The sequence below is a fragment of the Bradyrhizobium iriomotense genome, from assembly GCF_018129405.1.
Lineage (GTDB): Bacteria > Pseudomonadota > Alphaproteobacteria > Rhizobiales > Xanthobacteraceae > Bradyrhizobium > Bradyrhizobium iriomotense_B.
In genome coordinates, this window is record NZ_JAFCLP010000025.1 from 57672 (window position 1) to 102330 (window position 44659).

General features: G+C 65.0%; 49 protein-coding genes and 1 tRNA gene (1 of these 50 running past the window's edge). 19 read left to right on the top strand and 31 right to left on the bottom strand.

Annotated features, from left to right (window positions below; translation table 11 throughout):
• The 6 genes from JQ592_RS33825 to JQ592_RS38485 form a co-directional block, all read right to left on the bottom strand.
• A protein-coding gene (locus tag JQ592_RS33825) for an AAA family ATPase (RefSeq protein ID WP_211407046.1) crosses the window boundary here: on the bottom strand, nucleotides 1-2032 show its 5' portion. 230 nt of this gene lie to the left of the window's left edge; only the first 2032 of its 2262 coding nucleotides appear in the window; the start codon lies at nucleotides 2030-2032; its stop codon lies off the left edge, out of view.
• A gap of 1 nt (nucleotide 2033) precedes the next feature.
• Nucleotides 2034-2399, bottom strand: a complete 366-nt coding sequence (locus tag JQ592_RS33830; protein WP_211407047.1) for a DUF6634 family protein — start codon at nucleotides 2397-2399, stop codon at nucleotides 2034-2036.
• Nucleotides 2400-2525: 126 nt separating this feature from the next.
• Nucleotides 2526-3347, bottom strand: coding sequence for a metallophosphoesterase (locus JQ592_RS33835; RefSeq protein WP_211407048.1), 822 nt, complete (start codon nucleotides 3345-3347; stop codon nucleotides 2526-2528).
• Nucleotides 3344-3856 (bottom strand): hypothetical protein, encoded by a 513-nt coding sequence (locus JQ592_RS33840; RefSeq protein ID WP_211407049.1) that lies wholly within the window; start codon nucleotides 3854-3856, stop codon nucleotides 3344-3346. Before JQ592_RS33840 ends, JQ592_RS33835 begins: the two co-directional genes overlap by 4 nt.
• A 169-nt stretch (nucleotides 3857-4025) precedes the next feature.
• Nucleotides 4026-4598, bottom strand: a complete 573-nt coding sequence (locus JQ592_RS33845; RefSeq protein WP_211407050.1) for a hypothetical protein — start codon at nucleotides 4596-4598, stop codon at nucleotides 4026-4028.
• Nucleotides 4598-5188 carry an HNH endonuclease gene (locus tag JQ592_RS38485; RefSeq protein WP_246820894.1) on the bottom strand — a complete coding sequence of 197 codons (591 nt, stop codon included), beginning with the start codon at nucleotides 5186-5188 and terminating at the stop codon, nucleotides 4598-4600. Before JQ592_RS38485 ends, JQ592_RS33845 begins: the two co-directional genes overlap by 1 nt.
• A 79-nt stretch (nucleotides 5189-5267) precedes the next feature.
• On the opposite strand from JQ592_RS38485, the gene JQ592_RS33855 reads away from it, so the two are divergent.
• A complete protein-coding gene (locus JQ592_RS33855; RefSeq protein WP_211407051.1) occupies nucleotides 5268-5525 on the top strand; it encodes a helix-turn-helix domain-containing protein in 258 nt (85 codons plus the stop codon).
• A gap of 493 nt (nucleotides 5526-6018) precedes the next feature.
• Nucleotides 6019-6510 carry a hypothetical protein gene (locus tag JQ592_RS33860; protein WP_211407052.1) on the top strand — a complete coding sequence of 164 codons (492 nt, stop codon included), beginning with the start codon at nucleotides 6019-6021 and terminating at the stop codon, nucleotides 6508-6510.
• A 599-nt stretch (nucleotides 6511-7109) separates the two neighbouring features.
• Here JQ592_RS33860 and JQ592_RS33865 read toward each other — a convergent pair.
• From JQ592_RS33865 to JQ592_RS33890, 6 genes are all read right to left on the bottom strand, one after another.
• Entirely contained in the window at nucleotides 7110-9077 is a 1968-nt protein-coding gene (locus JQ592_RS33865; protein ID WP_211407053.1) for a hypothetical protein, read from the bottom strand.
• A complete protein-coding gene (locus JQ592_RS33870) occupies nucleotides 9058-10542 on the bottom strand; it encodes a hypothetical protein (protein WP_211407054.1) in 1485 nt (494 codons plus the stop codon). Before JQ592_RS33870 ends, JQ592_RS33865 begins: the two co-directional genes overlap by 20 nt.
• A 10-nt stretch (nucleotides 10543-10552) precedes the next feature.
• Nucleotides 10553-10798, bottom strand: coding sequence for a hypothetical protein (locus JQ592_RS33875; RefSeq protein WP_211407055.1), 246 nt, complete (start codon nucleotides 10796-10798; stop codon nucleotides 10553-10555).
• A 23-nt stretch (nucleotides 10799-10821) separates the two neighbouring features.
• Nucleotides 10822-10992, bottom strand: coding sequence for a hypothetical protein (locus tag JQ592_RS33880; RefSeq protein WP_211407056.1), 171 nt, complete (start codon nucleotides 10990-10992; stop codon nucleotides 10822-10824).
• A gap of 147 nt (nucleotides 10993-11139) precedes the next feature.
• Nucleotides 11140-12423: a hypothetical protein gene (locus JQ592_RS33885; RefSeq protein ID WP_211407057.1), complete on the bottom strand. Its 1284-nt coding sequence runs from the start codon at nucleotides 12421-12423 to the stop codon at nucleotides 11140-11142.
• Nucleotides 12423-12707: a hypothetical protein gene (locus JQ592_RS33890; RefSeq protein WP_211407058.1), complete on the bottom strand. Its 285-nt coding sequence runs from the start codon at nucleotides 12705-12707 to the stop codon at nucleotides 12423-12425. Before JQ592_RS33890 ends, JQ592_RS33885 begins: the two co-directional genes overlap by 1 nt.
• 101 nt (nucleotides 12708-12808) lie before the next feature.
• Between JQ592_RS33890 and JQ592_RS33895 the strand changes: the two genes are divergently transcribed.
• Nucleotides 12809-13552, top strand: coding sequence for a hypothetical protein (locus JQ592_RS33895; protein ID WP_211407059.1), 744 nt, complete (start codon nucleotides 12809-12811; stop codon nucleotides 13550-13552).
• A gap of 61 nt (nucleotides 13553-13613) precedes the next feature.
• Here the strand turns inward: JQ592_RS33895 and JQ592_RS33900 are convergent.
• Together JQ592_RS33900 and JQ592_RS33905 are read right to left on the bottom strand one after the other, a co-directional pair.
• Nucleotides 13614-13690 (bottom strand) — tRNA-Arg (locus tag JQ592_RS33900).
• Nucleotides 13691-13957: 267 nt separating this feature from the next.
• Nucleotides 13958-15457 (bottom strand): ATP-binding protein, encoded by a 1500-nt coding sequence (locus JQ592_RS33905; RefSeq protein ID WP_211407060.1) that lies wholly within the window; start codon nucleotides 15455-15457, stop codon nucleotides 13958-13960.
• A 365-nt stretch (nucleotides 15458-15822) separates the two neighbouring features.
• Here JQ592_RS33905 and rpmH point away from each other — a divergent pair, with 365 nt between their 5' ends.
• The 11 genes from rpmH (at nucleotide 15823) to dapE (ending at nucleotide 25627) form a co-directional block, all read left to right on the top strand.
• Nucleotides 15823-15957 (top strand): 50S ribosomal protein L34, encoded by a 135-nt coding sequence (gene rpmH, locus JQ592_RS33910; RefSeq protein WP_008542748.1) that lies wholly within the window; start codon nucleotides 15823-15825, stop codon nucleotides 15955-15957.
• A 27-nt stretch (nucleotides 15958-15984) separates the two neighbouring features.
• Complete coding sequence (gene rnpA, locus JQ592_RS33915) at nucleotides 15985-16392, top strand: ribonuclease P protein component (RefSeq protein WP_211407061.1); 408 nt, start codon at nucleotides 15985-15987, stop codon at nucleotides 16390-16392.
• Nucleotides 16393-16408: 16 nt separating this feature from the next.
• Nucleotides 16409-18259: a membrane protein insertase YidC gene (gene yidC, locus JQ592_RS33920; RefSeq protein WP_211407062.1), complete on the top strand. Its 1851-nt coding sequence runs from the start codon at nucleotides 16409-16411 to the stop codon at nucleotides 18257-18259.
• Nucleotides 18260-18370: 111 nt separating this feature from the next.
• Nucleotides 18371-19024, top strand: a complete 654-nt coding sequence (gene yihA / locus JQ592_RS33925; protein ID WP_211407063.1) for a ribosome biogenesis GTP-binding protein YihA/YsxC — start codon at nucleotides 18371-18373, stop codon at nucleotides 19022-19024.
• Nucleotides 19025-19026: 2 nt separating this feature from the next.
• A complete protein-coding gene (locus JQ592_RS33930; RefSeq protein ID WP_211407064.1) occupies nucleotides 19027-19389 on the top strand; it encodes a DUF423 domain-containing protein in 363 nt (120 codons plus the stop codon).
• Between the two features lie 184 nt (nucleotides 19390-19573).
• Complete coding sequence (gene argB / locus JQ592_RS33935) at nucleotides 19574-20461, top strand: acetylglutamate kinase (RefSeq protein ID WP_130363552.1); 888 nt, start codon at nucleotides 19574-19576, stop codon at nucleotides 20459-20461.
• Nucleotides 20462-20676: 215 nt separating this feature from the next.
• A complete protein-coding gene (locus tag JQ592_RS33940; RefSeq protein WP_211407093.1) occupies nucleotides 20677-21663 on the top strand; it encodes a DUF1036 domain-containing protein in 987 nt (328 codons plus the stop codon).
• A 197-nt stretch (nucleotides 21664-21860) separates the two neighbouring features.
• Nucleotides 21861-22556, top strand: coding sequence for a pyrimidine 5'-nucleotidase (locus tag JQ592_RS33945; protein WP_211407065.1), 696 nt, complete (start codon nucleotides 21861-21863; stop codon nucleotides 22554-22556).
• A 264-nt stretch (nucleotides 22557-22820) separates the two neighbouring features.
• Complete coding sequence (gene dapD / locus JQ592_RS33950) at nucleotides 22821-23666, top strand: 2,3,4,5-tetrahydropyridine-2,6-dicarboxylate N-succinyltransferase (protein WP_211407066.1); 846 nt, start codon at nucleotides 22821-22823, stop codon at nucleotides 23664-23666.
• 147 nt (nucleotides 23667-23813) lie between these two features.
• Nucleotides 23814-24464, top strand: a complete 651-nt coding sequence (locus tag JQ592_RS33955) for a DUF805 domain-containing protein (RefSeq protein WP_211407067.1) — start codon at nucleotides 23814-23816, stop codon at nucleotides 24462-24464.
• Nucleotides 24461-25627: a succinyl-diaminopimelate desuccinylase gene (gene dapE / locus JQ592_RS33960; protein ID WP_211407068.1), complete on the top strand. Its 1167-nt coding sequence runs from the start codon at nucleotides 24461-24463 to the stop codon at nucleotides 25625-25627. The genes JQ592_RS33955 and dapE overlap by 4 nt, the downstream gene beginning before the upstream one ends.
• Nucleotides 25628-25660: 33 nt before the next feature.
• On the opposite strand, the gene JQ592_RS33965 is transcribed toward dapE, so the two are convergent.
• From JQ592_RS33965 to JQ592_RS33985, 5 genes are all read right to left on the bottom strand, one after another.
• Nucleotides 25661-26314 carry a hypothetical protein gene (locus tag JQ592_RS33965; RefSeq protein ID WP_211407069.1) on the bottom strand — a complete coding sequence of 218 codons (654 nt, stop codon included), beginning with the start codon at nucleotides 26312-26314 and terminating at the stop codon, nucleotides 25661-25663.
• Between the two features lie 103 nt (nucleotides 26315-26417).
• The gene (locus JQ592_RS33970) at nucleotides 26418-27005 is read right to left on the bottom strand and encodes a GNAT family N-acetyltransferase (protein ID WP_211407070.1); all 588 of its coding nucleotides are present in this window, start codon (nucleotides 27003-27005) and stop codon (nucleotides 26418-26420) included.
• A 40-nt stretch (nucleotides 27006-27045) separates the two neighbouring features.
• Nucleotides 27046-28335 carry a M16 family metallopeptidase gene (locus JQ592_RS33975; protein ID WP_211407071.1) on the bottom strand — a complete coding sequence of 430 codons (1290 nt, stop codon included), beginning with the start codon at nucleotides 28333-28335 and terminating at the stop codon, nucleotides 27046-27048.
• Nucleotides 28332-29750: a threonine synthase gene (gene thrC / locus JQ592_RS33980; RefSeq protein ID WP_211407072.1), complete on the bottom strand. Its 1419-nt coding sequence runs from the start codon at nucleotides 29748-29750 to the stop codon at nucleotides 28332-28334. The genes JQ592_RS33975 and thrC overlap by 4 nt, the downstream gene beginning before the upstream one ends.
• A 546-nt stretch (nucleotides 29751-30296) precedes the next feature.
• Complete coding sequence (locus tag JQ592_RS33985) at nucleotides 30297-30941, bottom strand: response regulator transcription factor (RefSeq protein WP_211407073.1); 645 nt, start codon at nucleotides 30939-30941, stop codon at nucleotides 30297-30299.
• Nucleotides 30942-31028: 87 nt separating this feature from the next.
• Here JQ592_RS33985 and JQ592_RS33990 point away from each other — a divergent pair, with 87 nt between their 5' ends.
• On the top strand, nucleotides 31029-32360 hold the full coding sequence (locus JQ592_RS33990) for a histidine kinase (protein WP_211407074.1): 1332 nt from the start codon (nucleotides 31029-31031) through the stop codon (nucleotides 32358-32360).
• Here JQ592_RS33990 and JQ592_RS33995 read toward each other — a convergent pair.
• From JQ592_RS33995 to coxB, 9 genes are all read right to left on the bottom strand, one after another.
• Nucleotides 32357-32725, bottom strand: coding sequence for a nuclear transport factor 2 family protein (locus tag JQ592_RS33995; RefSeq protein ID WP_211407075.1), 369 nt, complete (start codon nucleotides 32723-32725; stop codon nucleotides 32357-32359). The two genes, JQ592_RS33990 and JQ592_RS33995, sit on opposite strands and share 4 nt — an antisense overlap.
• A gap of 118 nt (nucleotides 32726-32843) precedes the next feature.
• Nucleotides 32844-33596: an SURF1 family protein gene (locus JQ592_RS34000; RefSeq protein WP_211407076.1), complete on the bottom strand. Its 753-nt coding sequence runs from the start codon at nucleotides 33594-33596 to the stop codon at nucleotides 32844-32846.
• On the bottom strand, nucleotides 33593-33994 hold the full coding sequence (locus JQ592_RS34005) for a DUF983 domain-containing protein (protein ID WP_211407077.1): 402 nt from the start codon (nucleotides 33992-33994) through the stop codon (nucleotides 33593-33595). The genes JQ592_RS34000 and JQ592_RS34005 overlap by 4 nt, the downstream gene beginning before the upstream one ends.
• 96 nt (nucleotides 33995-34090) lie before the next feature.
• On the bottom strand, nucleotides 34091-34987 hold the full coding sequence (locus JQ592_RS34010; RefSeq protein ID WP_211407078.1) for a cytochrome c oxidase subunit 3: 897 nt from the start codon (nucleotides 34985-34987) through the stop codon (nucleotides 34091-34093).
• Nucleotides 34988-35066: 79 nt separating this feature from the next.
• Complete coding sequence (locus JQ592_RS34015; protein WP_211407079.1) at nucleotides 35067-35708, bottom strand: cytochrome c oxidase assembly protein; 642 nt, start codon at nucleotides 35706-35708, stop codon at nucleotides 35067-35069.
• 5 nt (nucleotides 35709-35713) lie between these two features.
• The gene (locus tag JQ592_RS34020) at nucleotides 35714-35878 is read right to left on the bottom strand and encodes a CoxF protein (RefSeq protein WP_130363571.1); all 165 of its coding nucleotides are present in this window, start codon (nucleotides 35876-35878) and stop codon (nucleotides 35714-35716) included.
• Between the two features lie 7 nt (nucleotides 35879-35885).
• The gene (locus JQ592_RS34025) at nucleotides 35886-36830 is read right to left on the bottom strand and encodes a heme o synthase (RefSeq protein ID WP_211407080.1); all 945 of its coding nucleotides are present in this window, start codon (nucleotides 36828-36830) and stop codon (nucleotides 35886-35888) included.
• A 61-nt stretch (nucleotides 36831-36891) separates the two neighbouring features.
• Nucleotides 36892-38520: a cytochrome c oxidase subunit I gene (ctaD, locus tag JQ592_RS34030; protein ID WP_211407081.1), complete on the bottom strand. Its 1629-nt coding sequence runs from the start codon at nucleotides 38518-38520 to the stop codon at nucleotides 36892-36894.
• An 89-nt stretch (nucleotides 38521-38609) separates the two neighbouring features.
• Nucleotides 38610-39449: a cytochrome c oxidase subunit II gene (coxB, locus tag JQ592_RS34035; protein ID WP_211407082.1), complete on the bottom strand. Its 840-nt coding sequence runs from the start codon at nucleotides 39447-39449 to the stop codon at nucleotides 38610-38612.
• A gap of 447 nt (nucleotides 39450-39896) precedes the next feature.
• Between coxB and JQ592_RS34040 the strand changes: the two genes are divergently transcribed.
• Complete coding sequence (locus tag JQ592_RS34040) at nucleotides 39897-40430, top strand: invasion associated locus B family protein (RefSeq protein ID WP_211407083.1); 534 nt, start codon at nucleotides 39897-39899, stop codon at nucleotides 40428-40430.
• Nucleotides 40431-40444: 14 nt separating this feature from the next.
• On the opposite strand, the gene JQ592_RS34045 is transcribed toward JQ592_RS34040, so the two are convergent.
• From JQ592_RS34045 to JQ592_RS34055, 3 genes are all read right to left on the bottom strand, one after another.
• Entirely contained in the window at nucleotides 40445-40777 is a 333-nt protein-coding gene (locus JQ592_RS34045; protein ID WP_211407084.1) for a DUF5615 family PIN-like protein, read from the bottom strand.
• On the bottom strand, nucleotides 40774-40998 hold the full coding sequence (locus JQ592_RS34050; RefSeq protein WP_200513696.1) for a DUF433 domain-containing protein: 225 nt from the start codon (nucleotides 40996-40998) through the stop codon (nucleotides 40774-40776). The genes JQ592_RS34045 and JQ592_RS34050 overlap by 4 nt, the downstream gene beginning before the upstream one ends.
• Nucleotides 40999-41085: 87 nt before the next feature.
• Nucleotides 41086-41574, bottom strand: a complete 489-nt coding sequence (locus JQ592_RS34055; protein WP_211407085.1) for a GNAT family N-acetyltransferase — start codon at nucleotides 41572-41574, stop codon at nucleotides 41086-41088.
• Nucleotides 41575-41663: 89 nt separating this feature from the next.
• Between JQ592_RS34055 and tldD the strand changes: the two genes are divergently transcribed.
• The 3 genes from tldD (at nucleotide 41664) to JQ592_RS34070 (ending at nucleotide 44507) form a co-directional block, all read left to right on the top strand.
• A complete protein-coding gene (tldD, locus tag JQ592_RS34060; RefSeq protein ID WP_211407086.1) occupies nucleotides 41664-43091 on the top strand; it encodes a metalloprotease TldD in 1428 nt (475 codons plus the stop codon).
• Nucleotides 43088-43864 carry a signal peptidase I gene (gene lepB, locus JQ592_RS34065; protein ID WP_211407087.1) on the top strand — a complete coding sequence of 259 codons (777 nt, stop codon included), beginning with the start codon at nucleotides 43088-43090 and terminating at the stop codon, nucleotides 43862-43864. Before tldD ends, lepB begins: the two co-directional genes overlap by 4 nt.
• Before the next feature lie 76 nt (nucleotides 43865-43940).
• Nucleotides 43941-44507, top strand: coding sequence for a nucleotidyltransferase family protein (locus JQ592_RS34070; protein WP_211407088.1), 567 nt, complete (start codon nucleotides 43941-43943; stop codon nucleotides 44505-44507).
• Nucleotides 44508-44659 lie beyond the last annotated feature (152 nt).

Here is a 44659-nt window from a genome sequence, read left to right on the forward strand (position 1 = left end):
CGGCATGGCCGAACGAGCCGACGAGTGCCGCGGCGATGCGGGTGGCTTGCGACAGATCGGAGGATCCTTCCGAACCGCCGGAGCCGTCGCCCGCCGCTCCGAGCTCGATCTCCTCGGCGGCCCGGCCGGCGAGCAGACCCTGCATTTCTCGGCGATATTCTTCCAGAGTTCCGGCCGTAGGCTTCCTGCCCTTGGAGACCACGAAACCGGCCGCGTTCCTCGAACCGGCGACGACGGCATGAATATCGGCGGGGCCGCCATGCAGTACCTCGAGGATGATGTGCCCTGCCTCGTGGAAGGCCGCCCTTTCCAATTCCTCGGCGGAGAGTTCATTGGTGCGTCCGAGGATGGCGCGACGTACGTCTACGACCGAAAGCGCTCTCTGCTCCCGACGCGCCTGGCGGCGGGCGTCCTTGACGATCCGCTCGACGTCGGCGCCCGACGACCCGATCGCGAGCAACGACATCTCTTCCAGAGGCTCGTCCGCGAGGTCGCCGCGAAGTCTGACGCGCATCATCTTCTCGATATCGGGAGGGCCCGGCAGGCGCACATGGATGATTCGGTTGAGACGGCCCGCCCTGACGAGGGCCGGGTCGCAGCGCCGGACGTCGTTGGTGGCGCCGATGAAGATCACCTTTTGCCGGCCCTTCGCGGTATTGCCGTCCTGACCGCCTTGCAGGCCGTCGAGCTGCTCGATGAACGCGTTGACTACCTCGATGACGTAGTCCTTGTGGCTGTGAGTGAGGGTGCTGCGGTTCGGAAACGAATCCAGTTCGTCGATGAACATGATGGCGGCGGGCGCGGCCTTGGACCGCGCTTCTTCGAAGTCCTTTCGCATGGCACGCAACAGGTGGCCCAGGTGGGCCTCGCCGCTCGACTGCCATTTCGCCAGCGTCGCCGTGATCAGCGGCAGGCCCATGGCGTCTGCCGCCACCTTCGCGAAGGTGGTCTTACCGGTGCCGGGGGGGCCGTCGAGCACGACGCCGGCGTCGATTTCGTCCCAGCCGATCTCGCCGCGACGCCAAGCATCGAGGTCCAAGATGGTGCTCCTGGCCCATGCGACCGCTTCGTCCAGGCCGTGCAGTTCGTCGAGGGTGAGGTCGCGGGATCCGCGCTTCGCAGTCTTCGTCGAGGCCAGTTGGAGCAGCATCTCGACGCACTGCTCGGGCGTCCGGTCGAACCGGACGGCGAGCAGAAGTTCATGGAGGCCCACCTGCGCGACGACATGCTCCGGAATCGGAGTCGTGCACCGTTTGCCGGTGACGATCCTGATCACGTTATTGATCAGCGGGCCGTCGATGGCGGGCATGATGAGCCGGTAGGCGGCCGCATCCAACAACGCTTTCGAGAGGTGGGTTTCGCCCGAGGGCGTGATGGCCATGACGGGCAGGGCCAACTGCACGGCTGCATAAGCGCGCATGTCGGCTCCGGTCCTATCGGCGGCCTTCGGCGCATCCTTGAAGACGGCTTCGACAGCGTCGTACTGCTCGCGCCTGGTGTCATCCGGCAAGCAGGCGAGATCGGCGAATCGCCACTCCTGTAGGCCCAAGGCGTCCTTCCATTGGTGGGCCACCCGGCTGAACAGGGCCGTGTCCGGAACATCGACGATGACCACCGGCGACGCGGTCCGCAACTGTTCCAGCGCAGACGGATTGCGATCGAAAAGCCGTGCCAGCAGCAGACGGGCGGCGATGCGACCGGGCGTCGGCGCCTCGACGTCGCGCTCGGGTTGAACGTCGTCTTCGTCGAGATCCGGAAGGGACTTGCGCAAGGCAGCGAAGCCGCGGCGGGCGCTCGTGCCCGCCGCGGCGTCGACCGTGCGAGTGGATTTCTCGACGCCTGCCGCCTTCATGATCTGGTCCTGCGCCTCGCGCGCTGCGGCTTCGAGCTTGCGGCGCATCGCGATCTCGTCGACGTGGCGGCGGTAGCCGCGCGCCGCCTTCCAACCGGCCTTATACGTCACCAATTCGAGCGGCCCCATGCGACGAACTGCCGGCATGGTCGCGGCCGCGGCGATCTCCTTGTCGCCCATTCTACAGGCCCCCCTTGAAGCGCGGAGCACCGTCGCGATCATCGTGGTGACGAGGAAGGCCAAGGCGGTAAAATCTCGACAACGTGCGGATCCAGGCGCCGTCGCGACCGGCAGCCCAGACTTGCGAGGTCATCGCATGGGTATTGCCGACGCGCGGGTGACCGGCCACGAAACCCATCAACCGGAGACCGAGCGGAGAGATGACAGGATGCCAGTCCACGATGAGCGGCGCCTCGGCGAGGTCGAAGGCGACCGGCGCGTGGCCGACGCGGATTCGCTCGAGGTCGTCGGCCAGGGTGCGGAGCTTTGCGGCCAGCTCGGGCTCGATGTGGCACGGCAGGAGGAAGGGGAAGTCGTCGGTAAGCATGATTTCGCTCGATGTTCGATGATGGCGTTGTCGGTGCCGGTCGTGCCGGCGGCGCTGGTGGCGGCATTGCCCGTTCGTGTAGCGGCGGCTTGCGTGCGCTCCGCGGCCGGTGCTTTCCGATCCGTTTCATGTGCCGACCTCGATGACCAAGGCCGGGTCGAATTCGGCGTTCTCCCGGCCGTAGCCGTGCGGGTTCGCGATCACCCTCGTCGGGCCGACGCGGTAGTCGGAGCTGTCGTGGACGTGCCCGTGGATCCAGATGTCCGGGGCCTTGATCGTCGACACGGGCCGCCGGCCGGCGCCGACCTGCTGCACGGAATTCAGCTCGTCGAGGAACGCGCTGGCGAACGCCGCGCTGAGGATATCGTTTTCGAACCCGGCGTGAACGGAGCGGGCGTGGGGGGCGTGGTGGCTGACCGCGACGGTAGCGAGCCCCTCGAACGGAGCCGCGAAGGTCTCGACGAAGAAGGCGCGCGAGGCCGCGTGCAGCAGCGCCGCTTCCTGCGGCCGGAAACGCTCCCACGGCTTGCGCTTCCAGCCGATCAGACGGTGGTCGTTCATGCCCACGCGCGCGGCATGCATCGCCGCGGGCGCGTTGCAGTCGCCGAACATGCGGTAGTCGGTCCAGAACGAAGCGCCCGCGATCCTGACGGCGCCGTCCCCGACGACGATGCAGTCGTTCTCGAGCAGATGGACGTTGAAGTTCGGCGCCAGCGCCCTGGCCAGTGCCAGTTCCTCGCCGTAGAACCGGTGGTAGTACTCGTGGTTGCCCATGACGAACACGACGGGCACCGCCGCCGGCACGATGGCACGCAGCGTCGCGAACGCTCTCTGCGCGCCTTCGGCGACGTCCCCGGCGACGACGACGATGTCGACGTCTCTACCGACCGTGATCGGCTTGAGGGGAGCGACGCCCGCGTGCAGATCGGAGAAGATCTGAATCTTCACGATTTGCCCTCCCCTCGGCCGCGCGGGCCGATGCCCTCGCCGCGCCCACCGGCGCGGCGCCCGATGTCTCCGCGGTCGGGCCGGGGCGCGATCCGGCGGATGTTGTGGGCCAGCCACGAGGTCGCGAGACGGCGCCGCTCGACGGCATCGAGCGGCATCTGACGGATCACGTGCGAGAGGACCAGCGCGGCGCCGGCGCTGCCGGAGAGCGCGGCGTTGAGCAGCACCGTCATCGTGACGTCGGTCGGCGGCGTGATGGAGTGCGGCCGCTCCATGCGCAGAGCCAGGCGGATCGCGCTCGGCGCGTCGCCGTCCACCGCGGCGCGCCAGACCTCGATGGTGGTGGAGGTGCGCCGCATGCAGTCGGCGACGGCGGCGCGCTCGGTGCGGCCGAAACCATCCGCGGGCACCGTGCGCCACAGTTTGAGCCCCTCGGCCCAGGAGCCGCAATGGACGTAAGCTCCGGCGTCGTCGCCGGACCGGTAATCGATCATCTGCTTCGTACGCATTACGCAAAGTTCTCCCGTTCGCGCCCAAGGGCACTTTTTCCGTCGCCGCGGACGGCGTCGTTTAGTTTCTGAAAGATCTGGAGCAGCTCCGTCAGGAGCTCTCCCCTCGCCTCGCCACACCGGGGCCTGCCATGGCTCGCCGGGCCACGCCCCGCCACGCCGCGTGAACCTAGTCGATCAGCACCTCGAACCGGCCGTACTTGGGCCGCCAGTCGCCGATGCCGCGCACCGCTCCCGCGATCTTCATGAAGTCCACGACCTCCGACCGGTTCAGTTCGGTGATCAGGAACGTGGCCGAGATGGTGGCGCTCCATACGGGGAAGCGCGGGCGGGTACGCATGGGGCGTCCCCTTTTGACGCGCACACCCTTGCGCAGGCGGAACCGTTTGTCTTCCCACAGCTCGGCGAGGTCGGTCGGGCCGTCGTAGACCAGCATCGCAGGCTCGTTGACGACGAAGCCGGCTTTCGCTGCATCGCCCCTCTTCGTCCGCGTGATGGCACCCTTGACGAAGGCCGCCTCGATCGCCTCCTGCGGCAGACACGGCAGCTTGTCGTTGAGCCACAAGCTTCCGTACCATTCGCGGCGGGCGATCTCCTCGTGGTCGGCTTGCGTCTTGAAACGCTTGCCGGTGACGGCGGCGAGACTGATGGTGCGCTCGTCGAGCGGGTCGGCCAGCGCGCCGTTGTGCATGAGCAGCGGGCACACGCCCCTGATCGGGATCTCGATCGTCTCAGTGGTCATCACGCGTCCGCCTTGCGCATCGGATCGAACAGCGGAGCCCGTTCGACGATGGCGACGTCGGCCAGGACCGGCACGAAGTCTCTGTAGCCGCGGCGACGCAAAGCGTCGGTGTTGACCAGGTGGCACTCCGAGCACAGCGTCGTCAGGTCGGTGGTCAGCTCGTGCCCGAAGTTCTCGTAGGTCCGGTGGTGAACCTCCAGCCTCACCTCGTCTGCGCCGCGGTTGCAAATGCGGCAGCGGAAGCCCGACGCCGCGAGCTCGGCCAGACGCGCCGCGCCGCTCTTCCAGGCGTCGCTGTTGATATGGTCCGCGTAATCCGGGCGACGGGCGGCTTGAGCTCGGCGCGGATTGGCCGGATCATCCCCGACGCGCGGCGATTCGTCCGTCTCGCCCGGGAACGTCAAGGCGAAGAGCACCCCCATGCCGATCAGGACGGACATGACAATGGCGACGTTTGCGGACGACAGCGGGGAGGCCGCCGGGTCGGTGGTCGGGGGCACGGAGGGCGCGGCACCGACGATGCGATCGCGGACGGATCGGTCGTCCCCACCGGGCGTCGGAAGAGGGTTGGACTTGGGAAGGCACGTCATTCGGTGGGTCCTCGTTGGTCGTTGTCGATGAACCCACCATCGCACGCCCGATCGAACTATGCACTAATTAGGCACAGTTGTGGTTAACGGAAAGCAAATAGCGGCGGCGCGGGCATGGCTCGGCCTGTCGCAGGCCATGCTGGCGGAGCGGACCAAGGTCAGTCTTCGCACCATCAAGCATTTCGAGGCCGGCGAGCGGCTGCCCTACGACCGCACGATCGAAGCGCTCGTCGCCTACCTGCACAAACGGGGCGTCGAATTTCTGATGCATGGAGACGTCGGCGTCGGCATCAAGGTGGTCAAGAACTTCCCAGACATTGATGACCAGAACGACTGAACTCTTGATCGCTACGGCTCTCGAGGATTTGCCGGACGAAGCTGCACCGCTCGGAAGGCAAATCCACAACTTCCTCCGGGCAACACAAGCGAAGCGCATGCCCGGAGATTGGGACCGTAGGTCCAATCGGGGCCGGATTGCCTATCGAAGCGGGCCCAAGCCTGCCAACACCATCCTATCCGCGTACGATCGAAATATCGTCCGCGTGAGAACGGATATCATTGAAGGGCTGAGCGTTGCCTAAATGGAACGCGACGAGCGGGGCAAGAGCGCGTGGCCGATAACCGAGATCATCGGCGTCGCTGGCGTCCTAATTTGCGCTGAATGCCTCGCGGTGCCGCGCGATGTGAATCGGGTGAGGCCATAGTCCCCGATCTTGAGGAAGATGGATTCGATCCATCTGTTTCGCAGGGACGTCGAGGAGACCCCTATCCTCGTTAACTTAATTGTGCACATTTAATGCACAGTTACTCCGGTCTGATATTATGGGACCATGGTGCAGCAGTCCCAAACGAAAGACGATGATCGCGGCGGACACGCCCCGCATTCGTCCGACCGGCATCCGTCGCTCGCGCGGGAGGGCATCCCCGCACGGGCGGCGGATGGCGCCGCGCGCGCGTTGCCGCCGCGGGTCGCGGAAAGACAGGATCCGGCCCTATGGAGCCCGGATGAAGTCCTGACCCTGGGCGAGGCGGCGGCGCTGTTCTGGCCTCGCGGGCCGATCCGAGAAGCCTCACTCAGGACGGCGCGGCGCGACGGACAACTTGCAGTTGCGCGCATCGCGGGTAAGCTTCTGACCACCCGTAGGGCCGTCGAGGACATGATCCGCGAAGCCATGCGGGCGTCCTCCGAGAGCCGGGTTTCCCGCCGGCCCGCCAAGGCGCCCGCCGCGGCCGAAGCCGCCACGCCGCGCACGAGGCTGCGGGCGAAGATCGAAGCGCTGGTGGCGGGCTCCCCTTCTTCGCCCGGCGGCGACGAGCGCTGACGCCCAAAACCCTTCCGACCTTGACGGCCGCCTTCGCCCACCGGCACGCGCCTCTCGCGTACGGACCGCCAGCGAGCGACCTGTATTTCCCGATCGCCGGATCTCGCGGCGGCCGTCCGCCGTCGCGCTGCGCTTTGCTTGCTCGGCCTTCTAGCGCTTCGCCGCGCCGGGCTCGTCTCGGCGGCTGCCGGCAGGGCGGCGGATGCCCCTCGTCGATTTCCTCGCAGGGCGGAAGAGGATACGGATCCTGGACCGGCGGCGACCTCGCAAATCGTAGGCGATGCGTGCAGCGGCGCACGCCCGGAGCGCCCGTGTCTCATGCAATAAGTCGACGTATGTTTTTGCTCGACCTGGTGCGATTCGACCCGATTTCCTGTTGTTTCGCCCCCTTTTTTGCGACTTCTGGAGGTCCGCGGCGGTCCGCTGTCGGTCTTTTCCATGTCGATTTCCTCGACGGCCGCCATCAAAATCCCTAGTAGCTGGATACCTCTTACTCAGCACCGGACAGGCACGGGAGCAGATGGCGACGGGCGCGCCGGCGCGTTCCAGCAGGCCTGCGGGGCGTGGGCCGGTGGTGTCTTTTCGTTCAGAGCGGAGGGTCAGGCGGCGATGGGCTTGGGCAGGCTTTCGCGCACCGCGAGGTTCTCGCGGAAGGTCCGCATGCGCTTGATGCCCTCGGTCAGGCCGTGGTCGGCGCGCATGCGGAAATAGAAAGTCAGGTTGGCTTCGTCCGGGGTCTTGAGGTGCTCGCGGCGGACCGCATCCCAGACCTCCTTCGGTGACGGCGACGGCGCCGCCAGCAGGTCGTCGAGCGAGAGCCCCGCGCTCAGGCCCCGGTGCAGGTAGTCCATCCGGCAGCGCACGACATTGAGCAGCTTCGCCGCCTGCCCCGGCCGCAGCTTGCCCTCGGCCAGCATCCGGTGCACCGACACCAGATGGGCCCGCGCCGTCTCCTCGCGCTGGGTGGCCAGCGTCTCCGGATCGGCCGACCAGGGATAATCCGAGAGCGCCCGGACCACGGCGAGCTCGGCTTCGGTCTTCTCGGCGGGCGTCGCGGTCCGGACGTTCTTGGCCAGCCACATGACGAGCGTGGAAAATCCGCCCGGGAATCCGGCGGCGAACATCCGGCAGAACAGCGCCTCGTCGGTGTCGCCGTCCGGCCGCCGGGCATGGGCCGCGCGCACCTTGTCCCACCATTCCGGTGGAATTTTCTGCTTGCGCCGGTGATGCAGCAGCCGTTCGGGCGCGATGCCGTGCTCGAGCGCGGTGAGCAGAAGGTGGAGACGGCTCTTGTCCGTGCCGAGCGACCTGGCGGCCTGCGGACAGGTGATCGTCTCGCGCGAGATCATGTCGGCGATCGCCGGCAGATGCGCGATCAGGCGGTCCTTGACCGCCTCCGGGCGGCAGCCGCCCTCGCGGGCCGCGTCCGCCTCGACAGCGGCGATCAGCGCGCGGTCGGCCTCGGTCGGGAGCGGTTTCGGCGCCCGAGTGAGCTTCCATTCCTGGCGCCGCACCCGCGGTCCGTTGCGGTAGAACTGCGACAGCGTCCCCGACACGCCCTCTTCCGTGGTGTGCAGGAGCTCGGCGACGAGTTCGCCGTTCAGCGGTCCGTTCCGCTCCTTCATCAAGGGATAAAGGTCGTCGCCGTATTCGACCCACACCTGCGTCCGCAGCACGCCCCTGTCGTGGTCGTTCTCCGGCCATTTCATCGTCAGAAGGGCGGCGACCAGCGGATGATCGACCGGCATGGTCTTCTTCGCCGGCGCCTTCCTGGCGGTCGGCATCCTCGGGGCGGTCGCCTTCGCCGATCGGGCCTCGGACTTGGCGCGGCTGCCCGCCCTCGCCGGCGCGTCGCACGCGACGTTGACGACGATCACGGCGGCGCGGGCCGCGAGCCACTTGGCGGCGGCGCGTTCGCTGCGGACCTGACGCTCGAGATGCTTGAACGGATCGACCCGGCGGATCAGCCGCGCGATCCGCGCCTCCGAGATCACCGGCAGCGCGGCGTGCCTGTCCGCGTGCGGCCGCTTCAACCCCCGATAGCGCCGCGAGGCGACCTCGTCGTCGCCCTTCTTCAGCCGTCTGAGACAGAAGTTCTCGAGCATCCGCGTCATCGACCGCGAGCCGATGCGCCGCCCGAGCCGCCTCACGCATTCGAAGACGGCGCCCCCCTGAACGGGCTTGCCGTTGACGGAGACGAACAGGAGCTCGCTCTGCCAGCCCATCTCGGCGGCGACGCGCGCCCGTTCCGCCAGATACCGTTCGACGGCGAACACCGCGGTGGGCGTCAGGTACACGGTCTGCCACTCCTTGTGGCGCCGGATGAAGACAACGTCCCGCCGCCGCCCGTCAATCACGGGCCGCCAGTCCTCCAGCAGAATGTGGCTTGCGTAGCCCGGCAGGACGTAGCAGCACGCGAGCAGCGCCACGAGCGCGCAGTTGCGGCAAGCCGAGAGATAGTCGGTGCCCCAGAATGCGGTGTGCAGCATCGCCAGCACGTCGGGCGTCTCGAGGACGACCGGTGCGCACTTACCCTGCTTGGGCGGCTTATGCGCCGATTCGAGCATCGCCCGTCTCCGGCGCCGCCGGCTGCGCGGCCGCCCGTGCCGCCGCCCTGTTCTCGCCGTCGCGGATCCTTCTCGCGGCGAGCTGACGCACCTTGGCGGCCGTGCGGCGCGCCGCCCGCTTCTTCCATTCCTCTCGGCTCGGCGGCGAGCATTTGCGCAGCGCTTCGAGCGAGAGGTCGAGACCGCGCCGGGTGGTCTTCTTGGGTTTCAGGTAAAGGAAATCGAGATGGGTGTATTCGCGGCGCAGCGTCTCCGCCGTGGTCGACATCGCGGAGGCGAGCACGTTGATGTCGAGGCCGGCATGGGTCAGGATCGAGACGCCGCTGTGCTTCAGGTCGTGGGCGCGCATCCAGTCCAGACCGGCCTTCGCCTTCACCTTGTCGAACCGGGTCTTCACGTTGGCTATTTCGTTGCCGCTTGTGTCGTGCAGCACGTTGTCCCAGCCGTGCGCGGAATCCTCGCGCTCCCACTCCTTGACCTTCTCCTTGAGCGTGCCGAGCAGATGGGCCGGCTCGGCCCTCTTGTGGGTCTTCCGCGCCCCCGACGGCTTGCGGTAGATGATGCCCTTCGCAGCGTCGATGCAGCCACCTTCGGAGCTCGTTCCCCACTTGAGCGGCAAGATCGTCTTGTCGCGTGTGCCGCTGTAGAAATAGATCAAGGCATAGCGTCCGACGACGACCAGGTCGGGATCGTAGTCCTCGATCCAGCCCGTCTCCGGATCCCATCGCCAGCCCTCGGCCGCCTTCAGCAGCCGCATCAACTGGTCCCAGGTCAGCGAAAGGCCGGACTTCCTCTTGATCTTGGAGGGGATCTCGAACGTGCGCCGGCGGTCGGGCTGCACCGTGAGCGAGGCGTAATAGTACTCGATCGCGGTCGCCAGCATGTTCAGTCGCTCGATGGCGGTGTTGTGCAGCGTCTCCCGCTTGTCCTCGTCCTCAACGTCCTCGACGAGGCCCTTGATGTATTCGTTGCCCGAGCTCCAGAGCACGTTGCCGAGCCGCTTGACCGGGAAGTGCTTGTCGAGATGCCGGCCGAAGCGCTCCCGCGCTTCGTTCAGGCTTTTCGAGGCGGAGGCGGCGTGGTCGCCGATCCACTTGTCGACGATGGGTTTGAGGTCGGTGTCCTCGCAGGCTACCTCGCCGCGGTCCTTGGCGTCGAGCTCGTCCTTGAAGTCCATGAGCTTGGCGTTGGCGGCGAGCTCGATCTGCCGCGCATCCATGCCGGCCTTCACCACGATGTGCGTGGTCTTGTCCTTGCCTGCATGCCTGATCTTGACGGTCCTGCCGACGACGACGAGACGGGGCGGATCGAACTTGCGTCCCTGCGGCTTCTTGCCGTCGGCGGCGCGACGGTCGGCCGCCGCGACGATGTTGATGACGTTCGGACCGGTTTCGCCCGGCGGCAGCTCGCCCTCCTCGCGCAGGATGCGCTGCAGCTGTCTCGCCAGTTTCGAGGCCTTCGCCATGTCGGCTCTCCTAAGCGTCGCGGCGCCGCGGCCCGTCCTGCGCGGCGAAATCGCGCGCCTTGAGGGCGTCGACGCGCTTCCAGACTTGACGCACGGCCTTCAGCTCGGCCCGCAGCGCTGCATTGCATTCGGCGCGCGAGGCGGTGGCGCGCGGCGGCGTAGGTACCGAAGACGGCGGCCCGAACAGGACGGTCGTGAGGGGTTCGCGGATCGGCCGTTTCGCGGGGGCCGCGTCGCCTTCGACGTCGTCGTTCATCGTGTCGTCTCCGTGTCGGTCCATCAGAGGCGTCCGCGGGCCGCGGCGGCCCGGACATACCGCTCGAGAGCCGCGCGCATCAGGCGCTTGCGCTCGCCCTCGGATGCCCGCGCCTTCGTCGCGATCCCGGTCGCGACGTTCTTGCCGCCGTCGACCACAACAAGATGGATGCGGCGGCCTCCTGAAGACCACACGGGGTCCGCGCCGCGTGCGGCCGGCGGCCGGCTTTTCGGGTTTTTCGTCGGCTGTCTTGATCACTGCTTCCTCATCTTTGCCTATCGTGGGACTGGGTGGTGTTGGTCGGCTATTGGCTGCTGGCCGCCATCGCAATTGTGAGATAGTTATGTCGGCCTGCCGTGACGGGACGACTGTCTCGCCTTTTGAACACGAGCGGAAATCTCGGTCGCTCCACGCATGTAGATCTTCCGTGTAGTGGTCTTGGTTGCGTGCGCGCCCGAGCCCGCAAGATCGTCGTGGGACGCTCCAGCACCAGCCGCCTCGGTGATTCCGCCAGCTTTGTTGTCCATGTTCCAAACGGACTTCGGAACACCGGCCTCGTCAGCGTAAATCCGCCACTGCTTGCCGAACTCCATATGCGTCGACCAAGGAGAGCCATCGCTGCGGCACGCGACCGGCATATCCAGCTCTACTGCGCCCAACAACTTGAGGCATCGCTCGACGAGCTCGCATTTGTCGAGCGCATGGGCGACGTATTGCGCGGTCTTTGACGTGCGCACTCGGAGGATCCTGTTCTCGTCCAGGATCATCCCCATCGTCATGCCCTTCCAGACCTTGCTCTTTCGTCGGATCTCCCCTGCCGCCAGCACGTAGTCATCCCCTGCGACTCGCCACTTTCCGACGATGTCGATCTGCCTCAGGAAACATTCGAACTGCAACGCCTGGACTAGCGCCGTTGAGACATCTCCGGCTTCGATCGCTTTGGTCACGATGGCATTCGCTTGTTCGAAGGTAATGACCGCTTCACGCGGTGGGTTCTTTGCGAACCTCATCTTGGACAATGCATTGAGCAGCCGCTCACAATGTCCGTAGAAGAGGCTGGCCTGCATCCCATAGCCGAGCAGGATCTTGACCATTTGGATGCAGCCATAAGCGCGCCGGATGCGTTCTTCGCCTTCAGGGACGGCGGGCTTCTTCCAATTGCGATAGCAGGTTCTAAAATACTTCGCAGTCAGCAGATCGATGCGGCGAAGTCCAATCGTATCCCGGATGATTTTAAGCCAGTCGCCATAGGAGCTTTGCGTGTTTTGTTGGACGTCGGCGAAGCCACTCTCAGGATCGTGCTCGTACAGAAGACACAGGCTCTCCATCGTCCCGTTGAATTCCGGCTTGAGGCGCTCCTTGTCGTCGTCCCCGTTCTCGAGCCAGCGTTCGAGGCATTCCTGCTCGCGCTGACAGATTTGCTCGATCGTCACCTTGGCGTTCGAATCGAAGAGATCGACATGAATGCGAACCGTGGAGGGACGGTAGTCCGCGAACAGCGGCCCTTCGTCTTTTGCCCAATACAGGTCCACACCATTCTTGCGCTTGACCTGCTTGAGTCCAGGGGCGTCAAGTTCGATGAGTTGACCGGCAATACGAAGGCGGGAGAATCGTTTCCGCTTCATCACGGATAAAACGAGTCGGGCCCGTCCTCAGCATAGTCCTCGTCCATGCGGGTGATGCCTTCGCGCCGATCGCAGAACTTGATGATGGCGGGCAGATAGTAAAGGCCGCGCACAGAGGGCCGCGCGGCGGGCATTCCCTGTCGCTCGAAAGTTCGCCGCACCTCGTCCCAGTGCCGTGCCTTTTCGCCGAGCATGATTTCTGCGAGCAATGCGTCATCCACATACAACGGTGTCGGAATGACAAGCCCCCGACCGAATGCGCGATAATCCAAGCCTTTTGCCATTCGCTCCTCCAGTGGACCAAATATGCCATTGAATATTCACTGGCACAATAGGTCCACAGAAGGTATCGGTGGCGAATGGTTAACGGATTCGGAGAATCGCGGTGGTCACGTCGAGAGAGCTGGCTGACATTGTCGGGGACGCCCTTGGGATCGCGCGCGAGAGCGCGCAACTTCATCTGAAGACGATCCGAGCCGCAGGCGAGATCTCGTTCAAGGGCTATGGACGCGCCGCGGCAAAGATGACGCCATTGGATGCTGCACGTCTCGTGATCGCCGCCTTGGGCAGCACATTCGCAAAAGATTCCGTAAACGTTCTAAAGCGCTTCGCAAAGCTCAAGCCGATCGGTGGACGTTCGCGTTCGACCCACGAACTTGAATCTCTCCTAATGCGGTACATTGCTATCCTTCCGCGCCCGGAGGAGATTCCTAGCCACGACATGTTTGAAGCCGTGAACGCGGATTACCTTCCAAGTCCTTACGAAGAAGGAGAAGAAGACGCGCCGTACCGCAACGAAGTCGATCCATCCCGCCGCCGACGGAGATCTGCTTCTCGGCGGCTCACCGAAGTGGCTCTCCAGCTATTGGAGCCGGTGGGCGCAGACGCCAATAAGCTGCCTTGCTACGCGATTTTCAGATCTGTCGACGAAGATGGCTCCAGCCAGGTCATCGTATGTGGACCGGATGGTGAGGAGTCCGCCCGAGGCACAGAAATTCCCGATCTCGTGAGCCGCTATTCCGACCATCGCGTCTTTCAAGTCAGAATTCTCAAGCGCAGGGCGCTGGTCCAGATAGCGGCAGCCCTCAAGGGCATTGAGGGGATCGAAGGTGTTTACGGTAACGGCTAGGGTAACACTCGGTAACGAGAGCCATGAGGCGCAGAAAAACATCAATGGAATCAATTGAAAATGGCGCGCCCGGAACGATTCGAACGTCCGACCCTCAGATTCGTAGTCTGATGCTCTATCCAGCTGAGCTACGGGCGCGTTTTTCGCTGATAGTGCGGGCTTTAGCCCACACGCAGCCCCCGGACAGCGCCGGAGGGGTGCGAAAGAGCGCTCTGACTAACCGCTCTTGTCCCGATTGGCAAGGTCCGCGATGGGGAGATTTTGCATGGAGATGACGATCTCCCCCCGGTCATTCCGGGGCTCGCGAAGTGAGAAGTGCGGAATCTCGCGCGTAAAACCTCGGGATTCCGGGTTCGGCGCTTTGCGCCGCCCCGGAATGACGGGTTCAGTCGGCCGCTGACCGACCTACGCCCTCTGCCGCTCGTTGCGGATGGAGAGGAGTTCCACGGGACGGTCGGGGATGACGATCCGGAAGGTGGCGCCGATGGTGCCTTCGACGAGGTGAATGTCGCCGCCATGGGCGCGGACGAGCTCGGCGGCGATGGCAAGGCCGAGACCGCTGCCGCCGGGACGGCCGGAGGTCTGGAACGCCTCGAACAGGTGCTCCCTGGTCTTCTGGGGCACGCCGGGGCCGGTATCGGAGACCTCCAGGATGGCGACCGCGCCCTCGCGTTTTCCCGTGATCCGGATCTGCTGCGCCCCGCCGTCGCCGGAGGCGTGGCTTTCCAGCGCCTGGGCGGCGTTGCGGACGAGATTGAGCAGCACGCGGAACAGCTGGTCGGGATCGGCATCGATCGCAAGCCCGCGCTCGATCGCGGCGACCCAGGCGATCGAGGCGTCGGAAGCAAGGCCGGCGGTCTCGCGCACCTCGAGCACCACCGGCTCGATCAGGATCATGCGGCGGTCGGGCGCGGCCTCCTGGGCGCGGCCATAGGACAGCGTCGACTGGCAGAAGGCGATGGCGCGCTCGAGCGAGCGCACGAGTTTTGGCGCAAAGCGCTGCACCCGCGGATCGGGCACGCTGGCGAGCTGGTCCGACAGGAGCTGGGCCGAAGCCAGCAGGTTGCGCAAATCGTGGTTGATCTTGGACACCGCAAGGCCAAGCGCGGCGAGCCGGCTCTTCTGATGCAGCATCGACATCAAATCGCGCTGCATGTCCGACAATTCGCGCTCGGCGACGCCGATCTCGTCGCTGCGCTGGCTCGGCACGATGATTCCCGCCGAGCTTTCCGGGTTCTCGTGGAAGCCGACCAGACTCGCGGTCAGCCGCCGCATCGGCCGCACGAAGAGATAATGAAGTGCGAGATAGACGAGGCCCGCGGTCAGCACGCCGATGATCAGCGCGACCACGACGACATTGCGGGAGAAGCGGTACATCGACTGCCGCAACGGCAATTCGTCGGTCACGATCTCCACGAACTGGGCATTGCCGACGCCGGGGCCGACGATGCGGATGGCCTGGTTGCCGGTCTCCAGCATCATCTGGAACGAGCCGGTGATCGCTTCCCACGCGGTCATGTCGCGCAGGTCGACGTCGTGCCCGATCGTAGCAGGCAGATTGTCGCTGGCGAGCAGCCGGCGCTGCTGGCCCATCTTGATGGCGACGGCGCGGGCATTGATGCTCTTCAGGATCTCGCGCGACAGCGAATCGGGGACCATGCCGAGCGGTGCGGCATCCAGCACCAGCGCCGCCGTGTTGGCGGCCGCCACGCGATCGTTGAGCCGGTTGACCCAGAAGTTGGCGATGGCGGGCACGTAGAGCAGGACGGCCGCGATCATCACCAGGGGGACGGTGAGCAGCAGCAGCTTGCCCGACAGCCCAAGCCCGGCAGGCCCACGCGGCCGCGCCGCGGGCGGGTCCTGCTGATCCGTATCCTGGATCGGCTGGAGGTCGGTCTCTGCCACGAAATTCGTCCTCGCTGATTTGCCCGGTGAACGATCTGGCGGATGGAGGATGCGGTCCGCCCCCGGCCCGGTCAAATTACGGATCGCTAATATGCCGAGGTGGGATGTAGGTGCTGAAAGGGCGAGTCGCTACCTCCAGGGTTAAAAACCCCGCACAAACAGCGATACTCACCGGAATCGTGCGCTTGTGCGGCGTTGACGAAAACAAGACGCTCCCTTATAAGCCGCGCGAATTGTCCGCGATGAACCCGGTGTGACGCCGGGAGCGGCTCTCTTGGGGCCGAAAAGGGCCCGTTTTGGGCCGAATCTTCCGGACTTTACCATCAATTCTACAGGCAAATTGCCCGGTCAGCGGAGAAAAACCCGTGAAGCGGACTTATCAACCCAGCAAACTGGTGCGCAAGCGCCGTCACGGCTTCCGTGCCCGCCTCGCCACTGCCGGCGGCCGCAAGGTTCTCGCCGCCCGCCGCGCCCGCGGCCGCAAGCGTCTGAGCGCCTGAGCCGGACCCCCTTTTTGGGATTTCATCATGGATCGGCTGAGGCAGCGGGCGGATTTCCTCGCCGTTGCCAATGGCGCGCGGGTGAATAGTCCCGCGTTTGTCCTGCAAAGCCGACGCCGCGACGATCTTGGCCCGATCCGGATCGGTTTCACCGTCACCAAAAAGAACGGCAACGCCCCCGAGCGCAATCGCATCAGGCGCCGGCTTCGCGAATTGGTGAAGCGGCTCGATCCGGTGTCGATGCAGCCCCATCATGACTATGTACTGGTCGGCCGGAGGGACGCGCTCTCGCGCGACTTCGCCACCATGCTCGACGATCTGCGCATAGCGTTCACGAAGCCCGCGCGGCATACGGCCAGGGGATCGGACAAGGGACCTGCGAAGGGGCGCGGCGAAAAGCCGGGCACTGCCCCTGCCAGCCGCAAACCGGATTGATGACGAGACATTAGAGATGACCGACAATCGCAATACCATCCTCGCCGTCATTCTGTCGGGCCTCGTCCTGATCGCCTGGCAATATTTCTACAACGTGCCGCAGATGGAGAAGCAGCGCGCCCAGCAGCAGGCGCAGGCCGAGCTCCAAAAGACCACGCCGCAGCCGACCGCGTCGGCAACGCCAGGCGCCGCACCGCAAGCCGGCGGGGCCGCGCAGCCGTCGACGCCGGCCGCGAGCCAGCAGGGCCAGCCGGTCGTTGCCCGCGACACCGCGATCGCGGCCAGCCCGCGCGTGAAGATCGACACGCCGCGGCTGACCGGCAGCGTTTCGCTGAAGGGCGGACGCATCGACGACCTCGCGCTGGTGCAGTACCGCGAGACGGTCGACCCGAAGTCGCCGGCGATCGTGCTCTATTCGCCCTCGGGCACGGCAGAACCCTATTACGCCGAGTTCGGCTGGGTGGCCGCAACGGGCGTGACGGCAAAGATGCCGGACGCGCAGACCCTCTGGCAGCAGGACGGCAGCGGCAGCCTGACGCCGACCACGCCGGTGGTGCTGAAATGGGACAATGGCGACGGCCTCACCTTCCGCCGCACCATTGCGGTCGACGACCATTATCTCTTCACCGTCAAGGACGAGGTGAGCAATGTCGGCAATTCGCCGGTCACGCTCTATCCGTTCGCGCTGATCTCGCGCCACGGCGCGCCGCAGGTCTCGGGCTACTACATCCTGCATGAGGGCCTGATCGGCTATCTCGGTGACCAGGGCCTGCAGGAATACGCCTACAAGAAGATCGACGAAAGCAAGCAGGTGAACTTCAAGGTCACCAATGGCTGGCTCGGCATCACCGACAAGTACTGGGCCTCGGCGCTGCTGCCCGATACCAATGCGCAGTTGCAGGCGCGCTTCTCGTCGAACCCATCCGGCAACCTCCACACCTACCAGACCGACTATCTGCTCGACCCCGTCACCGTCGCGATCGGCGGCACCGCGACCGCGAACGCGCGGCTGTTCGCCGGCGCCAAGGAAGCCGGCGTGGTCGGCGTGTTCCCGTTCGCCGGCCTCGGCGGCTACAACAAGGAGCTCGGGCTGAACCATTTCGATCTGATGATCGACTGGGGCTGGTTCTACTTCATCACCAAGCCGATGTTCCTCGGCCTCGACTTCTTCTACCGCTTCTTCGGCAATTTCGGCATCTCGATCCTGCTCGTGACCGTGATCGTGAAGCTGTTGTTCTTCCCGCTGGCGAACAAGTCCTACGCCTCGATGGCGAAGATGAAGTCGATCCAGCCGCAGCTTCAGGCGCTCAAGGAGCGCTATCCCGACGACAAGGTGAAGCAGCAGCAGGAGATGATGGAGATCTACCGCAAGGAGAAGATCAATCCGGTCGCCGGCTGTCTTCCCGTGGTGATCCAGATCCCGGTGTTCTTCTCGCTCTACAAGGTGCTGTTCGTCACCATCGAGATGCGGCACGCGCCGTTCTACGGCTGGATCAAGGACCTCTCCGCGCCGGATCCGACCAATCTGTTCAACCTGTTCGGGTTGATCCCGTTCGATCCGACCACGATTCCGGTGTTCGGCCACTATCTCGCGCTCGGCATCTGGCCGATCATCATGGGCATCACGATGTGGTTCCAGATGAAGCTGAACCCGACGCCGCCGGATCCGACGCAGCAGATCATCTTCAACTGGATGCCGCTGATCTTCACCTTCATGCTGGCGGGCTTCCCGGCGGGCCTCGTGATCTACTGGGCCTGGAACAATTTGCTCTCGGTGATCCAGCAGAGCTTCATCATGCGCCGCAACGGCGTGAAGGTGGAGTTATTCGATAATCTCAAGGCGACGTTCGCGAAGAAGGCGACGTAAGACCCACTCCGTCATTCCGGGGCGATGCGAAGCATCGAACCCGGAATCTCGAGATTCCGGGTCTGGTCCTGCGGACCATCCCGGAATGACGGTGCAAGCAAAGAGCTTCGCATGACCGACGACAAAGATGCGAAGCTGATCGAGGCCGGGCGAAAGCTGTTCGCGCGCGACTGGCAGTTCATCTGGGCCTCGCCTTCGATCCAGACGCTGCCGCCGATGGAGGGGCTCGAGATCGCCTTTGCCGGCCGCTCCAATGTCGGCAAGTCCAGCCTGATCAACGCGCTCACGGGACGCAACGCGCTGGCGCGCACCTCGCATACGCCGGGCCGCACCCAGGAGCTGATCTTCTTCGAGGTGCCCGGGAAAAAGGACCTGCGCCTCGTCGACATGCCCGGCTATGGCTATGCCAAGGCGCCGAAGAGCCAGGTCGCGTCCTGGACCGAGCTGATCCACACATTCCTGCTGGGCCGTGCCTCGCTCGCACGCGTCTACGTGCTGATCGACGCGCGCCATGGCCTCAAGGACGTCGATCTCGAGATCCTGAAGACGCTCGACCGCTCCGCCGTCAGCTACCAGATCGTGCTGACCAAGGCCGACCAGGTGAAGGCCTCCGAGCTGCAATCGCGCATCGCCGAGACCGAGGCGGCATTGGCAAAACATCCGGCCGCGTTCCCGAACGTGCTCGCGACCTCGTCGCGCAGCGCGACCGGCATGGAGAGCTTGCGCGCCGCGATGGCGAAGCTGCTGGAAGAGCGGAGCTCGTGATCATGGCGCACCGCCTCCTGATTGGGCTTGCCGGCTTGATGGGCGCCGCCGGCGTCGCGCTCGCCGCAGCCTCCGCCCACGGCGCGGACGCAAGTCGCCTTGCCTCCGCCAGCGCCATGCTGCTGTTTCATGCAACTGCCATACTTGCGGTGATGGGATTGCTGACGCGCGGCCTTCTGCACGGCGGAATTGGGCTCGTTGCGGCATGCGGCTTCGTGATCGGTGCCGCGCTGTTCGCGGGCGACCTGAGTTTGCGGCAGTTTGCCGGCCATTCGCTGTTTCCCATGGCGGCACCGACCGGCGGGACGGTGATGATTGCGAGCTGGCTGGCGGTGACGCTGGCGGCGGTGGTGGCCAAACGCTGACCCCGTAGCCCGGATGGAGCGAAGCGCAATCCGGGGTTCTTACCGCAGACACCGGCCCCGGATTTCGCTTCGCTCCATCCGGGCTACAAGGCGTCGGGCTACGGCGGCATGCCAGCCACACTTTGCGCCCCGCCCGCCAATCAGATAGAACGCGCACCGACCGACCCGCCAGCGAGACCGTGACATGACCGACATCTCCCCGCTCGACCAGGCCCGCATCCTGTCCGAAGCGCTGCCGCACATGCAGCAGTATGACGAGGAAACCATCGTCATCAAATATGGCGGTCATGCCATGGGCGACGAGGAGACCGCGAAGAACTTTGCCCGCGACATCGTGCTGCTGGAGCAGACCGCAATCAACCCGGTGGTGGTGCATGGCGGCGGGCCGCAGATCGCGACCATGCTCAAGCGCCTCGGCATCGTCTCGGAATTCGCCGCTGGCCTTCGCATCACCGACGCTGCGACCATCGAGATCGTCGAGATGGTGCTCGCCGGCTCCGTCAACAAGCAGATCGTCGGCTACATCAACGAGGCCGGCGGCAAGGCCGTGGGCCTGTCCGGCAAGGACGGCAACATGGTGAAGGCGACGAAGACGACGCGCACCATCGTCGATCCGGACTCGCATATCGAGAAGGCGGTCGATCTCGGCTTCGTCGGCGACCCCGAAAAGGTCGACCTCACCCTGCTCAACCAGTTGATCGGCTACGAGCTGATCCCGGTGCTGGCGCCGCTCGCAACCTCGAAAGAGGGCCAGACGCTGAATATCAACGCCGACACCTTTGCCGGCGCGGTCGCGGGCGCACTGAAGGCAAAACGCCTGCTGCTGCTCACCGACGTGCCCGGCGTGCTCGACAAGTCGAAGAAGCTGATCCCGCAGCTTTCGGTGAAGGACGCGCGAAAGCTGATCGCCGACGGCACCATCTCCGGCGGCATGATCCCGAAGGTCGAGACCTGCATCTACGCGCTCGAGCAGGGCGTCGAGGGCGTCGTCATCATCGACGGCAAGATGCAGCACGCGGTGCTGCTCGAGCTCTTCACCAACCAGGGCACGGGGACGCTGATCCACAAGTGAAGTGCGAACGCGAGCAGCGGAAGAAGGCGGTCATGCCCGGACTTGACCCGGGCATCCACGGCTCTCGCCTTGCTCAGTCATTCCGGGGCGCCCAAAGGGCGAAATACGGTGCGCAATTGCGCACCGGAGAATCTCGAGATTCCGGGTCTGGTCCTTCGGACCATCCCGGAATGACGAGGGTGAAACACCGCCGCTCGCCCCTCACCCGCTTCCTGATGGCGCTGCCGGCGGCCGCCGTCTCGTTCTTCTTTTCCTCCGCCCCCGCTTTCGCCGATCTCAAGATCTGCAACCGCATGTCCTATGTCGTGGAGGCCGCGATCGGCATCGACGACAAGGCGGCGACCGCAACGCGCGGCTGGTTCAGGATCGATCCCGCCACCTGCCGCGTGGTGGTGCAGGGCACGCTGACCGCCGACCGCATCCTGCTGAATGCCCGCGCGCTCGGCATCTATGGCGCCTCCCCGATCCCGCAGAACGGCCGCGACATGCTGTGCGTGGCGCAGGACAATTTCGTCATCGCCGCGGCGCGACAGTGCCGCAGCGGTCAGACGCAGGTGCCCTTCACGCAGGTGACGCCGACGCAAGGCGACGACGGCAATCTGGTCACCTATCTTGCCGAGGATTCCGAATATGACGACGAGCAGGCGCGGCTCGCCGGCATCCAGCGGCTCCTGGTGATCATCGGCTACGACGTCGGCGCGATCGATGGCGTCGACGGGCCGAAGACGCAAGCAGCCCTTGCTGCGTTCCTGAAGAGCCGCGGACTGTCCTCCGACGCGGCGTCGTCGCAAAATTTCTTCAAGACCATGGTCGATGCGACGCAGACGCCGTCGGCAAGCGGCCTGACCTGGTGCAACGACACGCCGCACAAGGTGATGGCGGCGATCGCCACCGACGACGGCAAGTCCGTGACCAGCCGCGGCTGGTACCGCATCGATCCCGGCAAGTGCCTGCATCCTGATGTAACCGGCCAGCCGAAGCAGATCTTCAGCTTCGCCGAAGCGGTCGATGCCGACAACCGCGCGATCAAGCTGAAGGACAAGCCGCTGAACTGGGGCGGCGAGAAGCAGCTCTGCACGCGCGAGACCAAGTTCGAGACCGTTGAGCAGACCGATTGCGCCGCGCGCGGCTTTGCGGCGGCGGGCTTCGGCGCGGTGGATATGAGCAGTGGCGGCAAGACGCTGCGGTTTGCGGTGCCGTGACTTTTGATGTGAAGACGCCGTCACACCTTCCGCTGTCGTCCTGGCGAAAGCCAGGACCCATTGCCCCGGGATTGGGTTTGGCGAAGAACGACAACCAGAGTGCCCCACTGATGCGACACGGCGTATGGGTCCTGGCTTTCGCCAGGACGACGATCGAGGGCGGGGCCGCTGCCTCGGTCAACGGATAGAGATTTGTGATGGACAACCAACCCCGCGCCTTCACCCACATCGACACCTGGGTGTTCGACCTCGACAACACGCTGTATCCGCATCACGTCAATCTGTGGCAGCAGGTCGATGCTAGAATCGGCGAGTTCGTGTGCAACTGGCTGAACGTGACTCCGGCAGAGGCCCGCAATATCCAGAAAGACTATTACCGCCGCTTCGGCACCACCATGCGCGGCATGATGACCCTGCATGGCGTCCGCGCCGACGACTACCTCGCTTACGTCCACAAGATCGACCACTCGCCGCTGGAGCCGAACCCGGCGCTCGGCGCGGCCATCGCCAAGCTGCCGGGACGAAAACTGATCCTGACCAACGGCTCGGTCGACCATGTCGATGCGGTGCTGGCGCGGCTCGGCTTCGCCAGCCATTTCGACGGCGTGTTCGACATCATCGCCGCCGACTTCGAGCCGAAGCCGGCGGAGCAGACCTACCGGAAATTCCTCGTGGACCATGCGGTCGATCCGACCCGCGCGGCGATGTTCGAGGACCTCGCCCGCAACCTCACCGTCCCGCACGCGCTCGGCATGACCACCGTGCTGGTGGTGCCGGATGGCACCAAGGAAGTGGTGCGCGAGGATTGGGAGTTGGAGGGCCGGGACGCGGCCCATGTCGACCATGTCACGGACGATCTGGCGGGGTTTTTGGCGAAGTTGTCGCCCAAATAACCACTGTCGTCCCGGGCAAGCGTCAGCGCAGACCCGGGACCCATAACCACAGGACGTGGCTGTAGCGCCGGATTGGCAACTCCGAGTCTTCGCCACATCCCTCCCTGTGGTTATGGGTCCCGGATCGGCGCGCGCTCTTGGCGCGCTTGTCCGGGACGACAGCGGAGTATGGGCAACGACGGAGTATGCCTTGACTCCGCCGCCCCAAATCCCGAAAAAGCGCCCCAATCCCATCAAAATTCCCGATCCGAAGAGGAAATCCCGATGTCCCTGTCCGCCCTGGAATCCACCATCAACAGCGCCTTCGACGCGCGTGACGGCATCTCGACCTCGACCAAGGGCGAGGTGCGCGAGGCCGTGGACCAGTCGCTGGAGATCCTGGACAAGGGCGAGGCGCGCGTTGCCGAGCGCGGCGCGGACGGCAAGTGGAAGGTCAACCAGTGGCTGAAGAAGGCCGTGCTGCTGTCCTTCCGCCTCAACGACATGGGCGTCATTCCCGGCGGTCCCGGCAAGGCGACCTGGTGGGACAAGGTGCCCTCGAAGTTCGAAGGCTGGGGCGAGAACCGCTTTCGCGATGCCGGCTTTCGCGCGGTGCCCGGCGCGGTGGTGCGCCGCTCGGCCTTCATCGCCAAGAACGTCGTGCTGATGCCGTCCTTCGTTAATCTCGGCGCCTATGTCGATGAGAGCACCATGGTCGACACCTGGGCGACCGTCGGCTCCTGCGCGCAGATCGGCAAGCGCGTGCACATCTCCGGCGGCGCCGGCATCGGCGGCGTGCTCGAGCCGCTGCAGGCCGAGCCCGTCATCATCGAGGACGACTGCTTCATCGGCGCGCGCAGCGAGGTCGCCGAAGGCGTGATCGTGCGCAAGGGCGCGGTGCTGGCGATGGGCGTGTTCCTGGGTGCCTCGACCAAGATCGTCGACCGCGAAACCGGCGAGGTCTTCATGGGTGAAGTGCCCGAATATTCTGTGGTGGTGCCCGGCGCGCTGCCCGGCAAGCCGATGAAGAACGGCCAGATCGGCCCCAGCACCGCCTGCGCCGTCATCGTCAAGCGCGTCGACGAGCGCACGCGGTCCAAGACCAGCATCAACGAGCTGCTGCGGGATTGATCGGGGTCGCACTGCCTCTCCATCGTCGTCCCGGCCTAGTGTGCGCAGTTGCGCACGGGGCCAGGACGACACCGAAGGCGTATCGAACCCACCCTCCTGCCATCGCGACCAATTTCCGGGCGGCCCTTCCCGCCCGGAGCGTTTGGCATGGACTGGACCTGGTACCTGTTCCGCTTCGACGGCCGCATCAACCGCGCTTTGCTATGGCAGGCGCTGCTGATCGTCGCTGTGCTGGCGGCCTTGCTGGGAATCATCGGTCAGGTGATCCATCTCGTCAGCGCCGAGGGATCGTTGAAGCTATCCATCAAGCTCGATTTCGACTTCGGGCTCGACGACCTCTTCAAACTGGTTGATCCCCGAGCCTATCGCTCGCTGGCGTCCCTCGACCGCACGGACCTGATCCTGAAGGCGTCTGGCCTCGCGCTATTCTCATGGATCTTCCTGGCGACGACGATCAAGCGGCTGCACGATCGCAACAGGAGCGGCTGGTGGATCGTTCTATTCTTCTTCGTGCCCGGCCTGCTTAGTCAGTTCTCGGACCTGCTGCCTGACTCCACCGCGATGCTTCCGTTCAGTCTCGCCGCGTCGGGCCTGTGGCTGTGGGGCATCGTCGAGATGTTCCTTGTGCCCGGCACCTCGGGCAGCAACCGGTTCGGCCCCGACCCATTGGCCGACAGCGAGGACGGCGCCACATCTGCCGCCTCACCTGCGAAAAGCTGGGACCAGAGCCGCGAGATCGAAATTGTCCCGCCCAGTGCTAGCCCGCCCGGCGGCATGCATGTTAAGCGGGGCGCATGACCGATGCTCTCTCGATTGCCCGCGATCTCATCCGCTGCCCCTCAGTGACCCCGGCCGATGCCGGTGCGCTGGGGGTGCTTGAAAAAGCCCTCGGCGCCGCGGGCTTCACTTGCCACCGCGTGACCTTCAGCGAGGAAGGCACCGCCGACGTCGACAATCTCTATGCGCGGATCGGCACCGAAGGCCCGCACATCACCTTTGCCGGCCACACCGACGTGGTGCCGCCGGGCGACGAGAGCGCCTGGAGCGTCGGCGCATTCTCCGGTGAGGTGAAGGACGGCGTGCTGCACGGCCGCGGCGCGGTCGACATGAAGGGCGGCATCGCCTGCTCGGTCGCCGCGGTGCTGGAGCATCTCGCGGCCAATGGCGGCAAGCCGCGCGCCGATGGAAAAGGCTCGATCTCGTTCCTGATCACCGGTGATGAGGAAGACGTCTCCATCAACGGCACCATCAAACTCTTGAAGTGGGCCGCCGAGCGCGGCGAAAAATTCGACCATTGCGTGCTGGGCGAGCCCTCCAATGTCGAGACGCTCGGCGACACCATCAAGGTCGGCCGCCGCGGCTCGCAATCCGGCACGCTCGTCGTCGACGGCGTGCAGGGCCATGTCGCCTATCCGCACCGCGCGGCCAATCCGGTGCCCGACATTTCGCGGCTGATCGTGGCGATCTCCGACGAGCCGCTCGACCATGGCAGCGCGCAGTTCCAGGCGTCCAATCTCGAATTCACGTCAGTGGACGTCGGCAACAAGGCCTACAACGTCATACCCGGCGAGGCCCGCGCAAAATTCAACATCCGCTACAACGACAACCACACCCAGGCGAGCCTGCGTGAGCTGGTCGAGACGCGCCTTGCCAAAGCCTGCGGCAACCGCATCAAGGCCCGCATCGTTTGGGAGCCGTCGAACTCCAACGTGTTCGTGACCAAGCCCGGCCCCTTCACCGATCTCGCGGTGTCCGCGATCGAGGAGGTGACGGGACGCAAGCCCGAGCTGTCGACCTCGGGCGGCACGTCGGACGCGCGCTTCATCTCGAGCTATTGCCCGGTGATCGAATTCGGCCTGGTCGGCCAGACCATGCACCAGGTCGACGAGCGCGTGCCAGTCACGGATCTGGAGAAGCTGACGAAGGTGTATCGCGGGGTACTGACGCGATACTTCGCGTAAGGCGCACGCGCCTTACAGAGCTGAATTCGCCGCCTACTTCTTCTTCCGCGCCTTCGGCTCAGGCGAGAGCGCCTGCGGGTCGAAGCCGACGTAGAAGATGTAGGAATCGGCGGTCGCAGCCGACGGCACCGGATAGGTCAGATCCTCCGCGATGAAGGTGAAGGGCACGCTGCCGCCCTCCGACATCCCGACCGTGGTCCGGTAAGCCTTCGAGGCAATCACCTTCTCGCCGACGCCGCCCTGCACCACGGCGATGCGCAGGGGAACCTCGACCGACGAGGGCGCCCCGGCGGGACCGGCGATGACGCGGCCCTGGATGCCGATCCGGGCCGTGATATCCCCGCCGTTCCGCAAGCATTCGCGCGCCATCTTGGTGATCGTGGCCTGGAAGCGGACGTCATTGCCGGTCGCCGGCTTGCCGTTGGCGCCAACCGCGTAGGTGGAGGCTCCGGCACGCACCGTGACTTGCGGGCAATCGACGTCGTCGTCAGCCGCCGGCTGGCCGGGCGCGGGCGCCGGCTTGGGCTCGGCCGGCTCGTCGGACTTGCCGCCAAACAGGCTCTTGAAGCGGTCGCTCAACGACTGAGCCGCTACCGGCGAGACGGAGGCGAGCGCGACCGATAACGCCAGCGCGACCGCCGTCCCTCGCCGCGACACATTCCGCGAAGACCGAAGCTCCTTCACCATCAACGCCCATACTCCATGACAATGTTCCGGCCGGGTTATATCGCCAAAATCGGCGAACCCAAGGCAGCAAAAAAGGGGATTTTGGCCGTACGAATCGGCCGGTTCAGCCGCGGAAATCCTCGTGCAGGAGGCCGAACAGCAGGTGGTCCTGCCAGACCCCGTTGATGCAGAGATAGCGGCGGGCGAGGCCCTCGCGGGAGAAGCCGCACTTCTCCAGCACCCGGATCGACGGCGTATTGGTGGGGATGCAGGCGGCCTCGACCCTGTGCAGATTGAGCTCGCCGAACAGCGTCGGCAGCAGCACCCGCAGCGCGGCCGTCATGTAGCCGCGATGGGCATGGGGCTGGCCGATCCAATAGCCGATGGTGCCGGCCTGCACGATGCCGCGCCGGACATTCGCGAGCGTGATGCCGCCGACCATGGCGCTGTCGAGCTCACGGAAGATCAGGAAGGGGTAGGAGCGGTCCGCGGCGATGTCCTCGGAATAGCGGCGCAGGCGGCGGCGGAAGCCGGAGCGCGTCAGATCGTCCGACGGCCAGATCGGCTCCCAGGGGGTGAGATAGTCGCGGCTGGTCTCGCGCAGGTGAGCCCATTGCAGGAAATCCGACATCTGGGGGGCGCGCAGCAACAAACCGTTGCCGCGCGGGGCAAGGGCGGCGGGTCCACTGGACGGCAGGCGAAAGAGGGCCATGGTGATGCTTCCGGGGGCAATGGCGCCGTGGCGGGGGCTCCTAATGCAGCCGCGCCTTGGCACGTGCCCGGGTCAATCCTTCCGCAAAAGACACCGCCGTGTCCAGACCCCTGCCGCTGCCTAATGCGACAACCGCAGGCCGGCTGCGCGAAAGCAGCGCACGCGCCGCGTCCCGGGTCGATTCGACGCTGACAGCGTCGATCCGGGCCACCAGTTCCTGCACCGTCTGCGGCCGGCCATAGGCGAGCACGTGCCGGGCGAGCTGCTCGGCGCGGGACGAGCAGCTCTCCAGCGCCATCAGGAGCCCTGCCTTCATCTGCGCCTTGGCGCGCGCGATCTCGGCCTCGGTCAGCGTCTCCACCGAATCGTTCATGATGTCGACCACGACCTCCATCATCTCCGGCGCGTCGGCCGGATCGGTACCGGTGTAGAGGCCGAAGAAGCCGGTATCGGTGTAGGGGGCGTGGAACGAATAGATCGAGTAGCAGAGGCCGCGCTTCTCGCGCACCTCCTGGAACAGCCGCGACGACATTCCGCCGCCGAGGACGTTGGTGAAAACCTGAAGCGAAAAAAGCGACAAGTCGTTCTGCGGCACGCCTTCCAGCGCCAGCGTCAGATGCGCCTGCTCCAGCTCGCGATGCACCACCTTGGCGCCGCCCTTGCCGAACTGGGCGGGTTGCGGCTTCGGGCCCGGCGTCGCCTCGAAGCTCGCAAAGCGCTTCTCGACCTCGGCGACCACCTGGTTGTGATCGACCGCGCCGGCGGCCGCCACCACCATGTCGGGGCCGCGATAATGCGTCGAGAGATAGCCGCGCAGCATGTCGCGATTGAAGCTGCGCAGCGTCTTGGCGGTGCCGAGCAGCGACCGGCCCATCGGCTGGTCGGGATAGCAGAGCTCGTTGAGATGCTCGAACACGACGTCGTCGGGCGTGTCCTGCGCCGCACCGATCTCCTGCACGATGACGTTCTTCTCCCGCTCCAGCTCGTCCGGCTCGAAGGCAGGATTGGCCAGGATGTCGGCGAGCACGTCGAGCGCGAGCGGCACGTCGGCCTTCAGCACCCGCGCATAATAGGACGTGGTCTCGGTCGAGGTGCCGGCATTGAGGTCGCCGCCGACCGCCTCGATCTCCTCGACGATCTCGCGCGAGGAGCGCTTGGTCGTGCCCTTGAACGCCATGTGCTCCAAGAGATGCGAGATGCCGTGCTCGTTGGGCTTCTCGTCGCGTCCGCCGACGCCGGCCCAGACGCCGAGCGCGGCGGTCTCGAGATGAGGCATCTTGTCGGTGACGACGGTGAGGCCGGACGCAAGCTTGGAAATCTCGACGCTCATCCGGCAACTCCCTGCTTTGCGGCGCGGCTGACCGACAGCACGAACCGCTCGACCTCGGCCTGATCGTTCTTCATCACCTTCATGTGTTCGGATTTGGTCATGAGACCGTCGAGCCAGGCCGGCAGTTGCGGCCGCTGGCCGCAGGCGGCTTCGACCGCATCGGGGAATTTGGCCGGATGGGCGGTGGAGAGCACGATGCTGGGCACCGTGGTGTCGGTGGTGTCGCGGTCGGCGACGGCAAGCGCCACCGCGGTATGGGGGTCGACCAGTTCGCCCGCTTCGCGCCAAGCGGCGCGGATCGCAGCCGCAGTCTCGGTCTCGTCGGCGCGCCCGGCGTCGAACTCCTCGCGGATCGCGGCCAGCGTTGCGTCAGGCAGCACGAAGCGCCCGGACTGCTTCAGCGAATCCATCAGACGGCGCACGCCGGCAGCATCGCGCCGGCCGGCCTCGAACAGCAGCCGCTCGAAATTCGAGGAGATCTGGATGTCCATCGACGGCGACGCCGTCGCATGCACCTCACGCACCTCGTAGATGCCGGTCTTCAGCGTGCGTGCCAGGATGTCGTTGACGTTGGCGGCGATGCGCAGGGTGCGCACCGGCAGGCCCATGCGCTTGGCGGCGTAGCCTGCGAAGATGTCGCCGAAATTGCCGGTCGGCACCACGAAGTCCACCGCGCGCGCCGGCGCACCGACGGCGACGGCCGAGGTGAAATAGTAGACCACCTGGGCGACGATGCGCGCCCAGTTGATGGAATTGACGCCGGAGAGCGAGGTCGCATCGCGGAAGCGATGGTTGTTGAACATGCCCTTCACGAGCGCCTGGCAATCGTCGAAGGTGCCTTCGATGGCGAGCGCATGGACGTTGGCCGCGCCCGTCGTCGTCATCATCCGCTGCTGCACCTCGGAGATACGACCATGCGGAAACAGCACGATGAGGTCGACGTTCTCGAGGCCGGCGAAGGCTTCGACCGCGGCGCCGCCGGTGTCGCCGGAGGTCGCGACAACGATGGTGGTGCGCTGGCCGCGCTTTTCGAGCACATGGTCCATCAGCCGCGAGATCAGCTGCATCGCCACGTCCTTGAAGGCCAGCGTCGGACCGTGGAACAACTCCAGCACGAACTGGTGCGGCGACATCTGGCGCAGCGGCACCACGGCCGGATGGCGGAAGGTGGCATAGGCCTCGTTCGCCATGCGGCCGAGCTCGGCATCGGAGATCTCACCGCCGGCGAAGGGACGGATCACGTCGACCGCGACCTCCCAATAAGGGCGGCCGAAGAAGCCGGCGATGGTCTCGGCCGGGAGCTGGGGCCACGTCGCCGGCACATACAGGCCGCCGTCACGGGCAAGCCCGGTCAGCATCACGTCGCAGAAGCCGAGTTCAGGGGCCTCGCCCCGGGTCGAGATATAACGAGTCAAACTGCCCTCCAAAGGCCGGTCGAGCCTGAGCCCGACCCGTAAGCCTTTGATTTTACGAAATTACTTGTCAACAGCCAGAGGCTTCGGGCCACCATAAAGTGTTTTGCGGCATCGGGAAACCGCTTCCCGCCCCGGCCCTTCAAACCAAAAGGGCTGCGGCGATGCCGCAGCCCTCTCTTGGAAGGTCTGTCGTTGATATGTGCAGACCGGTTTGACTCGTCCGGGGCGCCTCCCCGCTAAAACTGTTGACGCAAGCTTTCGTCGCCTGTCACGAAATCGTCAAGGCCAAAACCGCGCACGCCGGAAAATGTTCCTGTCTTTCCCGGCGAACATGAAGGCCACGGCTCCAGATGCGAGCAAATCGAGAGGCATTTTGCCGCTTTTTCCTGAACATCGGATCATGACAAGGAACGAACGCCGCCTCGGTCCATTGTGTCGGCGGATGGTGTCCGCCGCCGGCCATGCATTGCCCGGCCGGCGGAGGCGCCCGATCCGTCGGCCGAACCGCTGCATCCTGGAGCAGCCGGTTCGGTCGCTGGCGGCGGGTCAGCCCATCCCGATTTCCACTGCGATCCGGATCAGGTCGGAATGGTTCTTGGCGCCAAGCTTCTGCTTGAGCAGCGAGGTGGTGTTGGCGACGGTCTTGTAGGAGATGCCGAGCGCCTCGGCGACCTCGACGATCTTGTCGCCGCGGCCGAGCAGGCGGAGAATCTCCAGCTCCCGCGGCGTCATCTGCGAGGCCGGATTGGCCTTGATCGCAGCACCTGAGAACGTCACGGCCTCCGCGAGCTGCGGCGAGATGAAATTGTCGCCCGCGACCACCTTTCGCACCGCTTTCAGCAGGATCCGGGGATCGTCGCCCTTGGAGACATAGCCCTGGGCCCCAAGCTCGACCGCCCGAACCACGAAGGCCGGATCGTCATTCATGCTGAACATGATGATCTTGGCCTCGGGATCGTCTTTGCGTATGCGTCGCATAAGCTCGAAGCCGGAGACATCGGGCAGGCTGATGTCGATCACGGTGACGTCGGGCCGCTTGCTGACATAGGCACGATGCCCCGATTTGGCGTCGCTGGCCTCGTCGATCCGGATCGAATTATCGGAGGCAAACAGGGTGCGGCAGCCGGACAGCACCACGGGGTGGTCGTCGACAATAAGGACCCTGGTCGCCGGCTTGGCAATATCTTGCATTCGCGCGCTCTCTTGTTTTTCGACTCATAGACCGGCGGGAACAAATGGAAAGAGAAAAACCGGCCGATGCGCGTTAGAATTGACCTAATGTGGCAACGACTTCCGTTCAGGACCCAATTGTTTCTTCCGCTCGGCGCAGGTTTTCTCGCGGCGCTGGTCCTGGGCGGCATATTGCTGCAGATATTTGCAACCGGTCAACTGGCCGACGAGAACGAGCCGGCTCGACGTTCGACCAAAACGATCGCCGCCGCGCTCAACAACACGCTGCGCACTTCGGACGATCCGCAGAAGACGCTTGAGGCCTTTGTCCATTCCCTGGACATCTCCTCCGATATCCAATTCCGCGCAATGGAGGCGGGTCCCATTTCCTCCACGAAGGATGGTCTGCGCAACCTCCAGACGGTTCCGCGGTGGTTTCTCAACCTCTTGACCATGCCGGACCTCGAGGCTGCGTCGCCGGTGGTCATTGACGGCAGGCATGTCGGCGACATCGTGTTCGTGCCGGACCTGTCGGCCGACCTGTTCGAGAAGTGGGTCGGCTTCCTCGCGCTGACCAGCCTTGTCGTCGTGCTAATGGTGCTCACCGGCACCATCGCCTACCTCTTCGCGGGATCGGTGGTGCGCCCGCTGCAATATCTCGGCGAAGGACTGACGCGAATACGGCGCGGCGACTACGCGACGCCGATCCCGGTCGAAGGGCCGCCCGAGATCCGGCGCAGCTGCGAGGCGGCGAACGCCCTGGCCGCAACGCTCGCACAATTGAGCCAGGACAATCGCGACCTGTTGCACCGCCTGGTATCGCTCCAGGACGACGAACGGCGCGATCTCGCCCGCGAGCTGCACGACGAGCTCGGCCCGCTGCTGTTCAGCATCCGCGCCGGCACGATCTCGCTGATCGAGGCCTCGCCACCGGCAGGAAATCTCGGCAATTCGGCGGAGGAGGTGCTGCAATCGGTCGAGGCGCTTCAGCACACCAACCGCCGCATCCTCGACCGGCTGCGCCCGCTCTATATCGAGGAATTGGGGCTGGAGACGAGCGTGCAGACGCTGCTTCGAAACTTTCGCAAGCAGGCACCGCATATCGGCCTGACGGCCACGCTTGATCCCGGCCTCAACGCGATCGACGGACCGCTGGCCCAGACCGTCTATCGCGTGATCCAGGAGGCGCTGACCAACGTGCTGCGCCATGCCGGCGCGAGCAACGCCGATGTACAGGCGGCCATCGTGGGCGAGGCGCTCGTCATCGAGATTTCCGACGATGGCGGCGGATTTCCAGAGGGCAATTTGTTCGGCCGCGGCCTGACCGGCATGCATGAGCGCGTGCGCGCGCTCAGCGGGTCGCTGTCATTGCTGCGCGCGGACGACCGAACCTTCGTGCGCTGCCGCCTGCCCATGGAGAGGGCGCGAGACGCGCTTTAGCACGCGCAGCCTTCGTGGGCGTTCTGTCGCGAGGGCGTGCACAGCGTACTGTAGATCTTGCCTTCCGGGCTGAAGCGAAACGAGGCGTGAATACGCAGTGCGCCGGCGACGGAATATTCGAGATCGACGCCATGCGGCGCCGGCTCGATCTCCTCCAGTCCGAAACCCGCCGCCCGGTAGGCGCTGAGCCGCGATCCCCAGTAGCTTTCGAGCTCGCGTCGGCCGCGGTGATAATGTTGCGTGCCGTTGCACGTACACTCGACCTCCGCATCATCCGCGTAGAGGTCGAGCAACGTCGTAAGGTCGCCCGTCCTGCAGGCATCCACCCAGTCGACGACAATTCCCATCTGATCGAAATCGCTCACGCTGCATTCCTGTCTGCCGCGGACAAACTCAAGCACGGCTTAGGATCACACTCGTGAAAATGTGTTGAATAATAAACCCCGGACGATTCCGGGTTCCGTCCGGGAACCTACGGATGGTTCAGACCGGGCGCCGACCTCTCATCCAGACGCCGAAAGCGATCAGCACCGCGCCCGCGAGCGTGAACCAGGTGACGGCGTATTGCAGGTGATCGTCCTTCAGATGCACGTCCAGCGCACCTGGGCGGGGAATTCCGTTTTCCGGCGCCGGCTGCTCCAGGTCGACATAGAACGGCGCCACCGCGCCCCAATGAAGCGCGCTTGCGATCGCAAGATGATCGCGCACGAACCAGAGTCGCTTGTCGCGATTCTCCGCCGGCGTCATCCAGCTAGATGCCTCGGGGAAGCGGAGATAGCCGGTGAGCGCGATCGCCTGCCCGGTGATGAGCTTCTTCACCGCACGGTCCTCGACGCTGCGGTCCTGCATCGTGTTCTCGACGAAGCCCGCATCGATCACGACCATCTCGCCGGTCGCAAGCCGCGCCGGCAGGAAGGCCCAGGTGCCGGGACCCGAAGCGTCCTTGCGTACGGCCGAGCCGGACGAATAGACCATCGCGTCGGGCAGCGGGGCGTAGGTCGCGGTGAAGCTGACACGGCGGAATTCATCGCGGCCGGGATTCAGCGCCGCCCATTGTGCCGCCGGCGGCAGCGCAACGGGAGCTGCCGCCAGACGCTCGGTGAGCGCCGCAATCAGCTCGTGCTTGGCGGTCCGGCGCTGCAATTGCCAGATGCCGAGCGCGACGAAGGAAGCAGTCAGGACCAGCGTGAACAGCGCGAAGCCGGCCACGCGGGGCTTGCGCGCAGTCTGGTTCATTTCGTGCGGTCGATCAGCCGGCCCGGCGCCGCCTTGTGGTGGAATTGCAGCGCGATCAGCAGCGACTTCATGGAGCGCAGCGGCAGCAGCGTGGTGGCGAGGATCAGCGGCAGCCAGAGCACCGCATGCAGCCAGAACGGCGGCTGATACTTGACCTCGACGACGAGCGCGCAGCCGACCACGATGGCACCGGCCAGCATGATGATGAAGATGGCCGGACCGTCGCCGGAGTCGATGAAGGCATAGTCGAGGCCGCAGCGCTCGCAAGAGGGGGCGAGGTTGAGGAAGCCCGCATAGAGCTTGCCCTGGCCGCAGCGCGGACATTTGCAGGCAAGCCCGCGCATCGCGCTTTGCAGGACGGTGGTTTCAGGCTCGGATGGACCGGCGGTATCGTTCATGATGGCGTACTTTATCACGTTTTCGCAGAATCTTTCGGCGGCCGGAAAGCGAAAGGGCGGCCCCGCGGCCGCCCTTTCCAATCAATCCACCACAGCTCAGTGCGCGCCGTGAGCCATGGCCTCGGCACCGCGTCCCCACACATAGATGCACAGGAACAGGAACAGCCAGACCACGTCGACGAAGTGCCAGTACCAGGCGGCGAACTCGAAGCCGAGATGCTGCTTCGGCGTGAAGTGGCCGGCATAGGCACGCGCCAGGCACACGATCAGGAAGATGGTGCCGACCAGCACATGGAAGCCGTGGAAGCCGGTGGCCATGAAGAAGGTCGCGCCATAGACGTTGCCGGCGAAGGAGAACGCCGCGTGGCTGTACTCATAGGCCTGCACGCAGGTGAAGAGCGCGCCGAGCACGACGGTCAGGATCAGGCCGTACTTCAGTCCCTGGCGATCGTTCTCGAGCAGCGCATGGTGGGCCCAGGTCACGGTGGTGCCCGACGTCAGCAGGATCAACGTGTTGAGGAGCGGCAGGTGCCAGGGATCGAAGGTCTCGATGCCCTTGGGCGGCCAGGTGCCGGGCACCGCGCAGGCGCCGGCCTGGGTGCCGAGGCCGCAGCCGAACACCGCATCGCGGGTGGCGTGGACGGCGTCGGCCGGAAACAGCGCCGCGTTGAAATAGGCCCAGAACCAGGCCACGAAGAACATCACCTCGGAAGCGATGAACAGGATCATGCCGTAGCGGTGATGCAGCTGCACGACGCGGGTGTGGTCGCCCTTGTACTGGGCCTCCTTGATCACGTCGCTCCACCAGCTTGCCATGGTGTAGAGCACGCCGACGGTGCCGACGCCGAACACGATCGGGGCGGCCGCGAACATGTGATGCATCCAGGCGATCGCGCCGACCGCCATGATGAAGGCCGAGAGCGAACCGACGGCCGGCCAGGGAGAGGGATCGACCAGGTGATAGTCGTGATGCTTGGTGTGCGCCGTCGCCATTTCCGTCTCTCTCCTCAATCCCGTGCCTATCAGGCACTTATCCCCTTGTTTCCAACCTGCCGAGCGATAGGCCCGGCGGTCAGAGATTTCCCTTGCGTCTGTCGGCTTCGCCCGATGCCAGCGGCTTCACCACCGGATCCTTCACCGGATAGAACGTGTAGGACAGCGTGATCGTGTTCAGCCCGTCGTTCTCGTGATCGTCGGCGATCGAGGGATCGACGTAGAACACGACCGGCATCTCGCGCTTCTCGCCCGGCGCCATGGTCTGCTCGGTGAAGCAGAAGCAGTTGATCTTCTGGAAGTAGGAGCCGATCGTCAGCGGCGCGACGTTGTAGGCGGCTTGCCCTGCGGTGGCGCGCGCGGCCTGGTTGGTCACGGTGTAGAAGACGGTCACGACCTGGCCGATATTGACCTCGATCTCGCTCTGCTCCGGCTCGAACTTCCAGGGCAGGCCGGGCGCGACGTTGGAATCGAAGCGCACCGCGATTTTTCGCGCGATCGGGCCGGTGGCGGGCGCGGAGGTCGCGACTTGCGTCGTGCCGTTGAAGCCGGTGGCGCGGCAGAACCAGTTGTAGAACGGCACCGCCGCGTAGGAGGCGCCGACCATCAGCGCGACCACGCCGCCGCAGATCGAGGCGACCAGCGCGTCACGGCCGAGGCCCTTGGAACGGCCCTTGGCCGTCCGGCTCTGATCGCGCGATATGGTCGGCTCGTGATCCATGTTTCCTACATCGGCCGGACTAGCACTGCCGGTCCCTTGACCATGGTGACGGCGAAGAACAGCACCACGAGCACGCCGAGTGCCAGAGCAATGGCAATGGAGCGCTGACGACGGCTCTTCTGCTGCGCCTCGGTGAGGACGATTCCATCTGGCTCGGGTTTGTCAGCCATTCCTGCCTCATGCGCCCCCAACCATCGGAGCAAGCGCCCGATACACGACCTCGGCCAGCAGGGTCGCAAACAGCGCGAACAGATACAGGATCGAGAAAGCAAACAGCTTGCGGGTCGCACGCAGCGACTGGCTGCGCTCGCGGCGCACATAGACGTTGATGGCGAGCACCAGCATGCCGGCGCCGAGAATCAGCGAGACCACGCCGTAGACGGCGTCGAAATAGCCCAGCGCCCAGGGCGCGGCGGCCACCGCGATCAGCACGATGGTGTAGAGCAGGATCTGCAGGCGTGTCGCGTCGGGGCCGGCGACGTTGGGCAGCATCGGAATGCCGGCGCGCGCATAATCGTCGGAGCGGAACAACGCCAGCGCCCAGAAATGCGGCGGGGTCCAGAAGAAGATGATGGCGAACAGCAGCAGCGGCTCGACGTCGACCGTGCCCGTCACCGCGGCCCAGGCCACCACCGGCGGCAGCGCGCCGGCGGCGCCGCCGATCACGATGTTCTGTGCGGTCCAGCGCTTCAGCCACATCGTGTAGATCACGACGTAGAAGAAGATGGTGAAGGCGAGCAGCGCGCCCGCGATCCAGTTGACGAGGATGCCGAGCGTCATCACCGAGAAGAAGGCGAGCGTCGTGCCGAACGCCATCGCCTCGGGACGGGTGATGCGGCCGCGCGGGATCGGACGGTTCGCCGTGCGCGACATCTTGGCGTCGATGTCGCCTTCGAGCGCCATGTTGAGCGCGCCGGAGGCGCCGGCACCGACGGCGATACAGAGCAGCGAGGTGATCGCCAGCACCGGGTGGAAATGCCCGGGCGCCATCGCCATTCCGACCAGCGCGGTGAAGATTACCAGCGACATCACCCGCGGCTTGAGCAGCGCGATGTAGTCCCGCACCTCCGCTTCGGAGATGCGGGGATTGATGTCGGCGGCGTGGTGGTCGAGGACGGACACTTAATTCAACTCGCTTCGTTATAGAGCCGCGGCGCCCGTCACGGGCGCCGCGGGAGATCGATCACTGCACGCGGGGCAGCACTTCGAACTGGTGGAAGGGCGGCGGCGAGGGCAGCGTCCACTCGAGCGTGGTCGCACCCGCACCCCACGGATTGTCGCCCGCCGGCACCTTCTTCATGAAGGCGTCGAGCACGCAATAGAGGAAGATCAGGACGCCGAAGCCGGAGATGTAGGAGCCGAGCGACGACACCAGGTTCCAGCCCGCGAACGCGTCGGGATAATCGACGTAGCGGCGCGGCATGCCCGACAGGCCGAGGAAGTGCTGCGGGAAGAACACCAGGTTGACGCCGATGAACGTGACCCAGAAATGCGCCTTCGCCAGCGTCTCGTTGTACATGTAGCCCGACATCTTCGGGAACCAGTAGTACCAGCCGGCGAAGATCGCGAACACCGCACCGAGCGACAGCACGTAGTGGAAGTGCGCGACGACGTAATAGGTCTCCTGCAGCACGCGGTCGACGCCCGCGTTCGCCAGCACGACGCCGGTGACGCCGCCGACCGTGAACAGGAAGATGAAGCCCACCGCCCAGATCATCGGCGCGCGGAATTCGATCGAGCCGCCCCACATCGTGGCGATCCACGAGAAGATCTTCACGCCGGTCGGAACCGCGATGACCATCGTGGCGGCGACGAAATAGGCCTGCGTCGCCGAGGACATGCCGACCGTGTACATGTGGTGCGCCCACACCACGAAGCCGATGCCGCCGATCGCGACCATGGCGTAGGCCATGCCGAGATAGCCGAACACGGGCTTGCGCGAGAAGGTGGAGACGATCTGGCTGATCATGCCGAAGCCGGGCAGGATCAGGATGTACACTTCGGGGTGGCCGAAGAACCAGAACAGGTGCTGGAACAGCACGGGATCGCCGCCGCCGTCGGGCGCGAAGAACGTCGTGCCGAAATTGCGGTCGGTGAGCAGCATGGTGATCGCACCGGCGAGCACCGGCAGCGACAACAGCAGCAGGAACACCGTCACCAGGATCGACCACACGAACAGCGGCATCTTGTGCAGGGTCATGCCCGGCGCGCGCATGTTGAAGATGGTGGTGATGAAGTTGATGGCGCCCAGGATCGACGAGGCGCCCGCCAGATGCAGCGACAGGATCGCGAAGTCGACGGCCGGGCCCGGATGGCCGGAGCTCGACAGCGGAACGTACATGGTCCAGCCGGCGCCGACGCCGTTGGCCCCCGGCTCGCCCTCGACGAAGGTCGACATCAAGAGCAGCGCGAAGGAGGCCGGCAGCAGCCAGAACGAGATGTTGTTCATGCGCGGGAACGCCATGTCGGGCGCGCCGATCATCAGCGGCACGAACCAGTTGCCGAAGCCGCCGATCATGGCGGGCATGACCATGAAGAAGATCATGATCAGGCCGTGGGAGGTCACGAAGACGTTGTAGGTGTGCGTCTCGTGGAAGATCTGCACGCCCGGATACATCAGCTCGGCCCGGATCGCGATCGACATCGCGGCACCGATGACGCCGGCGACGACCGCGAAGATCAGGTACATCGTGCCGATGTCCTTGTGATTGGTCGAATAGACGTAGCGCCGCCATCCGGTCGGATGGGCGTGCTCGTGGTCATGTCCGTGGTCTTGCGCGTGATCGCCGTGTGTCGCTGCGCTCGTTGCCATTTTCAAATCCTGCCTTGCGTCCCAATCGGACCTTTGGAGGTCCCGCCCTTTTATGTCGCTTTCGGTCCTCTCGAGCCTTGACCCGGCGCTTACTGCGTCGGGCCGACCGCGGAGGCGTAGGTGCTGGTGCCGCCGCTCGCGAATTTCTTCTTCGCCGTCTCGACCCAGGAGGCGAACTCCTGGTCGCTGACCACGCGGATCGCGATCGGCATGAAGGCGTGATCCTTGCCGCAGAGTTCAGAGCACTGACCGTAATACATGCCGGTCTTGGTGGCCTTGAACCAGGTCTCGTTCAGCCGGCCCGGGATGGCGTCGATCTTGACGCCGAAAGCCGGCAGCGCGTAGGCGTGGATGACGTCTGCGCCGGTGACCTGGACACGAATCACCTTGTTGACCGGCACCACCATCTCGTTGTCGACGCCGAGCAGGCGGGGCTGCTTGTCCTGGGCCATCAGCGAGTCGAACTCGAACTTGCCGTTATCAGGATACGCATACGACCAATACCACTGCTTGCCCGTCGCCTTCACCGTCAGATCCGCCTTCGGAATGTCGAGCTCCAGGAACAGCAGGCGGAACGACGGCACCGCGATGCCGACCAGGATCAGCACCGGAACCAGGGTCCACACCACCTCGATCAGCGTGTTGTGGGTGGTGCGCGACGGCACCGGATTGGCCCTCGCGTTGAACTTGATGACCACGACGATCAGCAGCGCCAGAACGAACAGCGTGATCAGCGTGATCAGCACGAACAGGAAGTTGTGGAACCAGACGATGTTGTCCATCACCGGCGAGCCGGACTGCTGGAGCGTCCACTCCCACGGCGCCGGCTGCCCAAGCTCGGCAAATGCCGCCCCGCCCGTCGCCAGCGTCAGGCCAGCAACGGCCAATCCCAGCAAATGCCGGCCTACCCGGCCCATCGACATCCTCATGCCGTTCGCGCTCCCCTTACGAAATCACCCCAAGTGCATTCCCCTATTTCCGGGAAACGCTTATTCGATCCGTCCGTCTGACAAACCGCCGCTCAAGAATACCTCTAAGAGGAATTGGGGCCAGATCGCTAGAACGCCGAAATCAAGCCTCTCAAACCATAATTCTTGATCTATCGCAATGCAGTCTTGAGCCCCGTCTGTCAGCGATCACCCGCAAGATATTTCCTAGTAACATCAGACAAAAATACCGTTTCCCGGGATGCCGCGGCTTGACAGCGGAATTGCCCGCTGTAGGCACTTGCGAACGGCCGCACAGGAACGTGATTCGTGTCGGCGGTGGCGGCCTCGGCGGCGCGGAATTTGCTTGGGAATTGCCTTCAAGACGCCGTCATTTCCGTATCAGTCCACCCGCGCAAGCGACCCAGGCGAGCAGAGGGACCGACCCCGATGGGGCTTTCGAGATGCATGGCGAGGCAGGCCGACGGCCTCACGGCGCTGGCGGCCCTGCTGGCTGCGGTCGTTCTCCTGGCCCTTCCGGGCCTTGCCCATGCGCAGGGCGCGGTGCGCTCCGTCCATGGCGACTGGCAGATCCGCTGCGACACCCCGCCGGGCGCCCAAACCGAGCAATGCGCCCTGATCCAGAGCGTGGTGGCGGAAGACCGCTCCAATGCCGGCCTGACCGTGATCGTGCTCAAGACCGCCGACCAGAAGAGCCGCCTGATGCGGGTGGTCGCCCCGCTCGGCGTCCTCCTGCCCTCCGGCCTCGGCCTCAAGCTCGACAATCAGGACGTCGGCCGCGCCGGCTTCGTCCGCTGCCTGCCCAATGGCTGCGTCGCCGAGGTGGTCATGGACGACAAGCTGCTCGGCCAGCTCCGCAGCGCCAAGACCGCCACCTTCATCATCTTCGAGACCCCGGAAGAAGGCATCGGCTTCCCGCTCAGCCTGAACGGGCTCGGCGAGGGGTATGACAAGTTGCCGTAGGGTGGCGGGCGGACCTAGTAAATCTCGAGGCACGCCGCGCCGTTGTCGCCCTCGAAAGACTGAATGGTCTGCACCTGTCGCCGAAGCAGATCGGCAATCGCCGCAGTCGTTTGATTGCCACTCCGGAGCCAAATGACCTTGGGCGGAGATCCCAATAAGCCTGCCATCTCGGCGAAATCGACGTCCTGGGTCACGATCGCAAAGCCATTTGCCTTCGCAAACTCCCAAAGGACACGATCAGCCACTTCGGAGAGTCCATGAGACCGGACGTGGGCGGAATCCGGAAAAAGATCGGCAATCATCTGGCAAAGTTTGAAGCTGAGATTCTGATCGAACAGCAGCTTCATATGGGTGCCGTCACCAATCGCCTCTCGCGATCGGCGGCATAGGCCAGGCAAGCGCGGATATCGTCCTCGGTCAATTCAGGAAAATCATCGAGGATTTGGGCATGGCTCTGCCCCGCAGCCAGCCATCCCAGAACATCCGCCACGGCGATCCGCATATGACGAATACAGGGCCTACCCCCGCGTTTGCCCGGTTCGATGGAAATGATATCCCGGTAGTCCATACCGGGAAGTATAGCACTGATCTGAGGGCTGCTTCAATTTCGGCTTAAGGTCATCATCCCGCGTGTCCCAAAGCCGCCCTGACCGCTCTAAAACAGCAGCGCCATCTGGATCACGTTCTCGTACACGCCATCGATCCTGACGGCGTTGCGCGACAATCCCTCGACGGCAAAGCCAACCCTCTTGTAGAGCGCGATCGCGCTCGGATTGTTCTCGCGAACCGAGAGCTCGACCCGCGTCATGCCCGCTCCTTGCGCGGCAGCGAGCGTCGTCGTGATCAGCCGCGTTCCGAGGCCCTGCCCTCGAAAGGGCTGCAAAATTCCCATCCCGAGGATGCCTGCATGGGCGTAGATCGGCCGCGGATGGCGCCTGACGTCGCACCAGCCGACGACGTCATCGCCCGAGAGCGCAACGAATTGCGGATTGCCCTGAGCGATCATGTCGAGAACGAAGCTGCGCGTCGCCTCCAGCGGAGGCGCCTCGAGAAAGGCGAGATAGCGCCGCTCCCGCGCGACTGTGTCGAGCGCGCGATGGAAGCTTTCGATCTGCGCTTCGGATATGGCAATGATTTCAATCATGTCGTTTCGGTAATGTGACGCACCGCCCTCTCGCCGAACGGCTGGGAAGCCATTATCTTGCCCGACATCTCTCCGACAATGGGTGATCGATGACCAACCCCGCCACAACTTCCCTGCTCGACCGCGCCAATCTCGACCGCGACCAGGTTCGCAACGAGGTCGCGCGCGGGCTCGCCGGCGCCGACGACGGCGAATTGTTCCTGGAATACAGCCAGACCGAAGCGCTGATGTTCGACAATGGGCGGCTGAAGCAGGCGACCTACGATACCTCGCAGGGTTTTGGGCTTCGCGCCGTCAAGGACGACGCGGTGGGTTATGCGCATTCCTCCGACGTGTCGCTGCCGGCGCTGATTCGCGCCGCCGATGCGGTCGCGGCCGTGCGCGGCGGCTATTCAGGCAGCTTTGCGGCCCCGCCGGCGCATACCAACGTGCGGCTCTATAGTGACGACAATCCGCTGGATGCCCCCGGCTTCGAGACCAAGGTCAAGCTGCTGGCCGAGATCGACGCCTATTTGCGCGACAAGGATCCGCGGGTGCGGCAGGTCAGCGTCAGTCTCGGCGCGACCTGGCAGGTCGTCGAGATCCTGCGGCCCGACGGCGAGAGCTATCGCGACATCCGTCCGCTGGTGCGCGTCAACATCTCCGTCGTCGCCGGCCAGGGCGATCGCCAGGAGAGCGGCAGCAAGGGCTATGGCGGCCGCGCCGGCTATGCCGAATTCATCGAGAGCAAGAATTGGCGCGACGCCGCCGACGGTGCGCTGCGCGAGGCGCTGGTCAACCTTGAGTCCATTCCGGCTCCCGCCGGCGAGATGGACGTCGTGCTGGGCGCCGGCTGGCCCGGCGTGATGCTGCACGAAGCGGTCGGCCATGGCCTCGAGGGCGACTTCAACCGCAAGAAGACCTCGGCGTTCGCCGGCCTGATGGGCCAGCAGGTCGCGGCCAAGGGCGTCACCGTGGTCGACGACGGCACCATGGCCTCACGCCGCGGCTCGCTCTCGATCGACGACGAGGGCACGCCGACCAACCGCACCGTGCTGATCGAGGACGGCATCCTGGTCGGCTACATGCAGGACCGCCAGAACGCACGCCTGATGAACATGAAGCCGACCGGCAACGGCCGCCGCCAGGGCTATGCCCATGTGCCGATGCCGCGCATGACCAACACCTACATGCTCGCGGGCGACCGCGATCCGGCCGAGATCCTGAGCTCGGTGAAGAACGGCGTGTTCGCCGCGAATTTCGGCGGCGGCCAGGTCGACATCACCTCGGGCAAATACGTGTTCCAGTGCACCGAGGCCTACAAGATCGAGAACGGCAAGATCGGCGCGCCGCTGAAGGGCGCGATGCTGATCGGCAACGGGCCGACCGACCTGCATCGCATCCGCATGATCGGCAACGACCTCGCGCTCGACACCGGCATCGGCACCTGCGGCAAGAACGGCCAGGGCGTCCCGGTCGGCGTCGGCCAGCCGTCGCTTCTGATGGAACGCATTACGGTGGGTGGAACGGGCGCATGAGCGTTGAAAAAGTAACTGCCGCTCCCAAGCGCAAGAGCAGCGGCTGGGGCGGGCAGATCGTTCAGCTCGCCGGCATTGTGGCCGCCGTGTTCATAGCCAAGGGCGCGCTCGCCGAGCCGTTCTACGTGCCGTCGGGCTCGATGGAGCCGACGCTGCTGATCGGCGATGCGCTGCTCGCCTCGAAATTCCCCTACGGCTACGGCACCTCGTCGCTGCCGATCCAGATCAACCTGCCCGAGAGCGGCCGCGTCTTCGCGGAGACGCCGAAGCAGGGCGACGTCGTGGTCTTCCGCTGGCCCGGCGATCGCTCGCAGGCCTGGGTCAAGCGCGTCGTCGGCTTGCCCGGCGACCGCATCCAGATGCGGCAGGGCCAGCTCTTCATCAACGACCGCCCCGCCGAGCTGAAGCCCGACGGCGTTGGCTCTGCCGAAGACGACAATGGCGGCACCGAGCCGGCCTATCGCTATGTCGAGACGCTGCCGAACGGCGTCTCGCACCTGATCTTCAAGATGCGTGACAACGGCCCGCTCGACAACACGCCCGAGGTGACGGTGCCAGCCGGCCACCTGTTCGTGCTCGGAGACAACCGCGACAATTCCGCCGACAGCCGCGTGCCCCTGCGCTCCGGCGGCGTCGGGCTGCTGCCGGTCGACAATCTGATCGGGCGCGCCGACGCCGTGGTCGGCTCCTGGGATCTCGGCATGCGCAGTCAGCCGGTATGGACCTGGCTGTCCGGCTTCCGGCTCGCGCGGTTCTTCACCGCGGTGCATTGACGGGATCGTAGGGTGGGCACGCGTCCGCCTTGCTCTTCGAGCTACGGCAAATGTTTTGCCTACCCTACGATTTCCGATGACCCGCGACGAATTTCTCGCTCTCGCCCTGCGCAATCCGGTCAACGCAGCGATCATCGACGAGCTCGCGCGTCTCGCCCTTCCCGACGCGTGGCTGGTCTCGGGATGCCTGGTGCAGACCGTATGGAACGTGCTCACCGGCCGCGCCATCGATCACGGCATCGCCGACTACGACGCATTCTATTTCGATCCCGATACGTCGTGGGAAGCGGAGGATGCGGTGATCCGCAAGCTGCATGAGCGAGTGGCGCATCTCGGCGTCAAGGTCGAGATCCGCAACCAGGCGCGTGTGCATCTGTGGTATCCCGACAAGCACGGCCTGCCCTATCCGCCCCTGAGAAGCTCGACCGAGGGCATCGACCGCTTCCTCACGCAGAACACGCAAATTGGCGTCAGGCGCGCCGGCGATGGCTACGAGGTCTACGCGCCGCATGGCTTTGGCGATGTCGCAGGGCTGATCGCGCGGCCGAATCCGGGACCGAATTTTTCAGCGACGAATTACTCGGTGAAGGCCGAGCGATGGAAAGCGCTATGGCCGGAGCTCACGGTGATCGCGGCGGAGTGAGATCTCGTAGGGTGGGCAAAGCGAAGCGTGCCCACCACCTCTTGCAATAGTTGAAAGATCGTGGGCACGGCGCTTTGCGCCTTTGCCCACCCTTGTATTAGCGCACCGGATTAGAATGGTCTCGTTCCGTGAGGAATGGCCCAGCCCGGGTG

Bases quoted from the DNA above. Each gene is read 5' to 3' on its own strand.
- JQ592_RS33830 (WP_211407047.1), bottom strand. From the start codon at position 2,399: ATGCTTACCGACGACTTCCCCTTCCTCCTGCCGTGCCACATCGAGCCC.
- JQ592_RS33840 (WP_211407049.1), bottom strand. From the start codon at position 3,856: ATGCGTACGAAGCAGATGATCGATTACCGGTCCGGCGACGACGCCGGA.
- JQ592_RS33845 (WP_211407050.1), bottom strand. From the start codon at position 4,598: ATGACCACTGAGACGATCGAGATCCCGATCAGGGGCGTGTGCCCGCTG.
- JQ592_RS38485 (WP_246820894.1), bottom strand. From the start codon at position 5,188: ATGACGTGCCTTCCCAAGTCCAACCCTCTTCCGACGCCCGGTGGGGAC.
- JQ592_RS33860 (WP_211407052.1), top strand. From the start codon at position 6,019: ATGGTGCAGCAGTCCCAAACGAAAGACGATGATCGCGGCGGACACGCC.
- JQ592_RS33865 (WP_211407053.1), bottom strand. From the start codon at position 9,077: ATGCTCGAATCGGCGCATAAGCCGCCCAAGCAGGGTAAGTGCGCACCG.
- JQ592_RS33870 (WP_211407054.1), bottom strand. From the start codon at position 10,542: ATGGCGAAGGCCTCGAAACTGGCGAGACAGCTGCAGCGCATCCTGCGC.
- JQ592_RS33875 (WP_211407055.1), bottom strand. From the start codon at position 10,798: ATGAACGACGACGTCGAAGGCGACGCGGCCCCCGCGAAACGGCCGATC.
- JQ592_RS33885 (WP_211407057.1), bottom strand. From the start codon at position 12,423: ATGAAGCGGAAACGATTCTCCCGCCTTCGTATTGCCGGTCAACTCATC.
- JQ592_RS33890 (WP_211407058.1), bottom strand. From the start codon at position 12,707: ATGGCAAAAGGCTTGGATTATCGCGCATTCGGTCGGGGGCTTGTCATT.
- rnpA (WP_211407061.1), top strand. From the start codon at position 15,985: ATGGATCGGCTGAGGCAGCGGGCGGATTTCCTCGCCGTTGCCAATGGC.
- yidC (WP_211407062.1), top strand. From the start codon at position 16,409: ATGACCGACAATCGCAATACCATCCTCGCCGTCATTCTGTCGGGCCTC.
- yihA (WP_211407063.1), top strand. From the start codon at position 18,371: ATGACCGACGACAAAGATGCGAAGCTGATCGAGGCCGGGCGAAAGCTG.
- JQ592_RS33930 (WP_211407064.1), top strand. From the start codon at position 19,027: ATGGCGCACCGCCTCCTGATTGGGCTTGCCGGCTTGATGGGCGCCGCC.
- argB (WP_130363552.1), top strand. From the start codon at position 19,574: ATGACCGACATCTCCCCGCTCGACCAGGCCCGCATCCTGTCCGAAGCG.
- JQ592_RS33940 (WP_211407093.1), top strand. From the start codon at position 20,677: ATGGCGCTGCCGGCGGCCGCCGTCTCGTTCTTCTTTTCCTCCGCCCCC.
- JQ592_RS33945 (WP_211407065.1), top strand. From the start codon at position 21,861: ATGGACAACCAACCCCGCGCCTTCACCCACATCGACACCTGGGTGTTC.
- dapD (WP_211407066.1), top strand. From the start codon at position 22,821: ATGTCCCTGTCCGCCCTGGAATCCACCATCAACAGCGCCTTCGACGCG.
- JQ592_RS33955 (WP_211407067.1), top strand. From the start codon at position 23,814: ATGGACTGGACCTGGTACCTGTTCCGCTTCGACGGCCGCATCAACCGC.
- dapE (WP_211407068.1), top strand. From the start codon at position 24,461: ATGACCGATGCTCTCTCGATTGCCCGCGATCTCATCCGCTGCCCCTCA.
- JQ592_RS33965 (WP_211407069.1), bottom strand. From the start codon at position 26,314: ATGGTGAAGGAGCTTCGGTCTTCGCGGAATGTGTCGCGGCGAGGGACG.
- JQ592_RS33970 (WP_211407070.1), bottom strand. From the start codon at position 27,005: ATGGCCCTCTTTCGCCTGCCGTCCAGTGGACCCGCCGCCCTTGCCCCG.
- JQ592_RS33975 (WP_211407071.1), bottom strand. From the start codon at position 28,335: ATGAGCGTCGAGATTTCCAAGCTTGCGTCCGGCCTCACCGTCGTCACC.
- JQ592_RS33985 (WP_211407073.1), bottom strand. From the start codon at position 30,941: ATGCAAGATATTGCCAAGCCGGCGACCAGGGTCCTTATTGTCGACGAC.
- JQ592_RS33990 (WP_211407074.1), top strand. From the start codon at position 31,029: ATGTGGCAACGACTTCCGTTCAGGACCCAATTGTTTCTTCCGCTCGGC.
- JQ592_RS34000 (WP_211407076.1), bottom strand. From the start codon at position 33,596: ATGAACCAGACTGCGCGCAAGCCCCGCGTGGCCGGCTTCGCGCTGTTC.
- JQ592_RS34005 (WP_211407077.1), bottom strand. From the start codon at position 33,994: ATGAACGATACCGCCGGTCCATCCGAGCCTGAAACCACCGTCCTGCAA.
- JQ592_RS34010 (WP_211407078.1), bottom strand. From the start codon at position 34,987: ATGGCGACGGCGCACACCAAGCATCACGACTATCACCTGGTCGATCCC.
- JQ592_RS34015 (WP_211407079.1), bottom strand. From the start codon at position 35,708: ATGGATCACGAGCCGACCATATCGCGCGATCAGAGCCGGACGGCCAAG.
- JQ592_RS34020 (WP_130363571.1), bottom strand. From the start codon at position 35,878: ATGGCTGACAAACCCGAGCCAGATGGAATCGTCCTCACCGAGGCGCAG.
- ctaD (WP_211407081.1), bottom strand. From the start codon at position 38,520: ATGGCAACGAGCGCAGCGACACACGGCGATCACGCGCAAGACCACGGA.
- coxB (WP_211407082.1), bottom strand. From the start codon at position 39,449: ATGAGGATGTCGATGGGCCGGGTAGGCCGGCATTTGCTGGGATTGGCC.
- JQ592_RS34040 (WP_211407083.1), top strand. From the start codon at position 39,897: ATGGGGCTTTCGAGATGCATGGCGAGGCAGGCCGACGGCCTCACGGCG.
- JQ592_RS34045 (WP_211407084.1), bottom strand. From the start codon at position 40,777: ATGAAGCTGCTGTTCGATCAGAATCTCAGCTTCAAACTTTGCCAGATG.
- JQ592_RS34050 (WP_200513696.1), bottom strand. From the start codon at position 40,998: ATGGACTACCGGGATATCATTTCCATCGAACCGGGCAAACGCGGGGGT.
- JQ592_RS34055 (WP_211407085.1), bottom strand. From the start codon at position 41,574: ATGATTGAAATCATTGCCATATCCGAAGCGCAGATCGAAAGCTTCCAT.
- tldD (WP_211407086.1), top strand. From the start codon at position 41,664: ATGACCAACCCCGCCACAACTTCCCTGCTCGACCGCGCCAATCTCGAC.
- lepB (WP_211407087.1), top strand. From the start codon at position 43,088: ATGAGCGTTGAAAAAGTAACTGCCGCTCCCAAGCGCAAGAGCAGCGGC.
- JQ592_RS34070 (WP_211407088.1), top strand. From the start codon at position 43,941: ATGACCCGCGACGAATTTCTCGCTCTCGCCCTGCGCAATCCGGTCAAC.